The 56305-nt window shown below is 56.4% G+C and carries 55 protein-coding genes (2 of these 55 running past the window's edge); 20 read left to right on the top strand and 35 right to left on the bottom strand.

Going from position 1 to position 56305, the window contains the following annotated elements:
- On the bottom strand, positions 1-875 hold the 5' portion of the coding sequence (gene mgrA, locus ACR0BD_RS17020) for an L-glyceraldehyde 3-phosphate reductase (protein ID WP_480832177.1). 163 nt of this gene lie to the left of the window's left edge; 875 of the gene's 1038 nt are visible here — the first part of the coding sequence; its start codon is at positions 873-875; its stop codon lies beyond the left edge, outside the window.
- A gap of 189 nt (positions 876-1064) precedes the next feature.
- Between mgrA and ACR0BD_RS17015 the strand changes: the two genes are divergently transcribed.
- Positions 1065-1943, top strand: a complete 879-nt coding sequence (locus tag ACR0BD_RS17015; protein WP_480698177.1) for a GntR family transcriptional regulator — start codon at positions 1065-1067, stop codon at positions 1941-1943.
- 14 nt (positions 1944-1957) lie between these two features.
- On the opposite strand, the gene ACR0BD_RS17010 is transcribed toward ACR0BD_RS17015, so the two are convergent.
- The gene (locus tag ACR0BD_RS17010) at positions 1958-2371 is read right to left on the bottom strand and encodes a VOC family protein (RefSeq protein WP_480698179.1); all 414 of its coding nucleotides are present in this window, start codon (positions 2369-2371) and stop codon (positions 1958-1960) included.
- 205 nt (positions 2372-2576) lie between these two features.
- On the opposite strand from ACR0BD_RS17010, the gene ACR0BD_RS17005 reads away from it, so the two are divergent.
- Positions 2577-4109, top strand: a complete 1533-nt coding sequence (locus tag ACR0BD_RS17005; protein ID WP_480832174.1) for a phospholipase D family protein — start codon at positions 2577-2579, stop codon at positions 4107-4109.
- Between the two features lie 34 nt (positions 4110-4143).
- On the opposite strand, the gene ACR0BD_RS17000 is transcribed toward ACR0BD_RS17005, so the two are convergent.
- Genes ACR0BD_RS17000 through ACR0BD_RS16990 form a run of 3 tightly spaced genes read right to left on the bottom strand, consistent with a single transcriptional unit; the run spans position 4144 to position 10360 of the window.
- Positions 4144-5169: an adenylate/guanylate cyclase domain-containing protein gene (locus ACR0BD_RS17000; RefSeq protein WP_480832172.1), complete on the bottom strand. Its 1026-nt coding sequence runs from the start codon at positions 5167-5169 to the stop codon at positions 4144-4146.
- Complete coding sequence (locus tag ACR0BD_RS16995) at positions 5162-5503, bottom strand: Hpt domain-containing protein (RefSeq protein ID WP_480832170.1); 342 nt, start codon at positions 5501-5503, stop codon at positions 5162-5164. Before ACR0BD_RS16995 ends, ACR0BD_RS17000 begins: the two co-directional genes overlap by 8 nt.
- A gap of 3 nt (positions 5504-5506) precedes the next feature.
- On the bottom strand, positions 5507-10360 hold the full coding sequence (locus ACR0BD_RS16990) for a GAF domain-containing protein (RefSeq protein WP_480832169.1): 4854 nt from the start codon (positions 10358-10360) through the stop codon (positions 5507-5509).
- Between the two features lie 238 nt (positions 10361-10598).
- Between ACR0BD_RS16990 and ACR0BD_RS16985 the strand changes: the two genes are divergently transcribed.
- Together ACR0BD_RS16985 and ACR0BD_RS16980 are read left to right on the top strand one after the other, a co-directional pair.
- A complete protein-coding gene (locus ACR0BD_RS16985; RefSeq protein WP_480832167.1) occupies positions 10599-11369 on the top strand; it encodes a 2-keto-4-pentenoate hydratase in 771 nt (256 codons plus the stop codon).
- Between the two features lie 371 nt (positions 11370-11740).
- Positions 11741-12418, top strand: a complete 678-nt coding sequence (locus ACR0BD_RS16980) for a DUF1989 domain-containing protein (protein WP_480832165.1) — start codon at positions 11741-11743, stop codon at positions 12416-12418.
- A 198-nt stretch (positions 12419-12616) separates the two neighbouring features.
- Here the strand turns inward: ACR0BD_RS16980 and ACR0BD_RS16975 are convergent, their stop codons facing one another.
- A complete protein-coding gene (locus tag ACR0BD_RS16975; protein WP_480832164.1) occupies positions 12617-12994 on the bottom strand; it encodes a winged helix-turn-helix transcriptional regulator in 378 nt (125 codons plus the stop codon).
- 178 nt (positions 12995-13172) lie between these two features.
- On the opposite strand from ACR0BD_RS16975, the gene ACR0BD_RS16970 reads away from it, so the two are divergent.
- The 3 genes from ACR0BD_RS16970 (at position 13173) to ACR0BD_RS16960 (ending at position 16220) form a co-directional block, all read left to right on the top strand.
- Complete coding sequence (locus ACR0BD_RS16970; RefSeq protein WP_480832163.1) at positions 13173-13937, top strand: nuclear transport factor 2 family protein; 765 nt, start codon at positions 13173-13175, stop codon at positions 13935-13937.
- Positions 13938-14028: 91 nt separating this feature from the next.
- Positions 14029-14523 carry a nuclear transport factor 2 family protein gene (locus ACR0BD_RS16965; protein WP_480832162.1) on the top strand — a complete coding sequence of 165 codons (495 nt, stop codon included), beginning with the start codon at positions 14029-14031 and terminating at the stop codon, positions 14521-14523.
- Positions 14524-14567: 44 nt separating this feature from the next.
- Positions 14568-16220, top strand: a complete 1653-nt coding sequence (locus ACR0BD_RS16960) for an adenylate/guanylate cyclase domain-containing protein (RefSeq protein ID WP_480832161.1) — start codon at positions 14568-14570, stop codon at positions 16218-16220.
- Between the two features lie 63 nt (positions 16221-16283).
- Here the strand turns inward: ACR0BD_RS16960 and ACR0BD_RS16955 are convergent, their stop codons facing one another.
- The 4 genes from ACR0BD_RS16955 to ACR0BD_RS16940 form a co-directional block, all read right to left on the bottom strand.
- Complete coding sequence (locus tag ACR0BD_RS16955) at positions 16284-17309, bottom strand: methyltransferase (RefSeq protein ID WP_480832159.1); 1026 nt, start codon at positions 17307-17309, stop codon at positions 16284-16286.
- Positions 17310-17356: 47 nt separating this feature from the next.
- The gene (locus ACR0BD_RS16950) at positions 17357-18268 is read right to left on the bottom strand and encodes an AEC family transporter (RefSeq protein ID WP_480832157.1); all 912 of its coding nucleotides are present in this window, start codon (positions 18266-18268) and stop codon (positions 17357-17359) included.
- A gap of 618 nt (positions 18269-18886) precedes the next feature.
- Positions 18887-21304, bottom strand: a complete 2418-nt coding sequence (gene gyrB, locus ACR0BD_RS16945) for a DNA topoisomerase (ATP-hydrolyzing) subunit B (protein ID WP_480698191.1) — start codon at positions 21302-21304, stop codon at positions 18887-18889.
- Between the two features lie 102 nt (positions 21305-21406).
- Positions 21407-21979 (bottom strand): TetR/AcrR family transcriptional regulator, encoded by a 573-nt coding sequence (locus ACR0BD_RS16940; RefSeq protein ID WP_480698193.1) that lies wholly within the window; start codon positions 21977-21979, stop codon positions 21407-21409.
- Between the two features lie 100 nt (positions 21980-22079).
- Here ACR0BD_RS16940 and ACR0BD_RS16935 point away from each other — a divergent pair, with 100 nt between their 5' ends.
- Positions 22080-22646 (top strand): carboxymuconolactone decarboxylase family protein, encoded by a 567-nt coding sequence (locus tag ACR0BD_RS16935; protein WP_480698195.1) that lies wholly within the window; start codon positions 22080-22082, stop codon positions 22644-22646.
- Here the strand turns inward: ACR0BD_RS16935 and recF are convergent.
- From recF to ACR0BD_RS16895, 8 genes are all read right to left on the bottom strand, one after another.
- Positions 22643-23740, bottom strand: coding sequence for a DNA replication/repair protein RecF (recF, locus tag ACR0BD_RS16930; protein WP_480832155.1), 1098 nt, complete (start codon positions 23738-23740; stop codon positions 22643-22645). The genes ACR0BD_RS16935 and recF overlap by 4 nt on opposite strands.
- Before the next feature lie 34 nt (positions 23741-23774).
- Positions 23775-24896 (bottom strand): DNA polymerase III subunit beta, encoded by a 1122-nt coding sequence (dnaN, locus tag ACR0BD_RS16925; RefSeq protein ID WP_480698199.1) that lies wholly within the window; start codon positions 24894-24896, stop codon positions 23775-23777.
- Positions 24897-25124: 228 nt separating this feature from the next.
- Positions 25125-26510 (bottom strand): chromosomal replication initiator protein DnaA, encoded by a 1386-nt coding sequence (gene dnaA, locus ACR0BD_RS16920; RefSeq protein WP_480832153.1) that lies wholly within the window; start codon positions 26508-26510, stop codon positions 25125-25127.
- Positions 26511-26647: 137 nt separating this feature from the next.
- Positions 26648-26779, bottom strand: coding sequence for a hypothetical protein (locus ACR0BD_RS16915; protein WP_480832150.1), 132 nt, complete (start codon positions 26777-26779; stop codon positions 26648-26650).
- Positions 26780-27059: 280 nt separating this feature from the next.
- Positions 27060-27323, bottom strand: coding sequence for a 30S ribosomal protein S20 (gene rpsT / locus ACR0BD_RS16910; RefSeq protein ID WP_170351928.1), 264 nt, complete (start codon positions 27321-27323; stop codon positions 27060-27062).
- A gap of 226 nt (positions 27324-27549) precedes the next feature.
- Positions 27550-28326 (bottom strand): enoyl-CoA hydratase, encoded by a 777-nt coding sequence (locus ACR0BD_RS16905; protein WP_480698203.1) that lies wholly within the window; start codon positions 28324-28326, stop codon positions 27550-27552.
- Between the two features lie 66 nt (positions 28327-28392).
- A complete protein-coding gene (gene mutM / locus ACR0BD_RS16900) occupies positions 28393-29244 on the bottom strand; it encodes a bifunctional DNA-formamidopyrimidine glycosylase/DNA-(apurinic or apyrimidinic site) lyase (protein ID WP_480832148.1) in 852 nt (283 codons plus the stop codon).
- Positions 29202-29888: a hypothetical protein gene (locus ACR0BD_RS16895; protein ID WP_480832146.1), complete on the bottom strand. Its 687-nt coding sequence runs from the start codon at positions 29886-29888 to the stop codon at positions 29202-29204. The genes mutM and ACR0BD_RS16895 overlap by 43 nt, the downstream gene beginning before the upstream one ends.
- A gap of 160 nt (positions 29889-30048) precedes the next feature.
- Between ACR0BD_RS16895 and ubiE the strand changes: the two genes are divergently transcribed.
- Together ubiE and ubiB are read left to right on the top strand one after the other, a co-directional pair.
- Positions 30049-30801 carry a bifunctional demethylmenaquinone methyltransferase/2-methoxy-6-polyprenyl-1,4-benzoquinol methylase UbiE gene (gene ubiE / locus ACR0BD_RS16890; RefSeq protein ID WP_480832145.1) on the top strand — a complete coding sequence of 251 codons (753 nt, stop codon included), beginning with the start codon at positions 30049-30051 and terminating at the stop codon, positions 30799-30801.
- A complete protein-coding gene (gene ubiB / locus ACR0BD_RS16885; protein ID WP_480698211.1) occupies positions 30801-32330 on the top strand; it encodes a 2-polyprenylphenol 6-hydroxylase in 1530 nt (509 codons plus the stop codon). Before ubiE ends, ubiB begins: the two co-directional genes overlap by 1 nt.
- 97 nt (positions 32331-32427) lie before the next feature.
- Here the strand turns inward: ubiB and ACR0BD_RS16880 are convergent, their stop codons facing one another.
- The gene (locus tag ACR0BD_RS16880) at positions 32428-33603 is read right to left on the bottom strand and encodes an acetyl-CoA C-acyltransferase family protein (protein ID WP_480832144.1); all 1176 of its coding nucleotides are present in this window, start codon (positions 33601-33603) and stop codon (positions 32428-32430) included.
- Positions 33604-33718: 115 nt separating this feature from the next.
- Between ACR0BD_RS16880 and ACR0BD_RS16875 the strand changes: the two genes are divergently transcribed.
- The 6 genes from ACR0BD_RS16875 to ACR0BD_RS16850 all read left to right on the top strand — a co-directional run bounded on the left by ACR0BD_RS16875 (position 33719) and on the right by ACR0BD_RS16850 (position 39484).
- Entirely contained in the window at positions 33719-34282 is a 564-nt protein-coding gene (locus tag ACR0BD_RS16875; protein WP_480832142.1) for a helix-turn-helix domain-containing protein, read from the top strand.
- 246 nt (positions 34283-34528) lie between these two features.
- Entirely contained in the window at positions 34529-35716 is a 1188-nt protein-coding gene (locus ACR0BD_RS16870; protein WP_480832140.1) for a glycine C-acetyltransferase, read from the top strand.
- Positions 35713-36663, top strand: a complete 951-nt coding sequence (locus tag ACR0BD_RS16865; protein WP_480832138.1) for a PLP-dependent cysteine synthase family protein — start codon at positions 35713-35715, stop codon at positions 36661-36663. The genes ACR0BD_RS16870 and ACR0BD_RS16865 overlap by 4 nt, the downstream gene beginning before the upstream one ends.
- A 19-nt stretch (positions 36664-36682) precedes the next feature.
- Entirely contained in the window at positions 36683-37711 is a 1029-nt protein-coding gene (gene tdh / locus ACR0BD_RS16860; RefSeq protein ID WP_480832211.1) for an L-threonine 3-dehydrogenase, read from the top strand.
- Between the two features lie 63 nt (positions 37712-37774).
- The gene (locus tag ACR0BD_RS16855; protein ID WP_480832136.1) at positions 37775-38656 is read left to right on the top strand and encodes a tryptophan 2,3-dioxygenase; all 882 of its coding nucleotides are present in this window, start codon (positions 37775-37777) and stop codon (positions 38654-38656) included.
- Positions 38657-39484 carry an alpha/beta hydrolase gene (locus ACR0BD_RS16850; RefSeq protein ID WP_480832134.1) on the top strand — a complete coding sequence of 276 codons (828 nt, stop codon included), beginning with the start codon at positions 38657-38659 and terminating at the stop codon, positions 39482-39484.
- Positions 39485-39546: 62 nt separating this feature from the next.
- Here ACR0BD_RS16850 and ACR0BD_RS16845 read toward each other — a convergent pair whose 3' ends face one another.
- From ACR0BD_RS16845 to pip, 7 genes are all read right to left on the bottom strand, one after another.
- Positions 39547-40308 (bottom strand): caspase family protein, encoded by a 762-nt coding sequence (locus ACR0BD_RS16845; RefSeq protein WP_480832132.1) that lies wholly within the window; start codon positions 40306-40308, stop codon positions 39547-39549.
- A 316-nt stretch (positions 40309-40624) separates the two neighbouring features.
- The gene (gene infB / locus ACR0BD_RS16840; protein WP_480698226.1) at positions 40625-43099 is read right to left on the bottom strand and encodes a translation initiation factor IF-2; all 2475 of its coding nucleotides are present in this window, start codon (positions 43097-43099) and stop codon (positions 40625-40627) included.
- 8 nt (positions 43100-43107) lie between these two features.
- Positions 43108-43731: an RNA-binding protein gene (locus tag ACR0BD_RS16835; protein WP_480698228.1), complete on the bottom strand. Its 624-nt coding sequence runs from the start codon at positions 43729-43731 to the stop codon at positions 43108-43110.
- 24 nt (positions 43732-43755) lie between these two features.
- Positions 43756-45366, bottom strand: a complete 1611-nt coding sequence (gene nusA, locus ACR0BD_RS16830; RefSeq protein WP_480832129.1) for a transcription termination factor NusA — start codon at positions 45364-45366, stop codon at positions 43756-43758.
- Positions 45366-45956, bottom strand: coding sequence for a ribosome maturation factor RimP (rimP, locus tag ACR0BD_RS16825; protein WP_170386826.1), 591 nt, complete (start codon positions 45954-45956; stop codon positions 45366-45368). The genes nusA and rimP overlap by 1 nt, the downstream gene beginning before the upstream one ends.
- A 159-nt stretch (positions 45957-46115) precedes the next feature.
- A complete protein-coding gene (locus ACR0BD_RS16820) occupies positions 46116-46937 on the bottom strand; it encodes an ABC transporter substrate-binding protein (RefSeq protein ID WP_480832127.1) in 822 nt (273 codons plus the stop codon).
- Complete coding sequence (pip, locus tag ACR0BD_RS16815) at positions 46934-47911, bottom strand: prolyl aminopeptidase (protein WP_480832125.1); 978 nt, start codon at positions 47909-47911, stop codon at positions 46934-46936. Before pip ends, ACR0BD_RS16820 begins: the two co-directional genes overlap by 4 nt.
- Before the next feature lie 48 nt (positions 47912-47959).
- On the opposite strand from pip, the gene ubiG reads away from it, so the two are divergent.
- Complete coding sequence (gene ubiG / locus ACR0BD_RS16810) at positions 47960-48706, top strand: bifunctional 2-polyprenyl-6-hydroxyphenol methylase/3-demethylubiquinol 3-O-methyltransferase UbiG (protein ID WP_480832123.1); 747 nt, start codon at positions 47960-47962, stop codon at positions 48704-48706.
- On the opposite strand, the gene ACR0BD_RS16805 is transcribed toward ubiG, so the two are convergent.
- Genes ACR0BD_RS16805 through ACR0BD_RS16790 form a run of 4 tightly spaced genes read right to left on the bottom strand, consistent with a single transcriptional unit; the run spans position 48703 to position 50986 of the window.
- A complete protein-coding gene (locus ACR0BD_RS16805; protein ID WP_480698238.1) occupies positions 48703-49149 on the bottom strand; it encodes a MarR family winged helix-turn-helix transcriptional regulator in 447 nt (148 codons plus the stop codon). The two genes, ubiG and ACR0BD_RS16805, sit on opposite strands and share 4 nt — an antisense overlap.
- Before the next feature lie 14 nt (positions 49150-49163).
- Positions 49164-49994: a carbon-nitrogen hydrolase family protein gene (locus ACR0BD_RS16800; protein ID WP_480698240.1), complete on the bottom strand. Its 831-nt coding sequence runs from the start codon at positions 49992-49994 to the stop codon at positions 49164-49166.
- Positions 49994-50251 (bottom strand): glutaredoxin 3, encoded by a 258-nt coding sequence (gene grxC / locus ACR0BD_RS16795; protein WP_480656496.1) that lies wholly within the window; start codon positions 50249-50251, stop codon positions 49994-49996. The genes ACR0BD_RS16800 and grxC overlap by 1 nt, the downstream gene beginning before the upstream one ends.
- 36 nt (positions 50252-50287) lie before the next feature.
- Complete coding sequence (locus tag ACR0BD_RS16790) at positions 50288-50986, bottom strand: double zinc ribbon domain-containing protein (RefSeq protein WP_480832120.1); 699 nt, start codon at positions 50984-50986, stop codon at positions 50288-50290.
- A gap of 46 nt (positions 50987-51032) precedes the next feature.
- On the opposite strand from ACR0BD_RS16790, the gene ACR0BD_RS16785 reads away from it, so the two are divergent.
- Together ACR0BD_RS16785 and hemH are read left to right on the top strand one after the other, a co-directional pair.
- A complete protein-coding gene (locus ACR0BD_RS16785; protein WP_480832118.1) occupies positions 51033-51863 on the top strand; it encodes a methyltransferase domain-containing protein in 831 nt (276 codons plus the stop codon).
- Between the two features lie 57 nt (positions 51864-51920).
- The gene (gene hemH, locus ACR0BD_RS16780; protein WP_480832116.1) at positions 51921-52970 is read left to right on the top strand and encodes a ferrochelatase; all 1050 of its coding nucleotides are present in this window, start codon (positions 51921-51923) and stop codon (positions 52968-52970) included.
- Positions 52971-53049: 79 nt separating this feature from the next.
- On the opposite strand, the gene ACR0BD_RS16775 is transcribed toward hemH, so the two are convergent.
- Positions 53050-53232 carry a hypothetical protein gene (locus ACR0BD_RS16775; protein ID WP_005979327.1) on the bottom strand — a complete coding sequence of 61 codons (183 nt, stop codon included), beginning with the start codon at positions 53230-53232 and terminating at the stop codon, positions 53050-53052.
- A 139-nt stretch (positions 53233-53371) separates the two neighbouring features.
- A complete protein-coding gene (locus ACR0BD_RS16770; protein ID WP_480832113.1) occupies positions 53372-53971 on the bottom strand; it encodes a L,D-transpeptidase in 600 nt (199 codons plus the stop codon).
- A gap of 169 nt (positions 53972-54140) precedes the next feature.
- On the opposite strand from ACR0BD_RS16770, the gene dalA reads away from it, so the two are divergent.
- Positions 54141-54656, top strand: a complete 516-nt coding sequence (gene dalA / locus ACR0BD_RS16765; RefSeq protein WP_480698249.1) for a divisome-associated lipoprotein DalA — start codon at positions 54141-54143, stop codon at positions 54654-54656.
- A 61-nt stretch (positions 54657-54717) separates the two neighbouring features.
- Here dalA and ACR0BD_RS16760 read toward each other — a convergent pair whose 3' ends face one another.
- From ACR0BD_RS16760 to lptB, 3 genes are all read right to left on the bottom strand, one after another.
- Entirely contained in the window at positions 54718-55182 is a 465-nt protein-coding gene (locus tag ACR0BD_RS16760) for a PTS sugar transporter subunit IIA (protein ID WP_480698251.1), read from the bottom strand.
- Between the two features lie 60 nt (positions 55183-55242).
- On the bottom strand, positions 55243-55806 hold the full coding sequence (gene hpf / locus ACR0BD_RS16755; RefSeq protein ID WP_480698253.1) for a ribosome hibernation-promoting factor, HPF/YfiA family: 564 nt from the start codon (positions 55804-55806) through the stop codon (positions 55243-55245).
- A 251-nt stretch (positions 55807-56057) separates the two neighbouring features.
- Positions 56058-56305, bottom strand: the final stretch of a protein-coding gene (gene lptB, locus ACR0BD_RS16750; protein WP_480698255.1) for an LPS export ABC transporter ATP-binding protein. It continues 511 nt past the right edge of the window; the window shows 248 of its 759 coding nt (coding positions 512-759); the start codon falls outside the window, past its right edge; the stop codon is at positions 56058-56060.

Below are 56305 nucleotides of genomic sequence, written 5' to 3'. Positions count from 1 at the left end.
CCACCACGCAGCACCCAGGCAATCGCCATTTGCGCCAAGGTCTGACCACGCCGTTTGGCGATTTCATCCAGCTTGCGCAAGTTGTCGATCATCGCCTGTGTCAGAAGATCAGGGTCCAGCGACTTGTTGTCAGACGCCCTGCTGTCCTCAGGCACGCCACTCAGGTATTTGCCCGTCAGCAACCCCTGCGCCAGTGGTGTGAAGGCGATCGAGCCGATACCCAGCTCTTGCAAAGTCGCCTTGAGCCCATCCGTTTCGACCCATCTGTTGATCATGTTGTAGCTGGGTTGATGGATGATGCAGGGGGTACCGAGGTCTTTCAGGATCGCCGCGGCCTCACGGGTGCGTTGAGAGTTGTATGACGATATCCCGACATACAACGCCTTGCCCGACCGGACGATCTGATCCAGCGCACCCATCGTTTCCTCAAGCGGGGTCTTGGGATCGAACCGGTGCGAATAGAAGATGTCCACATAATCCAGCCCCATTCTTTTAAGGCTCTGATCGCAGGACGAGATCAGGTATTTTCTGCTACCCCATTCGCCATAGGGCCCCGGCCACATTTCGTACCCGGCCTTGGACGAGATCACCAATTCATCCCGGTAACCGGCAAAGTCGGTTTTCAAAATCTCTCCGAACGCCTCTTCTGCACTGCCGGGGGGAGGGCCGTAATTGTTTGCCAGGTCAAAATGCGTGATGCCCAGATCAAAAGCCGTGCGGCATAACTGCTGCTTTAACTGATGGGGTCTGTCTCCACCGAAATTGTGCCACAACCCCAAAGAGATCGCAGGCAGCTTGAGGCCGCTGTTTCCACAATAGGAATATGTCATATCCGCATAGCGGGTCTCACTGGGCACGTATGGGCTAAGTGTCATTTGGTTCGTCCTGTTTGAAATACCGCTGTTGCGTCGCAATCGTGGTGGTGTTGGGCAACCTCTACCCACGCGACGTCACAAAGGATATTGGTCTGTATGATCTGGCGCGATCATAGGTAAGCGTCACTTTGTTCTCAAATGTCTTTAACCATGTTAAAAACACAATAATGAACAGGGGGAGTGTTGGCCATGGCGCGCCCGGACCGCGTTTTCAAAGCTGCGTATAACGCCATGCTGGATAGCTTGGTGGCCGATCCCGATATCGGAAACGTGTCAGGAATCGCTCGGCATCTAAAGGTCAGCCGGACAACTGTTCGAAGCATCCTGAACCGATTGGAAACCCAAAAGATCATCGACAACACCCAAGCGACCCCGCGGCTGTCACGCGTTCCTGTGCGCGAAGATTACTTTGACACAAGCGAAACCATGGATGTGCGCGACATGCTAGAGGCCACTTTCATGCAGATGATCCGAAACCAGGATATCGGCCCCGGTACACTGCTCAGCGAGGGGCAACTGGCCCGACAATTCAACGTTTCAGTCCAAACCATGCGAGAGTTTCTGATCGGCCTCAGCCGATTTGGCTTTGTACGCAAGGACCATCATCGGCGCTGGGTGCTTGAAGGCGTCACCAAGAAATACGCGCTTGAACTGCACGAGGTTCGGGTCATGTTCGAGTGCCGGGCCATCGAAAAACTGTGCGTTTTACCCGAAAACGATCCCTTCTGGGGTGGGTTGATCCGCGTGCACCACGAGCATCTTGCGATTGATGAAAACACAGATTTTTCCCAGCTGGATTTCCCGGCTTTGGACACTAAATTCCATCGGTTTTTGAACGCCCACGCGGATAACAGGCTGATTGTGGGATTTCAGGACGCGATTGCCATGATTTTCAACCATCACTACCTCTGGCCGCTTGACGACCAGTTGCAGCATCATCTGGCGGCAACTTCCGACCATGTTGCAATCATCGAAAACATTCTGCGGCGGGATAAGCGCAAAGCCCGCACTGCCATGCAAGCGCATCTGGATGCCACCCGTCGGCGTTTCACCGAAGCCATTGATTGAGGATCTGGCCGTGTTTAGACGGCTTGATGAACTTCGATCACGTTGCCTTCGGGATCGTGAAAGAACACCTGATGCCATTCTTTCGCAAACGCCGTTCCGTAATCAGAATACGGGACGTTGTTGGCATCAAGCATCTTTTTGAAAGCCTCGATATCATCTGTCCTGAACGCGATGTGGCCGCGTTCGACCGGGTTTATCGTCTCATTATGTTTGAACGCGACCCCAAGGTCCCGTTCGGCCAGATGCATCTGCATTCTCCCTTCGGTCGCAAACCGGATTTTCCCACTGTAGCCGCGGTCTTGTGTTTCCTGTGACCGTGGAAAATTCTCGATCGGAATGTCATCGAGGCCCAGAATATCAGTGTAGAAATGGTGCAGGCGATCCACGTCGTCAGCAACAAAGTTGATATGGTGAAATTCCAGTTTCATGTCCGCGTCTTTCCAAAGCCCGGTTTACTGATGTCTTTTTGCAGATGAGCAGAACTTGAAGCGGTCAACAACAGATTTGCGGCTTAAAATAGCCTCTGACCTATCGCCCAACAACAAGTACCTAATTTGGCCACATCGAAGAGGAATTTCTTGAATGCCGGCGCTTTTGCGTGATCACTAGTCAGATGAGTGTTGGAGGCTGCCTATGAAATCCTGGTTTTTCGTGGTTCAAATCTGTTGCGTGCTGGCAATCGCCGCCTGTTCTTCAAAACCTCGAACCTACGAAAAGACCGTAACACGATCCGTAGCCGCACCATCCAGTGGCACGCTATCACAGGCCGCACGTAGGCTTGGCGACCCAAGGGATGGCCGCTCGGGTGTCCGACTGATCAGCGACGGCGAGCAGGCGCTGGTTTCACGGTTGTTGATGGCCGCCGCAGCCGAGCAAACCATAGATGCCCAGTACTATCTGCTACATAACGATCCAACAGGGCACCTGTTTGCGGCCAGTCTGCTTCAAGCCGCAGATCGCGGTGTTCGTGTACGGTTGTTGCTGGATGACATGGATACCTCTGGCTACGACGCGATGACCGCTGCGCTGGATTTGCATGAGAATATCGAAATCCGGCTGTTCAACCCTTTTTGGCGAGACCAAAGCCTGCTGATCGCCGGTTTGACCGATTTCAAACGCATCAACCGGCGCATGCACAACAAGTCAATGACTGCGGATAACACGTTCACAATCGTCGGAGGCCGCAATATCGGGGCCGAGTATTTTCTGGCCCGGGAAGAGATGAACTATGCCGACCTGGATGTCCTGGCGGCAGGTCCTGTTGTTCGGGACGTATCAGACAGTTTTGATGCCTACTGGAACAGCGAATTCGCGGTTCCTGCTCGTGTCGTCATCTCGCAACCGCAAACACTGACACTCGATCAGGCCCGCAACCGACTGAATGAACTGGTCGAGGACGCTGCGCAAACGCAATATGGGAACGCCTTGCGTAGATCAGCTGCAGAAAACTTTTCCGATGGTGCGTTGTCGCTGGACTGGGTTAATGCCACGGTTTATGCGGATCCCCCGTCCAAAGCGGCTGGTGTCGACAGTGGGGATCCCATTCTTGCATCACAACTGTTGCCCTATTTCGAGGCGGCAAACAGCGAGGTCAGCATCGTTTCTGCCTATTTTGTTCCGCGCAAAAACGGCGTCAAATGGATGACCGAGCTTGAAGAACGTGGCGTCGACGTCAAGGTGGTCACGAATTCGCTGGCATCGAATGATGTGGCGCCGGTTTATGCGCATTATGCCAAAAAGCGCCGCGCGCTTTTGCGCAACGGGGTGGAGCTTTATGAGCTGCGCCCAGATGCGTATCAGGTTCAGCAACGCGGTGTGAACTGGGCACAGTCCCGTTCGGGATTGCATTCCAAGGCCTTTGCAGTAGACGACCGTTATCTGTTTGTCGGATCGTTCAATTGGGATCCGCGATCGGTCAATATCAATACGGAGATGGGTATCCTGATCGACTCGCCCGCGCTTACGACGCAAACCATGGCCACGTTGGATGACGCCCTGCCCGCATATACCTACAGTGTCACGCTGGACGAATATGATCGGCTGATGTGGCGAACCCAGGAACAGGACGGCACGATCCGAGAATACAATTCCGAGCCGACGGGATCGACATGGGATCACATCGTATCAGGTTTCCTGGCCATACTGCCCATTGGCTCACAACTTTGAAAACACCCGGTTCAAAGCCTTTTCAGGCGGGCCATCACAACGCGTGAACGTCAAACGGTTCGGAAAAGCCTTTGAACATCGTTCCAGCGAATGTGTCTTGCACTTCTGCCTTGTCCAATAGGCTCAGGGTTGCCTGATCAACCAACATTCGACTGCCTGTTTTCTGTGTCTCTGCTTCTAACCGAGCCGCCAGGTTTACGGTCGATCCGATACATGTATACGTTGCCCGGCTGTCTGTACCGGCGTATCCGGCGACCACCTCTCCGGTTGCAATTCCGACCCCGATCCGCAGATCGCCTTTTTGTTCTGCAGACCTTTCCAGGTTCAAAGTTTCGATCATATGGTGCATTTCATGGCCAGCTGCGACCGCGCTTTGGGCTGTATTTTCCAAAGCCTGCGGAACACCGAACAACGCCATAAGGCCGTCACCCAGCATCAGGCTGACGATCCCACCATTGCTGGTCACGGCCTCGAACATCAGCGTGTAAAACGTGTTGAGCAGATCAATCGTCGCCTCGGGCGCAAGATTTTCTGACAATGCAGTAAACCCGCGAATATCACAGAACAGAACGGACGCACTTGCTCGCTTTCCGCCGATTGCAAATCCCGATTGCTGCAGGTCCTCGGCAACTTCAGTGGTCGCAAAACGCTCTAGCAGGCGTTTTTGTTCGTCCCTGAGGCGTTTCTTTTCCAAACCGCTGGCGACGCGCGCACTCAGCAGCGTCTTGTTAACTGGCTTTGGCAAGTAGTCCTCGGCACCCAATTCGATACAGCGCACGATATTGTCCAGCCCCTCGACCGAGGACGTCACGATGACCGGCAGATCACGCAGTTTCGCATCTGTCTTGATTGCCTCAAGAACCTGAAACCCGTCCATTTCAGGCATTTCGATATCCAGAAGTAAAAGGTCAAAGGGGTGACGTTCAAGCATCTCCATCGCGACCCGGCCATTCTCGGCCACGGTTGCCTTGTGCCCCAAAAGCTCGACGTTTCGGGACAGCAGAAGGCGGTTCACCTTGTTGTCGTCAACAATCAGCAGATGGCCAGGAAGTTCAGTCATCAATCAAGCCCCGCAAGGCCGTTGCTGCCGTTTCCAGCGAGGCTTCCAAAGACATTGCATCGGAAAGATCGCCATTCGCGGGGAACCCTCCCACTTCGATCTTTCGGGCCTGCTCGGCCAGGTCTGTGGCGCCGAATGTGTATGCGTTGGACTTTATGGAGTGTGCTGCCCGACGATAGCCATCAACGTCAGATGCCTTGGCTGCCGTTTTCAAGGCATCAATCATTACGGGCGCCTCATCCAGAAAGGTTTGCACAAGCTCGGCCGCGAAATCATCACCGGTCGCATCTTTGAGCTCTGCGAAGATACCAAGGTCAATAGGTCCGTTCGTCATGTATCACCTGCGTTCACTTGGGACATTCAAAAGCGCTTCGATCAAAACCGGCAGGCGGATGGGCTTTGCGATGTAGTCATCCATCCCCGCGTCCAAACACATCTCACGATCGCCCTGCATCGCATTGGCAGTCATGGCGATAATTCGCGGCCGTTCATCGTCTTGGAACAGCCCGTTAATACGACGCGAAGCCTCCAACCCATCCATTTCGGGCATCTGTACATCCATCAGAACGACATCATAGGATTGTCGATTAACGCTTTCGATGGCCTCTACCCCATTGCTGGCCAGATCAGCGCGATAGCCCATCTGTTCAAGCAGACGCAGCGCCAGTTTCTGGTTCACAAGGTTGTCTTCGGCCAACAAAATGCGCAGCGGATGCCGTTTTGCCATTTCCGGATCGGTCTGGGGCTTGCCCTCAGGTTTTGCCGGTTTTTTCGGGGCGTTGTCGGCCGCGAACAAAGTGACCAGCGTGTCGAACAGATGCGATTGACGCAACGGTTTCGAAAGGTTCGCGGCAAAAAGACCATCGCCGAGTTCCATGTCTCTCGGCCCGAGCGAGCTGAAAAGAACTAGCGGCAAACTGGGCTTAAGGTCCTTAATCTTTTTGGCAAGTTCTTCGCCATCCATGTCCGGCATGTGCATATCGAGAATGGCAAGGTCGAAACCGTGCCCTTTACTCAAAAGGTCCAGCGCCTCGGACGGCCTTTCACAAGCCTTTGTTTTCATCCCCCACTTTTCAGTTTGAAGGGGCAGAATTTTTCGATTGGTGGCGTTGTCATCCACCATGAGAATACGCTTACCTTCCAGTTCAGACTGGACCCCAACCAGATTACGCGACGCGGACCTGACAGGTCGGGCTGGTTTGGCCTGAATTGTGAAGGTGAAGGTCGATCCATGCCCGCCTCCGTCACTTTCCGCCCACATGGTTCCGCCCATCAGCTCTGACAGTCGCTTGGAGATTGCCAGGCCAAGACCCGTGCCGCCATATTTGCGTGTGGTCGAACTGTCGGCCTGACTGAAGGATTGGAAAAGTCGGCTCATGCCCTTTTTCGTCAGCCCGATGCCGGTATCGCGGACCTTGAAGGTAAGCTCCAGCGCGTCACCGACCTGCGCGGATTTTTCGACCGACAGAACCACCTCGCCGGTTTCTGTGAATTTCACCGCGTTGGACAGCAGGTTGAGCAGAATCTGGCGTAAGCGCGTAAGATCGGCGCTGATGGCCACGGGCAAACCGTCGTCGAACTCATAGGCCAGATCCAGCCGTTTTTCGGCAGCTTTACCGCTGATCAGATCAAGGGCACTTTCGATGCACTCGCGCAGATCGAACGGATGATTTTCGATATCCATCTGACCGGCTTCGATTTTCGAGAAGTCCAAAATCTCGTTGATGATCCCCAAAAGGGCATCTCCGCTATCGCGGATCGTGCGGGCGTAATCCCCTTGTTCGGCGTCAAGTTGCGTATCCATCAACAGCCCGCTCATGCCGATTACGGCGTTCATCGGGGTGCGGATTTCGTGCGACATGGTCGCAAGGAAGGCGCTTTTGGCTTCGTTCGCGGCTTCGGCGGCTTCTCTTGCTTCTTCGGCCTCACGGAACAGGCGCACATTCTCAATCGCGATGACGGACTGGTCTGCAAACGTTTCAGCCATTGCGACTTCTTCTTCCGAAAACGGGGTTTGCGATTTCCTGATAAAATTAAGCCCGCCCAGGCATTTACCACCCCGCATCAACGGAACGCCAAGAAAGGCTTCATATCCGTTTTCTTTTTGCAGCTTCTTGGCAAGGCGAGGCAATTCAAGTGACGACAGATCATGTACGTGCATCGTTTTGCCCGCCAGAAAGACCGAGGATTGAAAGTTGTCTTGCGGGTCAATCGGATGCCGGGTTTTACCGAAATCGTGTATCAGGCCCTTGGGTGAGGCCAATGCCACCTGCCACCAGGAACTTTCATCCGTCAGCGTGGCAACAGCCAGATCACAAGACACAAGCCGTGTTGCCGAATTTACAATGACCTCAAAGACCGGCGTTGTATCCGTTGGTGATTGGCTGATCACCCGCAATACGTCGGCACTGGCGGTTTGGCGCGAAAGCGCGGTTTGCGTGTCGTTGAACAGCTGAGAATTCTGAATCGCAATGATGGCTTGCGACGCAAATGTCTCCATTTGCTTGATCTGTTTTTCGTCAAAGGCCGCTTTTTCGCGGCTGCCCATACTGATCACGCCGATCGTGTCGCCGTCTCGTATCAGCGGAACCGACAAGACAGATCTGTAACCTTGAAGATTGGATTTCAGAACAGGGTCATATCTGGAGTCTGATTGCGTATCTTCGACGTAATCGGCATGTCCGTGCAAAAGCGCCCGCGCGGTGGCCGAGTTTTCTCCGGGTTCGAAAGGATGGGATTTAAGAAAGCTGGCAAACGAGTCCGACACATTGTGACCTGCAAAGAAATGGTATTTTCCATCCTCAGGTCTTTTGAGCGCGACGAAGGCATCCTGCAGGCGGCAGATACGGGACGACACGGCCAGCAAAGCCCCCAGAACAGGCTCTAACGCGTCGGGAGATCGGGAAATGACCTCCAGAACTTCGCTTGACGCTTTTTGGTACTCCAGCGCCTCTTCCACCTCTGTCGTGCGGGTCTGAACTTCTTCGAACAACTGGGTGTTGTTGATCGCGATCAACGCCTGCGCTGCGAATGTCTCTAACAGCTTGATCTGTTTGTCACTGAACGCGCACGCTTGTCGGTGCGCCATGACGATGACGCCAACGACCTGGCCATTCTTGACCAACGGGACACCCAGGGTTGTCCGGTAGTCGCCGATCTCGGCGGCTTCGGTCCATGTATAGGTTGGGTCCTGTCGTGTGTCCTTGATATAGACGGTCTTGCCATGCAACGCCGCACGTCCGATGCATGAGCCTTCCTCGGGGGCGATAGGATTTTCTGATAGGAAAGTCAGAAACGCGTCGCTCACGTTGTGCGTCATGGCAACACGGTAAAGATCTTCGTCAGGATCCCGCATCGCGAAAAACGCATATTCCGGTGAGCAAATGCGCGAAGCCACCTCAAGGATCGTATCCAATACAGGGGGCAAATCATTGGGCGAGCGAGAGATGACATCCAGCACTTCGGATGTGGCGGTCTGATACTCAAGCGCCTGCATCACTTCGGCTGTACGTTCCTGCACTTCCCGAAACTGGCGAACGTTTTCCATCGCAATAACGGCCTGGGCTGCAAAGGTCTGGACCAAAGCAACATCATCATCCGAAAACGGTGCCACCTCGCGCCGATAGAGCACGATCACCCCAAGCCCCAAACCGTCTTTCATCAAAGGAACCGCCAGAACGGAACGGGCCCCTTCGACCTCGACCATCTGCACCCGCCTTGGGTCGCGGTCCCGGTAGTAAAGCGGATCAGCGGCAATATCGTCCTGGCGTACGACCTGACCGTCAACCAAGGGCCTTATTGCGATCAGTTCCGTTCGCGTCAGCGGTTCCACGAATTCTCTGAGGGCTTCGTCGAAGTCTGTTCTGGCACCGATATTCGCTGGAATGGTGGCTAGCCCAGCTTCGTGATCCGCGACGCATAGAAAGGCCAGCGGCGCTTTGCATAAACGGCTGGCGTTATCCAGAATGCTATCGAACACCGGGTTTTCGTCATCTCGACTGCGGCTGATGACTTCAAGAACCTGACCCGTTGCCGTTTCGCGTTCCAGCCGGTTTCGCAGTTCCTTGAGTTGCCTTGTGTTTTCCAGCGCTATTACGGCCTGCGCCGCAAACCCTTCGACTAGCGATATTTCATCATCCGTAAACGGACGCACTTCACGCCGGTAAATCCCGATAACGCCGACCGGCTCGCCTTCAGCCGACATCAGCGGGACTGTTAGAAATGAACGAACGCCTTCTTCATCAACAAGCTGGCGACGCCATGGGTCACCCTTGATGTACTTTTCTGTCTGACGCAGATCGACATTGTGTATGACGCGCGCCTCGCGCACAGACCTTGCGATCTGAAGGTTTGAGTCAAGCGACCAGCGATCCACACCGACCTCATAGGTCGCAAGTTGATCGCCGAAATGCGCGGCGTATTCCAGATGCGTTCCAGCCTCGTTCAACAGGCTCAGCGTGGCGACATCCGTTTCACATAGCCGGGCAGTGTTTTCCAAAATCGTTTGGAAAACCGGCGCCTCGTCGTCCCGGGAACGACTTATGATCTCAAGGACTTCCCGAGTTGCTTCTTCGCGGGCCAGTCGATTTTGCAACTCGCGGAATTGGCGGACATTCTCGATCGCGATTACGGCCTGTGCGGCAAATGTCTCGACCAGTTCGACCTGGTCACTGGAATATGGCCGCACCTCATCGCGCGCCAACATCAGGCATCCAATTGCCGCACCATCCTGCTTTAATGGCACGAACAGGTTGCTGCGGCATCCATGTTTATCGACCACAATCCTGAAACGTTCATCGCCTGATCTGTGAAACTCGGTATCGCCCATGTCGGCAACGTGCCGGGTTTCACCGCTAAGAATCGTATCCGCCACCAACGAGTTGCCCGGCTCCATCGTGTATTTGCCATCAGTCCAGAGCTGTTGGATCTCAGGGTGTAAATTGACGCTTGCGACCAGCCGCTGCAGGGTGTCGCCCTCTTTTCCCAGCACCAGTCCCGCGAACACCGCACCGCAGAGATCTTTCGCCAACGCGACGATCAAATCACAGACCGGCTGCACATCGTCCTTGGTTTCCGAGATCGCCCGCATCACACGCGCTGTCGCGTCAAAGCGCGCTTGCTGATCCGCGGCGCTTAACTCAGGTAACGGCGCGCGGGTACTCGCTGTGTCAGATACATTTTCTTCACTCACCGGTGCGAGGGCCCCCAAGCAAATTCTTAAAATATACCGGTCCAGAGTGTAGACAGCACGAATTAGAAGTCACTGAATTTCTTCGCGAACATAGGCATTATGTTTGCACAAAACGTTTTGGCAAAGGTTAGTTCCGCCGACGGCCTGTCAGACCATGGCACATTCTGTCGCGTAGATTTGTGCAGTTCAGGCAGGATGGGATGCGGTATTTCCGTGTTTGTTCGGCTAGGGTGTTTGAATGGAAAAACAGTTTGAAACTATCGCGATCAACATTGCCGATGCGCTGAAAACGCAAAAGCAGATCGACCCGGTGCTGTCAGAATCCGTCTCATCTGACCACTCATACGCGATCGCACGCCGCGTGCGTGGGATTTTGGATCAGCGCCCGGCAGGTCGAAAAGTCGGTTTCACAAACCGTGCTATCTGGCCCATATACGGGGTTTCACAACCCATCTGGGGGATGGTTTTCGCTGAAAGTCTGTATTCAAATGACCAGCCCATCCATCTTGCGGATTACGCGGAACCAAGGATAGAGCCTGAAATTGTCCTCGGTCTGAAAACAGCGCCGCAAGCTGGTATGGATAGGGAACAGCTAGCGAAATGCATAGATTGGTTCGCCCCGGGCATTGAAATCGTTCAATCTATTTACCCGAATTGGAAATTCTCTATTGGCGATACGATTGCCGCGCAGGGTCTGCATGGTTGTCTGATACTGGGCGAAAAAACACCCGCGACCAAAGAACGCCTGAATGGATTACCGTCTGTCCCGGTTGAGTTGATCCGCGGCTCGGAAACTGTAGACCATGGCAAAGGAGAAAACGCTCTGGACGGCCCGGTCGATGTGTTGGCTCATTTGACTTCTCTTGTTTCAGCTCAGGACCCTCTGCAAGTAGGCGAGTTTGTCTCGACAGGCACACTCACCGATGCGTGGCCATTAAAGCCGGGTGAGACATGGACAGCGCGCTATGGTGGGGTCATGGATACCGAACTGTCTGTTCGGTTTGTTTAGCTTGGCGCAATCCGATCAGAGGTCGGTTTATCTTGATAACCAAACTGCTTATCACTGCGCAAAACAATCACTTTGGGCTATGATACTTCGAAAAGCTTTGCACTCTAAGCTTTGGGAGTATTTTCGCCTGCCGCTGTTGGCTGGCTGAAAGGCGCGGCTTTCACATCGAGATTTCCGGAGCAGGCGGACGGCCCGAATTCGACGTTGGGCTTCATTTCAAAATGCTATGGCAAAAGCCCGCATAGCAGCTATTTGCAGCGGAGCGAAAATTGTATGTTTCTTGAACGATCATTGCTCGAGCTACCGCGCCTTTTTCTGAACCTAAAAAGGTTGGGGTTGGTCGGACTAGACGTTCGAAAAAGGAGATTGACGTGAGCAGCACCGATATTTCGGTCCCGGACGGCTCAAACCAGAGCCTTGATATAGCCATCTCAGCAGACGGAACTGCGCAAGCCGGGCGCACCTACGAGATACCTGCCCGATGCGGTATCGCTGTCAGGCTTGCGCGGGGGCAAACTCTCACTATCGTTAATCCAAGCGGTCATCAGGTTTGTGACTTCTTCGCCTTTGCCGCCAAGGACCTGCACGAGCATCTGTCGATGCCCCATCTGCATACCTCGATTGCATCAATCTTCCCGAAGGTCGGCGACGTCTTGGTCAGCAACCAGCGGCGGCCCTTGTTAACAATCACTGCGGACACTTCGCCGGGGGTGCACGATACAGTTATCGCATGCTGCGACCACGCAAGATATCGCGAACTGAAATGCGAAGGCTATCACGACAATTGTGCAGACAACCTGCGCATGGCGCTTATCGCCATCGGGCTCAAGGCGCCGCTGATCCCGGCCCCGTTCAACATTTGGATGAATGTGCCACTCAGGGCGGATGGATCCACCAGCTTTGAACCTCCGGTCGCGCGCGCAGGCGATCGGATTTCGCTGCGGGCCGAAGCCGATCTTATCGCGGTGATGTCGGCCTGCCCGCAAGACATGACACCCGTGAACGGCAAAGGGGTCGCGCCGGACAAACTGGAATTCAGCGTACGGTGAGTTGAATCGTCAACGCGGAATTTGGCAAAGCCTACCTGCTGGGTGAAGCAGCCGGCACATCCCGTCACTTGCCTTTAAAATAATGCAAAACTCGCTGCGGTATGCCGAGCCTAACCTTCCATTCGCTATCGGGTGCTTAGCTTACCCTCCGAAAAAGCGTAGCTTTGCGAGGCGAATGCTAACTGGGGCGACGAAAAGTCAGCCCGCTTGTTGCCGATCGAACTCCATGCGGAACTGCCTGACATCATGCATTTGCTCATGAGACCAGAACACAAGCGGCTTAAGTACGTCGAGGAGGCTGCGTCCCAAGTCTGTTAGCTCATAGGTTACGGCGACCGGGGGACCGGGTTCCACCGTCCGTGTCAGGTATCCGTCTCGCTGCAAGCCGCGAAGATTTTCGGTCAAGACGCTTTGCGTTATGTCCCCAATGCACCGTTTGAGGTCGCCAAACCGTCTTGGTTCGTCTTCCAGGGCCAGAATAATGATCATCCGCCATTTGCCAGTCACATTGGAAAGCACGGATCGAATACAGCAGTTCGATGCCTCTGCTTTATTGGCAACTCCGATTGGTAGCATATTAGATCCTAGTATGAATAACAGACCTTCATGCTCTAACTCATTTGCCTACATTCGGCAATGAACCGTTGTCACGTTGGTATGATAGACCCTACCAGGTTCGGTACAGGTACGTAATTGCAGTCTGGTATGGTTTTGCTACTACGTATCTGAAGCGTACGAATCAAAGGATCTCCCCGTGTCTGCCAAAGAAATCGTCATCGCCCTGTTTACTGCAGCTTTTATTGACCACGATCCCGACGCGGCTCGCGCGCTTATCACTCCGGGCTATATTCAGCACAATCCACAGATTGAGACCGGCGCCGACGGATTGATCAATCTGATACCATTTGTCGGGCAATCGGGAATGACTGTCACGACGCACCGGGTCATTTCAGAAGGTGATTTGGTTGTCCTGCATAGTACTTTTGACAACGCACAGATGCTCGGTTCCGATACTATGGCCGCGTTTGATGTTTTCCGGATCGAGGACGGTAAGGTCGCAGAGCACTGGGACAACCTGCAACCCGTTCCTGAAACAACTGTTTCCGGACGCGGCATGACGGATGGTCCGACTGAAATCACCGACCTCGACAAGACCGAAGAAAACAAGGCGCTTGTGCTGGGGTTCGTGCGGGATGTGCTTGGGGGTGCCGCCCCTGAAAAGGCACCGATGTACTCAGAGGTCTACATGCAGCACAACCCGAACCTTGCGGACGGCATCGATGGCTTGCTCGAAGGCACCAAAGCCTGGGCAGAACAAGGTTTCGTCATTACCAAATTCGACCCTCAAATCGTTGTCGCAGAGGGCAATTTTGTCTTCGTGGCCTCGGAAGCTACGGTCAGCGGCAAACCTTGGGCGTTCTTCGATCTCTGGCGTGTCGAGAATGGTTTGATTGTCGAACACTGGGACGTCGTCTCACCAACTCCGGCGAAAATGGTGCACGATAACGGCAAATTCTGAATCCGACATATGAGGGAAGCGTGCCTGCACATCTATATCTAGCGGGTCCAAGGATCAGCCTCAAACACACTCACTTTTAAGGATCACAGCAATGTCCGACGGGCGCAATATCACACCCCAAGTCCCTTTCGAAGAATTGAAACAGGATCACTGGACTGATCATGAAACGCGGAACGCCGCCGTTGTTGTTGATTTCTTTCAGCGGCTGATGAACGAGCACGATTTTGACTATGTGTCACGCACCTACGCAGACGGATCGTACATCCAGCACAACCGGGCCATCCCGTCCGAGATGTCCGGTGTGGTCGGATATGTGAAGACGCTGACCAAGCGGTTCCCCGACTACAGCTATGATGTCAAACGGATCATTTCGAGCGGTGATTACGTTGTGCTCCATAGCCACGTTACGCTTAAGGCGCAGCATCGCGGGAACGACAGGAAGGGCTTCATCATCACGGATACTTTCCGGTTGGAAGACGGCCAACTGCGCGAACACTGGGACGCCATGCAGGCCATAGACCTGTTCACCCGGTTCTTGATGCTGCTCACCGGGGGCAATGTCGCGAATGACAACCCAACGTTCTGATCTCAAAAGGTGACATTATTCGAACGTTATCCTAACCTTGCAGTATGAGAGCGCGCCTGGCTGTGATCTTGATGGCCGATCTGGTCGGTTATACGTCCGCAATGGAGGCGGATCAGTCGCTCGCAATTGAACTGGTGCGCGAACTTCGCGATAAGCTTCTGGAACCCGAGGCCGTGCGAAGAGGTGGCGAGATCCTGAAGCGGATGGGTGATGGATGGATCATTGCCTTTCCGTCGGTATCTGCAGCAATCGAAACCGCCCAATTTGTGCAAACGGCATTGGCCGATCATGATAAAACCAAACTACGGATGGCAGCGCATCTTGGCGAGATCGTTCAAGACGAAACCGACATTTATGGCACCGGGATCAATATTACTGCCCGCCTTCAAACCGAGGCACCACCCGGTGGCGTGATGATCTCTGAAGACCTTAAACGGCAGTTGGACGAAAAGCTGTCGGCAGGGTTTAGCGATGCAGGTAAATTCGATTTAAAGAACCTTGCCAATCCGGTGAATGCGTTTCAATGGCGACCTGCGCGGCAACATGAAAATGAACACACCGATCTACCGTCCATTGCGGTGGAGCCCGTCACGAGCGCGCCTGAAACGAGGGAAACGCTTGAGGTCTGCGCCGATCTGCAGGAGCAGCTGGTTCACAGCCTGTCGCGCCGCACCGGCGTGCGTGTCATCGCAACAGATTCAACGTCTGAGACCAAAGCAACGTACAGCCTGAGATGCAGGTTACGTTGCCGCGAGGCGGAGGCAAGAATCTCGTCCAGCCTGACCCGGTTAGGAGATGGGCAGGTGATTTGGTCGCGTTTTTTGAACGGTGACACTGAGAACCTGTTTGAATTGTCCGACCGGGCCGCAGAACAGCTTTCGGACGAATTGCGTTTGCAGATAAACGCATTTGACGGCGATCGTCTTGGCGACGTTCCAGACGATCAATTGAGCCCCAGCGAATTGAGGTCCCGCGCGGCTATGCTGTTTTATCGCGCCACTGTCGAGGACTATCATCATGCCGCAAAATTGCTGGAGCGAGCGCTTCGACTTGATCCCGAGAACGGATCCGGGCTTGCGATGTGGTGCGAAGCCAAACTGTATCCCTTGGAAGCATGCTATCGCGAGGCTGATCCGGACCTGCGTACGCGCATTATCGAAGCTTCGAACAAGGCTGTTCAGGCGGCGCCCCGTTCCGACTATTGCTGGTACACACGGGCACAGGTGCGTGCACGCCTTGCAGGTGATTTGCATGGTGCGCGAAAAGACATCGAGAGAATTTTCCGACTGAACCCCAGCTACGTTCTCGGCATGGAGGCCAGCGGTTACACGGAAATCATTGCCGGAAACTGGGAAGCTGCTCGGAAGAGTTTGTTAAAAGCTGTTGCTCGCTCAACCGAGGATCCGTTTCTGCCTTACAGGCTTTATCCCCTGTCAATTGCCCACATGATGCAAGGTGACCAGAAGGGTGCCATTGAGGCCATTTCGGACGCCACGGAAATGCGCCCTTATTGTCGGCATTTCTGGTTGGTGAAAACGTGGATACTCAGGACGTCGGGACTGCATTCAGAAGCAGAAATTGCCGCAGAGCGGGCGGAATCACTGGTAGAAAGAGCAGATATCCTGGCACAGAACCTTCATCTGCCTGACACCATCAGAGAGGCGATAGGGTTGCCAGATGATCCGATTCCAGCATAGCCGCCCAACAGGCACTTAAGCGTTTAGGTTTTTAGACGAACGGCCTTCAGCGTCAAAGGTCATTCATTTGTACGCCACGACTGCGCGTGTGATACCGGTTAGTGAAAAGGTTTCAAACCGTTTGAAACCAATCTCTCGCGCCCAGGTTTCGAACTCCGCAGCGCTAAAATCAAAGGCGCGGTCGCCGAACTCCATCAACATGGTCAGAGACATGAACAACCCAAATGTGTTTTCACGCCGTTCGTCGTCGATCAGAGCCTCAATCACGACAAGGGCGCCGTCACGCTGAAGCGTCTCATAGGCCTTTTGGATCAGGTATCGTTTCTGCTCCAGGTCCCAATCATGCAGGATCATACCCATAGTGATTACATCGGCATGTGGAAAATGATCCTCGAAGAAATTCCCGGACACGCATGTTATGCGTTGTTCAAGATTATCTTCCACCACGCGTCTCTGAGCGATTTTGGTGACCTCGGGCAGATCGAACGAGGTACATGCCAGATGGTCATGCGCCCGAGTCAAAAGACGCGATAGCAGCGCGTCCGCACCGCCGATATCCGTAACGCTTTGATAGTTTTCGAACGGAAAGACGCGGGCCAACTCTTTAAATGCGTGCAGCGACGAACCGTTCATCGCCGCCATGAAAGCTTCTAGTCGCACAGGCTCGGCGTAAAGCGTCTCAAAGAAACCGGTTTCCTGGGATTTGCTTTCGTTCTGCGCTTCGCCGGTTTGCGCAGCCTCAAAGATCGTATCCCAGTATCGATAATTGCGATTGTCCCAAAGCTCCAGGATACCGCCGATATATCCGGGTTTTGCGGGGTCAAGATATGTAGCTGTCTCTTCGGTATTGCTGTAGACTGCGCTTGGCCCATCGCCAGTGCGGTTGAGAAGTCTTACCGAGACCAGCAAATCCAACATATCCATCGCCGGACGTTCCCGCAGGTTATACGCCGCGCGGATCTCGGACAGTGTCATGCCACCTGACGCCAAACGACCGAAAAGACCTGCCCCCGTTGCGGCAAGCAAAACACGCGACACACCATAGCCCGACGCAACAGTCATGATGTGATCCAGAGTGGGCTTGGTCATTCTAGCCTCCCATAGGTACGCGCAAGACAATAGCCACAACAGTTACGCTACAATGCAATCAGACCGACAATCGGGATCGCAAATAATCCAAAAGCATACGTTGCGATCAAAAGGGCCGATGCCGTCGCCGCGTCACACCCATATCGTGCCGCGATCACAGCCGCCAAGGCACCCGATGGCATGGCTGCTTCAATAATCAGAATGTCTTTTTGGAATTCGGTTAAACCGAGCACCGTTGCGAATGCTGCCGCGATTGCAGGCTCAAGGAGCAATTTCAATCCGCATACCAACACCAGCAGCCCTGCGATTTCTCGGAACGAGACAGGCTTAAGCATGAGACCGATTGTGAAGGCGACCAGAAACGTCAGCGAGTCGCTGGCAATCCTCAGTACACTGCTCAGCAAATCCATGGCCTTGTGATCCGGAGCCAGTCCAAAAGAGGAAACCAGAATGCCCAGAACAAAGGCAATGAAGATTGGAGATCGAAGAAAAGACTTCGCCGCATCGATAACATCAGGGCCATCTTCTACATCCGTACCGAAGTAACTAGCAATCGCGACACCGAACGTAAAAAGCGGCATTACGACGCCAACTTCGCCCATAACGACAAGCTGGCTCATTACTTCTGTGTTTTCGCCGAATATCCCGTGGACCAATGAATATCCCAGCGTGGATGTGCTCCCTACCCCTGAGACCAGGATTACGGAACCCAAGACCGGTCGCTCCAGCTGCATCCAACGGCCTATCGCCCAAGCCACCACCATGACCAAAGCGATCGAAATGAAGATGACAAAGGCAAGATAAAGGTTGTCTAAATTGAAGGGCTCGCTACTGAGATTTGCAAATATCAATGCGGGGAGAGCAAAGTCTGTTACGAGGCGCGCAAACACGCCTTGCTCATGAGCTTGAATAACATTCTTTTGTCGAAACCAGATCGCAGCGCCAATCAGGGCAAGCATCACGATAAATGAGTCGAGCAGACTTTCAAATTGCACTTGTTACACCATCAGCCCCCGAGCACAGTCGTTTCATTCGATCAACCTTAACCCAGAGTGGAACGTTGGGCCAACGTTCAAGATTTTGAACACCGACGTTTGCCTTTCTACAAAAGCAACGCGTCGCCGTCTAAACTGCCTGAGTTGTTTTGAAGGCTTAGGGCGAATGGTATGAATTGAAGGATGACGTGAACTGGTTTCACCGTCATGCTTTTTCAAAGTTTTGCAACGAATGTGCTGCTATCAGATTTCCGAGCAGACCTCCCCCAACGTTTTAGACGGGTCTGCTGTAGGGTTGCCGGTTTGCTTCACTCTGTGAGAGGTTTCGCTATTGCATCATTTATCAGGATCCATGTCGTCGCTCTGCCGACCCTGACGCCGGAGAACACCCTCAAACTTATCCCGGTCAAATCCTCAAGGGCACTAAAGACGATGTTGAGAGACTTTCTGAAATCCCGTTTCTGATCTACAGCACGAACCTTACCGAATTTCGGGTAGATCCTGACATGACCGTCCTGCCGACCTACGAAACCCCTGCACAGGATTTCGTAGGTCGTGGCTTATCGTGCAAATGGACAGCGATCAAAAGTCCAAGTTTTCGACGCTCAAAGCGTTTTGCTGAATGAACTCGCGCCGTGGTTCGACCACGTCGCCCATCAGCTTAGTGAACAGGTCATCCGCTTCGACCATATCATCCACACGCACTTGCAACAGCGTGCGTGCATCCGGGTCCAGCGTTGTTTCCCAAAGCTGATCGGGGTTCATCTCGCCCAGACCCTTGTAGCGTTGCAACGACAGGCCCTTTTCGCCCTCTTCCAGAATAGCGCGCAGCAGGTCCAGCGGGCCGTGGATGGCTTGCATGCGGTCACGGCGAACCAGCGTGGCCGGAGTGTTGTAAACCTCTTGCAGGCTTTGTGTGAAGCTGCCGGTCTTGCGTGCCTCGCCGGAGCGCAGCATCGGGCCGTCCAGAGTACGCACCTCTTCAACACCGCGCAGGATACGGGCCAGGCGGATACCATGGTCCTGCGTGATCCGGCCCTGCCAGCCGCGCTCGTATTCCAGCGCAATCAGATCCAGACGGGCGGCGACTTTGTCGGCCACGCCCTGCAGGTCGGCATCCACCGCACCAGGTACAAACGCCCCGGCCACGGCGGCCTGTTCCAGAATGTGACGCGGATAATGCGTCGGGAAGGCGTCCAGCACGCGTTTCAACTGACGTGCCTCATCGACCACACGGGTTAGGTCTTGCCCGACGATTTCCTCGCCTGAGCCCAGTTTCAGCACCGCGCCCTCGACGCCCTGATTGATCAGGTAATCGTCCAGCGCAGCCTGATCCTTCAGGTAAACTTCTGATTTACCACGCGAAACTTTATAGAGCGGCGGCTGCGCGATATACAGATATCCACCCTCGATTAGTTCCGGCATCTGACGGTAGAAGAAGGTCAGCAACAGAGTCCGGATATGCGCGCCGTCCACGTCCGCGTCAGTCATGATGACGATCTTGTGGTAGCGGAGCTTTTCGATGTTGAACTCGTCTCGGCCAATGCCAGTGCCCAGCGCCATCACTAGGTTGCCGATTTCCTGCGACGACAGCATCCGGTCAAATCGCGCGCGTTCAACGTTCAGGATTTTCCCACGCAGAGGCAGAACGGCCTGAGTCAGGCGGTCACGACCCGTCTGGGCGGAACCACCGGCCGAGTCACCCTCGACCAAGAAAACTTCGGTCTTGGACGGGTCTTTCTCAGAACAGTCTTTCAGCTTACCAGCCAGATAGTTCACATCCATCGCCGTCTTGCGGCGGGTCAATTCGCGCGCCTTGCGGGCGGCCTCACGGGCAAGCGCAGCCTCGATGATTTTACCAACGATGGCTTTGGCCTCGTTCGGGTTTTCTTCGAACCACTCAGCCAACTTTTCGTTCATCAGTCCTTCGACCGCCGGGCGCACTTCGGAGGATACCAGCTTGTCTTTGGTTTGCGATGAGAACTTGGGATCGGGTACTTTCACCGACAAAACGCAGGTCAGACCTTCACGCGCGTCATCGCCGGTAAAGCTGACCTTTTCCTTTTTCGCGATCCCGCTGGACTGCGCATAGTTGTTGATCGTCCGGGTCAGGGCGCCGCGGAAGCCCGCCACGTGCGTCCCGCCATCCCGCTGCGGGATGTTGTTGGTGAAGGGCAGAACCGTCTCATGGTAGCTGTCATTCCACCACATCGCGATTTCGACGCCGATATCGTCGCGCTCACCCTTGATATAGATCGGCTCAGGCATCGCGGGCGATTTGGATCGGTCAAGGTATTTGACGAATTCCTTGACACCACCCTCATAAAACAGCTCGGTCTCCAGCCGTTCGGCAGGGCGTTCGTCGATCAGGATGATCCGCACACCCGAATTCAGGAAGGCCAGCTCGCGCAGGCGCTTCTCCAGCGTATCGAATGAATATTCGAGGTTCGAGAACGTATCGGTCGAGGCCAGAAACCGCACCTCGGTTCCCGTGCGATCGCCGCAGTCCTGAACCACCTTCAGGTGTTCCGCGGTCTCGCCACCCTCAAAGCGCGCGACGTGTTCCTTTCCGTTGCGCCAGACGCGCAGTTCCAGCCAATCGGACAGGGCGTTCACCACGGAAACACCCACGCCGTGCAGACCGCCGGACACCTTGTACGAGTTGCTGTCGAACTTACCGCCCGCATGCAGCTGGGTCATGATGACCTCAGCTGCCGAGACACCCTCTTCCGGGTGGATATCCACTGGAATCCCACGCCCGTTGTCACTGACCGAAACACTGGAATCGGCGTGAATTTTCACCGTGACATGGTCTGCGTGACCGGCCAGCGCCTCGTCAATTCCGTTGTCCACGACCTCATACACCATGTGGTGCAGGCCCGAGCCGTCATCCGTATCCCCGATATACATTCCAGGGCGCTTGCGAACAGCTTCTAAGCCTTTGAGAACTTTGATGGAATCTGCACCATATTCCTGGGGTGCCTGTGCGTCTTCGGACATGCCGTCAGTACCTATATTATTTTGGTAACTTATACGTTTTCTGGTGGGGAATGTCACGTCATACCCCCATATTTTGTGTCAGAGATTGGCTTTTTTAACAGATCAAAGACGATCCAGATCAGCCGCAATGTCACTTGCGATTTCATGGGCATTCACGTCGTCACGCTCTGCCGACAGTCGGAGCCCCAGAATGTCCGATTGATACCGCGCGGCCAGCCGCTCTACGTCATGGTCGGGGCGAATTTCGCCAGCCTCTTGCGCGCGTCGAAACAAGGTGGCGAAACAGTCTTTCATTTCGACCATATGAAAGCTTGCCTTGTTGGCCAGATCATGTCCCTTGGCCTGCAGCTCGGCATACGTCTTGGCCAACATACAGGCTCGGGTCGGCATTTCCTTTTCATCTATCACGAAGTGAGGTTGCGCCTTGAGCGCATTCAACGGCCCTATCTCGTCTGCCATCGCCAAAAGGCGCGCAACGCCGTCCTGCGCATATCGTTCCAAGGTCAAAGCATACAACGCGTCCTTAGAGCCGAACGCTGCATAAAAGCTGCCCGGTTTCAGATTCAATTCGCCTTCGAGATCTTTCAGCGATGTCCCGGCCCAACCTTGTCGCCAGAAAAGATCCCGAGCCTTCGCGATCAACGCATCACGGTCGTATGAGGGTTTTCTGGGCATGGGATTCACCAATTCTTGAATGTTCGCTCAAATATATACTTGAGTGATCACTCAAAAAAGCCTAAATACGACTCATCGCGCCAAAAACAGGAGTTTTGACATGGCAAACTTCCCCTCTCATGACCTGACGACCGCCCCCGAAGGATCCAAGCCTCTGCTGGAAAAATCGCAAGCTGCCTTTGGCCGCCTGCCCGGCCTGCACAAGGTAATGTCGGAAAGCCCCCAGCATCTGGAAGCCTACCAGCTTTTGCATCATCTGTTCCTGCAGACCGATTTCGACAATGACGAAAAGACTGTTGTTTGGCAGACCATCAACGTCGAAAACGAATGCCACTACTGCGTGCCCGCCCACACCGGCATCGCAAAGATGATGAAAGTGTCGGACGAAATTACCGAAGCCCTGCGCAATGAAACGCCGCTGCCGTCGGCCAAACTGGAAGCGTTGCGCACATTCACGCTGCAATTGATGCAGACACGTGGCAACGTGACCGACGAACAGCTGCAAGCCTTCTTTGACGCCGGATACTCTCACCGCGACGTGTTGAACGTGGTTCTGGGCCTGGCACAGAAAACCATGTCGAACTACGTAAACCACATGGCGCAAACACCGGTCGACGAAGTTATGCGCGGTTTCCTGTGGGAACGCAAAGTCGGCGAGCCTGCCTAAGCCTTGACGACCGAGCCCTCATCGCTTTCGGTAACGATCAGCGTCTGGGCCCGGTCACCCAGTTCCGAGAAGAGCTCAGGCCCGGTGCCCGTCATCCAGGCCTGCGCCCCTAACGCGCAAATCTCATCATAAAGCGCCGCCCTGCGTCCGGCGTCCAGATGAGCAGCCACCTCATCCAGCAGCACAATCGGCGGCGCACCGACCATTCCAGCCAACGCACGCGCGTTTGACAGGATCAGCGAGACCAGCAGCGCCTTCTGTTCTCCGGTAGAGCAATCCTTGGCAGGGACCCCTTTCGCTGCGAAAACACCGTATAGATCGGAACGGTGCGGCCCGACCAGCGTTCGGCCGGCAGCCAGGTCGCGGAACCGGCTTTCGTTCAGGGCCTCGCGCAGGTCATCGACAGTATCGGGCATAGAACCTTCGGTTTGCACCAATTCCAGTTCGGCGGAAGGAAACGCCGTTTCCGCCTTATCCTGAGCAGCCCGCAAGTGATCAAGCGCGGCCATCCGCGCCGAATGGATGCGGTAACCTGTTTCGGCCATTTGCCCTTCAAGTGCCGCATACCAATGCGCGTCGCGTACCTGTTCCTTCAAAAGACGGTTTCGTTCGCGCATGGACTTTTCATAGGTCAAAGACGCTTCGGCATGGGCTGGATCGAAACTCAGCGCAATTCGGTCCAGAAAGCGCCGCCGGCCTTCTGCGCCCTCAATCCACAGACGATCCATTGATGGCACCAGCCAGACAACGCGCGCCAGTTTTCCCAGCTCGATCTGGCTGGACGCTTTGTCATCAATTCGTACCTGACGCGCCGCGCCACCCTCTGACCAAGTGTCGATTTCGTAGCTACGGCCACCAAGACTCAAGAGAGCGGACAACTTCCACCCCAACGCCTCGGGCCTGCGGGTCATGTCTGCGGCGCTGGCCCGGCGCATTCCGCGTCCGGGTGAAAACAGCGACACAGCTTCCAGTATGTTGGTCTTGCCCGCACCATTCGGGCCATGGATCGCAACCGGGCGGCCATCCAGCGACAGCCTCGCCAGCTTGTGCGAGCGGAAATGCGAGACCGTAAGTTCGGTCAGGGCCAAACCCATGACCCCTCCCTTTCGCTAGAAGACGCGGGCGCGATCAGACGCGCATCGGCATGACCACATAGACTGCGCTTTGGTCATTGCCTTCGCGCATCAAGGTCGGGTCACCTGCCGAATTGAATAGGAAAACCGCGTTCTCACGATCCACCTGCGACGCGATTTCCAGCAGGTATTTTGCGTTGAACCCGATTTCCAGACGCTCATCCCCGTAGGCCACCGCAAGTTCTTCTTCGGCGGCGCCGCTATCGGGTGCATTCACAGAAAGAACCAGCTTATCTGCCTCAAGCTGCAGTTTTACAGCCCGCGAACGTTCCGATGAGACGGTTGCAACCCGATCTACGGCCTGAGCGAATTCTGCGGCATCCACCTCAAGCTGGCGTGTGTTGCCTTGTGGAATCACACGGGTGTAATCCGGGAAGGTGCCGTCGATCACTTTCGAGGTCAGCGTGATATCGGGCGTTGCAAAGCGTACCTTGGTTTCACTGACCGACACGGCGATATCCATTTCGTCGTCATCCAGCAGCTTGCGCAGCTCGCCCACCGTTTTGCGCGGGACGATCACACCCGGCATATCTGCAGCGCCATCCGGCAGGTCCGCATCGATACGGGCAAGGCGGTGCCCATCGGTGGCCACGCAACGCAAAACCTTACCACCCTCGGATGCATCCGACACATGCATGTAGACGCCGTTCAGGTAATAACGCGTCTCTTCCGTTGAAATGGCGAATTTGGATTTATCGAACAAACGCCGCAGCAATGCTGCCGGAGCGGTAAAGTTCGACTGATACTCAGACGACGCCATGACCGGGAAATCTTCTTTCGGCAAAGTCGCCAGCGAAAAATTCGACCGACCAGCCTCGACCGTCAGACGCCCCGCAGCGCTATCGGCCGTCAATGTCACCAGAGCACCGTCCGGCAATTTGCGTACAATTTCGTGCAGAGTCGTCGCCGCTACGGTTGTTGCCCCTGCCTTTTCGACCTGCGCGGGTGCTTTATCGACAACCTCGATATCCAGATCTGTTGCACGAAACTGCGCCTGATCCCCTTCAGCTTCGATCAGCACATTGGCCAGTATGGGAATGGTGTTGCGACGTTCTACGACGGATTGGGCCTGGGAAACGGCCTTGAGAAGGGTGCCGCGTTCGATGCTGATCTTCATACCCTCAATTCCTCTGACTTGCGTGCCGAAATGGGCGGGACTGGCACGTTAGCGGTTCCACCCTGAGGCACAAGGATTTTTTATGGATTTCTGAGTCGGATTGCCCAAAGCGTCAAGGGGCGCGTGACCCCTTTGGCACAGTTCATGTCGGACCGTGGGCAATTTCGCACAAGAAAACGCCCCGGGCGTGAGGGTCCGGGGCGTTTCCAGAGTGGTCGGGGATGGACCTCAGGCTTCCAGCGAACGCCGCAGCATTTCCACGTCTTCGGCGATCTGCCCGTCCGTGGTTTTCAGCTCTTCGATGCGCTTCACGCCATGCATGACCGTTGTATGATCACGTCCGCCAAACCGACGACCAATCTCGGGCAGGGATCGGCTGGTCAGCTGTTTACACAGATACATCGCCACCTGACGCGGACGCGCGTAAGACCGCAGGCGTTTGGGGCCGATAATATCTGACAGGCGGATGTTATAGTACTCTGAGACCTTGCGCTGAATTTCTTCGACGGTGATCTTGCGTTCGGACGCGCGCAGAACGTCGGCCAGACAATCCTGCGTCAGCTCCATATCGATCTCGCGGCCAACCAGCGAAGCAAAGGCAAAGAGGCGTGTCAGCGCGCCCTCAAGAACCCGCACGTTTGTCGAAATGCGGTGGGCCAGAAATTCCAGCACGCCGTCCGCGATTTGCAGATCAGGATAGGTGCTGCTGTAGTGCTGCACTTTGTTCTGCAGAATACCCAGACGTAGTTCGTAATCCGTTGGATGCAGATCAACAACAAGACCACATTGCAGACGAGACTTTACCCGATCCTCAAGGTCCTTGATCTCACCGGGGGCGCGATCGGCCGAGATGATGATCTGTTTGTTCTGATCGACCAGCGCGTTGAAGGTGTGAAAGAATTCCTCCTGAGTGGAATCCTTACCAGCGATGAACTGCACATCATCCACCATAAGCACGTCGACTGAACGGAAGAGGTGTTTGAAATCCATCATCCGACGCTCGCGCAGTGCTTGCACGAAACGGTACATGAACTGTTCCGCCGAAAGGTATAGCACATTCAGGTCGGGGCGCTTTGTCTTCAGCTCCCATGCAATGGCGTGCATCAGGTGCGTCTTACCCAGCCCCACACCGCCATAAAGAACCAGCGGGTTGAACGTCACCGGGCCACCTTCTGAAACACGGCGCGCGGCAGCATGCGCCAATTCGTTTGGCTTGCCGACCACAAAGCTGTCAAAGGTAAACCGTGCATCCAACGGCGCGGCCTGCAGTGACTCAAGCGCGCTGTTGGCAACTTCTGGCTGTTGCGGCGTTTCGGTCTCCTGAACTTCAACTGGCGCAATCTCGATGTCGGTCGTCGGCCGCACAGGTGAGTTCGCCGCAACACGAAATGCCAGCCGCTGGACGGATTCCCCGGCGGTATTCATCTCGTATAAGATCAGGTCAGCAAAATTCTGGCTAACATAATTGCCCATAAAGTTGGTCGGCACCGAGAACACCGCAACGCCGTCCTGCAGCTCTTGGAACTGAAGAGGCTTGATCCAGGTGGTGTAGTTGTTTTGTCCGATCGCCTTGAGCAGTTTGTTTTGCAGTAGTCCCCATTTTTCTTGTGTCATTCAGCGCCTCACGCATCCCATTCTTTATTGGCCTGTCGGCCTTATTGCTAAGCCCGGTTGCCCGGTATGTGCGGACACTCGGCAAAGGGTTCCCATCCACCGGATCGAATTGATCCGGCGTTCATCCCAGAAAACGATTACATCCAGAACAGAAGACGCCCCAACACCGGAGCACCCCCGGAAACCGGGATGCGTATCGCAATCTCAATTTTCGACAGGGCTGGAATACTTGGTTGTGCCAAGTCCCGCAGCAGATCAGCAACCGGCATGGCCGGCAACCGACATTCGTTCCAAGATCGTCCTGATGCCCGTCAGTCTGATCTGTGAAACAGCCTGTCCCCCCAAGCGAGTGAATCGCTGAATCAGTGGTAACAAGAGGGCGGCGGTCGCGGCAACGAAACTCTGATATTGACTCGGGTCTTTCGGCGAAAGAATCTCTCGGTTTCGTGAGGACGCGGTATTCTGGCAACAGCAGAAAGGGCGCCGCATGGTGCGACGCCCTCTAAAATATATCAGTCTTTCTTACGTGACCAAGGGTCACCCAAAAGCTTAGCCCAGCGCTTTGACGCGTGCCGACAGACGCGACATTTTACGCGACGCGGTGTTTTTGTGGAAAACGCCTTTGGTGACGCCGCGCATCAGTTCGGGCTGCGCTGCGCGCAGTGCAGCGGTTGCCGCGTCCTTGTCACCGGAAGCAATAGCTTCTTCGACTTTGCGCAGGTAGGTGCGGATGCGCGAACGGCGTGCTTTGTTGATTGCAAAACGCTTTTCGTTCTGACGTGCGCGTTTCTTTGCCTGGGGCGAGTTAGCCATGTGTCTCTGACCTTTGTTCGGTACGGTTATCTAGGGTTGCGCGCCACGGAAATTATCCGCACCGGATCAGAAATCACGAGTGTGAGTCGGGCCAAGCGGGCCGCACGCGCATGTATAGCGGCGCTTACTATCCAACTCGTGAGGGTTTGCCAAGTAGATTCTTGAGTACACAAGATGGATACAAAAAAGGCGGGCAACTGCCCGCCAAAGCTTTTTCTAAGATCGCTTACTTGTCGCGAAACTGCGCGGCTCGTTTTTCCAAAAACGCGGCCATGCCTTCCTTTTGATCTTCGGTCGCAAACATCGAATGGAATACGCGACGTTCAAACAACATGCCTTCGCTCAGCGGCAGTTCGTAGCTGCGATTCACCGCCTCTTTAGCAGCCATCGCACTGAGCTGCGATTTCTCGGCGATCTTATGGGCGGCTCCCATGGCCTCTTCCATCAGTTTCTTGGCAGGGACAACGCGGCTGACAAGACCTGCTCGTTCGGCCTCTTCGGCATCCATGAAACGGCCGGTCAGGTTCATATCCATCGATTTGGACTTACCGACAAAACGCGTAAGGCGCTGACTGCCGCCCAGTCCCGCTATGACGCCCAGATTGATTTCCGGCTGGCCGAACTTGGCCGTATCGGCGGCAATTATGAAATCGCACAGCATGGCCAGTTCGCAACCACCGCCCAGCGCATAGCCGGCAACCGCGGCGATGATCGGTTTGCGAATGGCGCTCACGCGGTCATTCACATCCGCAAACAGGTTGGTGGTGTACACATCGACAAAGCTCATCTCGGACATTTCCTTGATGTCCGCGCCTGCGGCAAATGCCTTGTCCGAGCCGGTGACGATGATGCATCGCACCTTGTCGTTCTGATCCGCCTCTTCCAAAGCTGTGCACAATTCCTGTGTCAACTGCGCGTTCAGCGCGTTCAAAGCATCGGGTCTGTCGAGCTTGATTAGGGCGACGTGGTCTTCGATTTCGACGATGATCGTCTCAAAAGCCATGAGGTGTAAGCTTCCGGTTGTTCCGTTCAGATACGATTCATTATCACGCGAAAACCTTGGATCAAGTTATCTTTGGCATTGCGCACAGTAGAAGGATGAGCGACCGGACTGGGTGATTCTTTTTACAGCAGCGCCGCAACCCTCTGTCCGACAAGGCTCGCCCTCGCGCCCGTAAACGTCAAAGCTGTGCTGAAAATATCCAAGTTCTCCATCAGCTTGCCGGAAATCACGCAAAGACGATCCACCGGCCTGGATGGCGTCTTGCAGCACCTGGCGGATGATAGGAACCAGCGCCGCGACACGCTGCGCTGAAATCTGTCCGGCCTTGCGACGTGGCGACACTCCGGCGCGATAAAGTGCCTCGCAGACGTATATATTCCCCAATCCGGCAACGATTCCCTGATCCAGCAATGCTGACTTAACCGGCGTGTTCTTTCTCCGAAACGCATCGATCAGGTGTTGTTCGTGAAAGTCATTCCCCAAGGGCTCTGGCCCCAGAACCGACAGAAGCTTGTGTTCGTCTGCCGTGGCCGTCGGCAACAGATCCATCGCTCCAAACCGGCGCGGGTCGTTGAATGTCACGCGCGCGCCATTTGCCATGTGAAACACCACATGGTCGTGTTTCTCGGTTTTGGGATGGTCGTGCACGAATTGCCCAAGCGGATCGCCCGAGACCGTCATGCGCCCCGACATACCCAAATGAATCAGCAGCGTCTCACCACTCTTGAGATCAGCCAGAATGTATTTCGACCGGCGGCGTAACCGCTCCACCCTCTGACCGGTCAGGCGCTCGGCCATGCGGTCTGGGAAAGGCCATCGCAAATCGGGGCGGTTTACATCCGCGCGTTCGATCACCACCCCTTCCATCGCAGGCGTTAACCCACGGCGGACCGTTTCGACTTCGGGAAGTTCCGGCATGCCTTCTCCTGATTTGCTGCAAGGGCACGTTCCAGCGCCTGCACCATTTCATCATGTCCGGTTACATATTTCAGAATCCGCGCGGTCTTCCCATCCGAAAATCGCAACACGTAATTTCCGTTGTGTCGCAGCCGGATCTGGCAGAGCTTGGTCAAGTCATAATACCGCCGTTGAAAGAAGGGGGTCATGGTTGCCAATTCCGATCCATCAATCGTAACGAAATTGGCGAAATGGTAGATCAGCGTATAAACAACCAGTGCCACCAGGCCCAACTTTATCAGAACGGCCGTTTCAGGATCACCAACGGGTATGAACACCTCAGACGGGGCAAGCTCGGGCCTTATGAAGCCTATGTAAACCAGAATACACAGCACAATCGCCGTGACCGCAATTACGCCGGGTGTGGCGCGAAAGGTCAGGCGGGTCAGCGATTGCTGCGCTGGCCTTTCACTGCCGGCGCGCAGCATAGACTCATTTACGATATCATTGGGAAAGTGTCGCGCGGCCGCGTCAATCTTGTCCGCGAAACCTCTGGCGCGATGCACCCTGAGGACGGTGAGAAACACCGCTCTGACCCGCCACAATATGAAAACAAAGGACAGGATCACCCCCGCCCAAACGGCAAAACTTGTATAATCTGACATCTTTTAAATAACTGCTTTTTAGACAATTCGGATTCTACCGAGCGAGTGTGGAGAATCTAAGGCAACCCAGCGCCTCAAACCGCCTGCTACCTTTTCGCGCGATTGTCTTCCTTGCCGCGGGGCCTATAAGGATGAACAACACTGACAAAGGCATCCTTTCATGTCCGACACCAACGACAAGACCACTCATTTCGGCTTTGAAACCGTGCGTGAGGCTGAAAAGGCCGGGCGTGTGCAGGGTGTGTTTAACTCGGTCGCTTCGAAATACGACGTCATGAACGACGTGATGTCCATGGGTATCCACCGGGTCTGGAAAGACGCGATGATGGACTGGCTGGCCCCACGCCCCGGTCAGCGCCTGCTGGACGTTGCCGGTGGTACGGGTGATATCTCGTTCCGCTTCCTAAAGCGTGCAGGTCACGGTCACGCCACTGTTCTGGACCTGACCGAACCGATGCTGGTCGAAGGCCGCCAACGTGCCGAGGCCGACCAGATGGCCGAAAGCCTCAGCTGGGTGGTCGGCGACGCCATGGCCCTGCCGTTCGAGGATAACACGTTCGATGTCTACACCATCTCGTTCGGCATCCGAAACGTCACCCGCCCACAAGAAGCTCTGAACGAGGCGTTCCGCGTTCTCAAGCCCGGTGGCCGTCTGATGGTGCTTGAATTCAGCCAACTGCCCAATGACGGGCTGCAGAAACTTTATGACCTGTACAGTTTCAACGTCATCCCACGCATGGGCAAGCTGATCGCGAATGACTACGACAGCTATCAATATCTTGTGGAATCGATCCGCAAGTTCCCGGATCAGGAAACATTTCTGGGAATGGTCCGCGCTGCTGGTTTTGAAAACGCCAAGTACCGCAACCTCAGCATGGGCATCGCCGCGCTGCATTCCGGCTGGAAAATCTGATGCGCGGACCCCACAATATTATTCGCCTGATCCGCACAGGCGCCACTCTGGAGCGCACCGGTGCCATGAACGTTGTACTGGACGCGTTCGAAGCCCCGCGCGCCCTGCGCATCGTGGCGCATACCCTCGGCAAACCCTTCCAATGGCTGGGTTATAAAGGCGACCCTGAAATGCCGCCCGCGACCCGCGCACTGACAGCTTTGGGTCCGGCCTATATCAAGTTCGGTCAGGTCCTCTCGACCCGCCCCGATGTGGTCGGCAACGAACTGGCCGCGCAATTGCGCGTGCTGCAGGACAAGCTGCCCCCCTTTTCCAAAGCCGAAGCCATGGCCGAGGTTGAGCGGGAACTGGGCCAACCCGTCTCGGAAATCTTCAGCGATTTCAGCGAACCCATCGCCGCCGCCTCTATCGCACAGGTTCACAAGGCCAAACTGACCAGCACCGGCGAGGATGTCGCCGTCAAAGTCCTGCGCCCCGGCATCGAACGCGCCTTTCGCAAGGATGTTGACGCTTTCTATTTCGCCGCCCGCATCGTTGCGCTTTGCGCCCCGGGCGCCCGCCGCCTGCGCCCGATGGAGGTGATCGAGCATTTCGACGGCGTCGTGCGCGGCGAGCTTGACCTGCGCCTCGAAAGCGCCGCGGCCTCGGAATACGCCGCCAACACCAAAGACGACGCAGGTTTCTGGCTGCCCCCAGTGGTCTGGTCTTTGTCCGCCCGCCGCGTGATGACCCTCAGCTGGGCCGATGGCATCCCGCTGGGCGACAATGACGCATTGGACGCAGCGGGCCACAACCGCCGCGATCTGGCCGAGCGGGTCCTGCGCCTGTTCCTGCTGCATGCTCTGCGCGACGGCTATTTCCACGCCGACATGCATCAGGGCAACCTCAAGGTCGCCGCCAACAGCGATATCATCGCCTATGACTACGGCATCATGGGCCATATCGACGAGTATACTCGCCGCGTCTATGCCGAGATCCTCTTCGGCTTCATCCGCCGCGACTATAAACGCGTGGCCGAGGTGCATTTCGAAGCAGGCTATGTCCCCGCAAACCAGGATGTCGACGAATTCGCCCGCGCCCTGCGCGCAGTGGGTGAGCCGATCTTCGGTATGGATGCCACCCATATCTCGATGGGCCGTCTGTTGAACTACCTGTTCGAAGTCACCGAACGCTTTGGCATGGAAACCCGGACCGAGCTCATCCTGCTGCAGCGTACCATGGTTGTGGTCGAAGGGGTTGCACGGTCGCTGGACCCACATATCAACATTTGGGAGGTCGCGCGCCCGGTCGTCGAGGACTACATCAAGAAATCAATCGGCCCCCGCGCCGCGTTGCGCGACTTTGGCAAAACAGCCCTGGTGCTCGCCCGTTTTGGCCCGCGCCTGCCGGATCTGGTTGAAAACGCACTGATTGCTCAAACCCAAAAAGACGAAGCTCGCAGATCGCCTATTTGGTCCACGGCACTAACCGCAGCGGTCGGAGCCGTCGCCGGTGGCGCGTTGGTCCTACTGCTCAACGCGATCAGCTAGTGACGTCCCACCTGCTTCATCTGGCCAAAAATATCCTCGGGGGGAATCGCGCCATGGCGCGATGGGGGGCAGACAGCCCCCCTGCAACGGCCCCAGATCAGAGCCGTTCGATGGCCAAAGCAATACCCTGACCACCACCAATGCACATGGTGATCAAACCTTTGGTACCGCCGGTGCGCTCTAGTTCGTAAAGCGCCTTCAACGTGATGATTGCGCCGGTTGCACCCACCGGATGACCCAATGCGATCGCGCCACCGTTGGGGTTCACTTTTGCAGGATCCAAACCCAGCTCTTTGTTGACCGCCAATGCCTGAGCCGCAAAGGCTTCGTTGCTTTCAATCACGTCGAAATCCGTGATCGACAAGCCGGTCTTGGCCAATAGGTTCTGCACAGCCGGAACCGGCCCAATACCCATGACCTCGGGGCGAACGCCAGCATGGGCATATCCCAGAATGCGCGCTTTGGGCTTTAAGCCTGCTTTTTCAGCGGCGTCTGCCCTTGCCAGAACCATAGCCGCCGCACCATCGTTGATGCCCGACGCGTTTCCAGCCGTGACGCGCCCCTCTTTCTTGAAGACCGGGCGCAGGCCTGCCAGCACCTCAGTGGTCGTGGCCTTTGGGTGTTCATCGACCTTAAAATCCACCATGTCGCGTTTGACTTTGACTTGCACGGGCGCGATCTGGCTTTCGAAATAACCAGCCTCAATCGCCGCAGCCGCACGATCCTGGCTGGTAACAGCGAACGAATCCATCTGTTCACGGGTGATCTGGTGTTCATCCGCAACGTTTTCTGCAGTGACACCCATATGGCCGGTACCGAACGGGCAATTCAACGCGCCCAACATCATGTCCAGGGCACTGACGTCGCCCATCTTTGCGCCCCATCGTGTCTGCTGCATGATGTGTGGCCCACGCGACATGCTTTCAGCACCACCTGCAACCGCAAAATCCGCGTCACCCAACATCAGGGACTGTGTGGCCGAGACGATCGCCTGTGCCCCCGACCCGCACAAACGGTTCACGTTCATCGCTGGAGTTCCGTTCGGAATGCCTGCCTGCATCGCCGCAACACGGGAAAGGTACATGTCGCGTGGTTCAGTATTGATCACGTGGCCAAAGACGACGTTTCCGATCTGTGCGCCCTCAACACCCGATCTTTCCAACGCCGCTTCGGTTGCGACGGTTGCCAAATCGATAGGGGCCGTGGATGCCAAGGCACCGCCAAAAGTTCCGATGGCAGTACGCGCACCGTCCAGAATCACCACATCAGTCATATTATTCTCCTCCAGAAATCTCGGGCATTATGCACCTGCAGCATAATCTTTAAATCGGACTCTCTGTCACGCCCCGAATTGACATTACCGTGTGCAAGGCGCACTAGATTCCGTCATGACGGAAAACCCAGACGATATCCTAACACTTTTACCTGCCCGGCTAAAGGATGCCCGGCGCGCAAAAGGGCTGTCTCTTGAAGCAGTTGCTAATCTCAGCGGCGTTTCCAGATCGATGGTCAGCCAGATCGAACGCGGCGAAAGCAGCCCGACGATTTCGACGCTTTGGAATTTGACACGCGCCCTGCAGGTCGATTTTGCGGGCCTGTTGGAAGACGGCAAAACTGCCGATCAGATCGAGGTTCTCAGAGATTCCGAAGTACCCAGTATCGACAATATGGGTGAAAAATGCCGAATCCGCATCCTCTCCCCTCCAGAAGAGGCTGGTGGCCATGAAGTTTACGACATTCGGTTCGACGCAGGCGGGGCACTGAACAGTCAGCCTCATGCCCGGGGTGCGAATGAGCAATTGACGGTGCTTGATGGTGCGGTGCGTGTTACCTCGGGCTCTGCGGTCAGCGATTTGAAACAAGGCGACACGGCGCGATACGCGGCAGATGTTCTGCATGCCATCACGGCGGACGGCCCCGCGCGCGTCTTTCTTATTGTCAAAAACGCCTGATATCCAAAACGCGCGGGTGTTTGCGTAACACCCATCGTTCGTTCAGGTAGGGTGTCTCGTCGTCTGCAATTAAGCCCAAGACTTGCGGATGAGGTTCAGCACCCTGAATATATGCTGGTAAAGCCTGGGGTTCAGGACACATATTCCGGATTTCCAGTATTGTGGATTTTTTTCCGCAATTTCGAATTCCCCTATTTCGGATTCTTTTCCGTTATGGTAGACACACCGTCATGCTAGGAGGATTCGATGTCTCAAGATTTCCTGAACCATGTCGCTGATACGCTTGATCAAATCCGGGCCGAGGGGCTTTTCAAGACCGAGCGAATGATAACCTCGCCTCAGGGCGGTGAGATCACTGTGGGCGACAACCGGGTCATCAACCTTTGCGCCAATAACTATCTTGGTCTGGCGGATCATCCCGCACTGATCAACGCTGCCAAGTCCGCGATGGAGCCCAAAGGGTTTGGCATGGCCTCAGTTCGCTTCATTTGCGGCACGCAGGATATCCACCGCGAGCTGGAACAGAAGCTGGCCGCGTTCCTGCACAAGGACGACGCGATCCTGTTCGCGGCCTGTTTCGATGCGAACGGAGGGCTGTTTGAGCCTTTGTTAGGGCCTGAAGATGCAATCATCTCGGACAGTCTGAACCACGCCTCGATCATCGACGGGGTGCGGCTGTGCAAGGCCAAGCGCTATCGCTATCTGAACAACGACATGAATGACCTCGAAGCGTGGCTGAAACAGGCGCGCGAGGATGGGGCGCGGCACATCATGATCGCGACCGATGGCGTGTTTTCGATGGATGGCTATCTGGCCAACCTGCCGAAAATCCGTGAACTGGCAGACAAATACGATGCCATCGTCATGGTGGATGACTGTCACGCCACCGGCTTCATGGGGCCGCGTGGAGCGGGTACGCCGGATCATTTCGGCGTCGATGTGGACATTCTGACGGGAACTTTGGGCAAGGCACTTGGGGGGGCAATCGGCGGTTACATCGGCGGGCCGCAGCCAGTGATCGACCTGCTGCGGCAGCGGGCGCGGCCCTATCTGTTCTCTAATTCGCTGCCGCCCTCCATCGTCGCCGCCGGGCTTGAGGCGATCCGCCTGGTGGAAGAGAGCGACATGCTGCGCGCCCAACTGTTCGGCAACGCCAAATACTGGCGCGCAGGGCTGGAAAAGCTGGGGTTCGACCTGCTGCCCGGTGAACACCCGATCATTCCGGTCATGCTGGGTGAAGCGACATTGGCGCAAGAGATGGCGTCAAAACTGTTTGACGAAGGCGTCTATGTCTCGGGCTTTTTCTTCCCGGTCGTCCCCCGCGGTCAGGCGCGGATCAGAACGCAGATGAATGCGGCCCTAACACGCGACGAACTGGACCGTGCCTTGGCGGCCTTTGGTAAAGTTGGCAAAGAACTCGGAGTCATCTCGTGATCCTACCCTCTGTTATCGGCGCGATGGAAAATACGCCGTTGGTCGATTTGTCGCGCGTCTGTGCGCAGCTTAATCTGGACGGGAGGATTCTGGCCAAGCTGGACTATCTGCTGCCTGGGTTCTCGAAAAAAGACCGTGCGGCCCGTTCGATCATCGAATTGGCCCGCGCCGACGGTACGCTTGCGCCGGGGCAAACTGTAGTCGAGCTGACCTCGGGCAATATGGGCACGGGTCTGGCCATAGTCTGCGGTATTCTGGGTCACCCCTTTGTTGCGGTGATGAGCGCCGGAAACTCGGTCGAACGCGCCCGCATGATGCGGGCGCTGGGGGCTGAAGTGATCATCGTACCCCAAGCCGACGGTAGCAATCCGGGCGAGGTCTCGGGTGCCGATCTGGCGCTGGTTGATGAGGCCGCGCAGCGCATCACGGCCAAGCGGGGCGCTTTTCGCGCCGATCAGTTCGGCCACTCCGGCAACCCCAATGCCCACCAGACAGGCACCGGGCCTGAAATCTGGGATCAGTCCAGCGGATACGTGACGGCCTTTTGCGATTTCGCCGGGTCCGGCGGCACGCTGGCCGGGGCTGCCGCGTATCTGAGCCCACGCGGCGTGCGATGCTATGCCGTTGAACCCGAAGGCGCGCAAGCCATCGCCGGGGAAACCGTGACCGCCCCGGATCACCCGATTCAGGGCGGTGGCTATGCCATGGACGATCTTGCCCACCTGACCGATACCGCGCTTGCAGGCCATCTGGCTGTTTCCGGTGCGCAAGCTCGCGATTGCGCACGCCTTCTGGCCCGGGCCGAAGGGATATTCGCCGGCTACTCGGCCGGCGCCAACCTTGCGGCGGCCATCCAGCTGTTAAACGGGCCGGAAAAGGGCGGTTGCGTCGCAATTGTGATGTGCGACAGCGGCCTTAAATACCTGTCCACCGATCTTTGGGAGTAATCATATGCGACCCAACACCATGAAAGCGCTTGAGAAATCAAAACCCCAAGAGGGTCTGTGGATGATACAGGCCCCGGTGCCCGAGATTGGGCCGGATGAGGTTCTGATCCGCGTCAACAAGACCGGCATCTGCGGCACTGACATTCACATTTGGAACTGGGATGACTGGGCCTCGGCTACGGTGCCTGTTCCCATGATCACCGGTCACGAATTCGCCGGTGAGATTGTTGAGATGGGGCGCAATGTGACGGGGCTTGAGATCGGCCAGCGCTGCTCGGGCGAGGGCCATCTGATCACCAATGACAGCCGCCAAAGCCGCGCGGGTAAATTTCACCTCGACCCCGGTACGCGCGGTATTGGCGTGAACGAACAGGGCGCGTTTGCGCAATACCTGAAGCTGCCAGCCTTCAACGTCGTCCCCCTGCCTGATGACGTCCCTGATGAAATCGGTGCGATCCTCGATCCGCTCGGCAATGCCGTTCACACCGCCCTCAGCTTTGATCTGCTGGGCGAGGATGTTCTGATCACCGGCGCGGGCCCCATTGGCATCATGGCCGCCGCCGTCGCCCGGCACGCAGGCGCACGGCATGTTGTGATCACCGATATCAATGCAGACCGTCTGAAACTGGCCGAACATGTTGTGCCAACCGTGCGCACGGTCGATGTGTCGAAAGAGGATCTGCAGGACGTCATCGCGGAACTCGGCATGACACAGGGGTTTGACGTCGGGCTTGAAATGTCGGGGTCCCAAGCCGCGCTGGACCAGATGGTCGAGGCCCTGGTGATGGGGGGCAAGATCGCTCTGCTGGGTATCCCGCCCGGGAAATCTCCCGTGGACTGGTCGCGTATCGTGTTCAAGGCCATCACGATCAAAGGCGTCTATGGGCGTGAGATGTTTGAAACCTGGTACAAGATGATCGCCATGTTGCAGAACGGTCTGGACGTCAGCCGGGTGATCACGCATCAGATGAAGGTCGACGACTTTGCCCAAGGGTTTGCCGCGATGAAATCCGGCCAGTCCGGCAAGGTGGTTCTGGACTGGACCTGACGCTCTGGCACCGCGCGGGTTTTGACCCTAAACAAAGGGACACCCGCGCGTTTGGAGGAGCACATGGGCGACAACGACAGGTATCTGGAACGGGGAATCGAAGAGACTCTGGTCACCGATTTCACGGAAACCCACCGCAAAAGCTATGGCGACTTTCTGCAGCTCAAAACCCTGCTGAACCTGCAAAAGACCTTTCAGGACCCCGCCCAACCCGATGAGATGCTGTTCATCATCATCCATCAGGTCAGCGAGCTGTGGCTGAAACTGATGCACCACCAACTGGTCGAAGTGCGCCGGTTTCTGCGGCAAGACGACTTTGGCCCGGCAATGAAAAACCTGGACCGTGTGAAAGCGATCCAGCGACAGTTGATTGCGTCGTGGGAAACCCTGCTGACGATGACGCCCAGCGATTACATGACCTTTCGGCAGGCTCTGGGCAGTTCATCTGGGTTCCAAAGCTATGGCTACCGCCAGATCGAATTCATTCTGGGCAACAAGGACGCCGCGACCCTGAAAGTTCACGCGCATGACAGCGACATCATGGAAATGTTGACTGCCGCGCTCAACAAGCCGTCGCTGTATGACGAAGTCCTACACATGATGGCCCGGCAGGGGTTCGATGTACCGGATGATCTGCTGTATCGGGACTATGCTCAGCCTTATTCCGGTGACCCTCGGGTTGTAAAACTGTGGGTGGAGGTGTTTCGCGACACCGAAAGATATTGGGATCTGTATGCGCTGGCCGAAAAACTGATGGATGTTGAATCCTTGTTCCAACGCTGGCGTTTTGATCATGTCACCGCGGTCGAGCGTGTGATTGGCAATCAACCGGGCACTGGCGGCTCAAGTGGTGTTTCGTTTCTGCGCAAAGCCTTGGATTTGCGCTTTTTCCATGATCTTTACGACGTACGCACCGAACTGATGTATTCGGAACAGGAAGACTAGATGCTGTATCGCGGCTTTACACAAAGTGAACTGGATCAGGAATATTCCCCACGGTCGATGATCGGTGGCGACCTGACGCCCTATGTCGACAGCTACACGGCGCTCAGCGCGCAAAACCGCGCGCAGATGGACTGCCAACAGAACCTTGCTTACGGAGACGCACCCGCGCAGGTGCTAGATTTCTTTCCGGCAAAAGGCGCGGGCGCACCGCTGCATGTGTTCATCCATGGCGGTTATTGGCAGGCACTCAGCCAGCGTGAGTCCGCGATGATGGCCCCGGCGCTGATCGAGGCCGAGCAGTCCTTTGCCACCCTGAACTACACGCTCGCCCCCGAGGCCCGCATCGGCGATATGATCGAGGAATGCCGCAACGCCCTGCTCTGGCTCGCGGCGAATGCACCTGACCTTGGGTTCGATCCATCGCGTGTCACGTTATCAGGGCACAGTGCAGGTGGGCATTTGGCGGCCATGGTCATGGCAACATCGGCTGATGCGCTGGCCCGTGCCGGCCTGCGCGTGCGCGATGTGATCCTGATCAGTGGGGTTTACGATCTGGAACCGATCAGCCTGACGCCCGTCAACGACCCGCTGCAACTGACCCCGGTCGAGGTGCACGATCTGTCGCCCATCCTTCACCTGCCCGCCCCCGGCCCGCGCTATCGCGTGACGGTGGCCGAGCGCGACACGCCCGAATTCATCCGCCAAAGCCGGGATTATGCCGAGGCGTTGCGCAAGGGAGGGCATTCCGTCAGCTTCGATCTGCAAAAGGGGTTGCAGCATTTCGACATCATCATGCATCCGGGGACGTTTATGACCGAAAACCGGTAGGCAGTCTTCTGGGGTTTCAGACGCATTCAAAGACTAATTTTTCACTGCGGGCACTAGTCCCTTCAGCGTACAGCCGGGTCCTTAATACCTATTTTGATGTTTAGCGACGACCGGGCCCAAGGGGACTGAATGCCATCCGTTTCGCCAATCACATCAGTTCGCACTTGTTCGAACATAGGCTCTAAAGTCAGGCTAGAAGTTCCGATCGCACGTGCAATCGCGGATGTGTAAGGGCTGTTTGTACCGGTCCCGTCCAAGGCGACTTCACCGGGGCCTGTTGCGTACGCGATCAGATTGTTCGGCCTGGCAGTCATACGTGCAAGCCCGTCGCCCAAATCCACGATCACATCCGATTGGTTGCCAAATGGATTGTCGCGGCAAGCATCCAGGATCATGACACTAACAGCTTGTGGCGTGTGAACGCGGTCCAGTATCCACTCCGCCGGAACGGCTTGGTCCGCGATATCAGCCTCGGACTGAATGTTCACACCCAGCGGTAGAAGGTAGTTAAAACCATCGCTGCGCACACCGTGCCCTGCGAAATAAAACACGGCCAATGCCTCGGACCCCGCCGCGCGTACTGTGCTGGCAAAGGTCTCAACTTCACCCGTCATCTCATCAAGGGTCACATCTGTCAGCGTCGTTACTTCGAAACCGGCACCCCGCAATGCGTCGCTCATCAGACGTGCGTCGTTCACAGGATTATCCAGCGCCGGGACATTTGTGTATGCAGCGTTACCAATCACCAAAGCGAACCGCTCATGCGCCGCGGATGGTCCAGCCAACAGCGTGATGAAAATACAAAGCACCGCCAAAATACGCATCGATTGAATCTCCAAGTTTATCAAACCAGAGACGCCAACCGATCGCTTCCCAGCAACTACCTGTTGCGCGTTCCCTCAACCAAAACGAGTAACAAATCAGAGCTATGCTTCCAACGCCTATATGTTGAAGGCTACTTTGTACCTTGCGTTTAACACATGGTCAGTTTCATCTGCCTTCGAGCAAACAACTTTTTGGGGCTTTGCGCTGCGTACGTCCCTAATAAAACCAAAAAAACAGACGAATTATCTGCGCGATCCCACAAAAAAACAGCGGCCCCAAAGGACCGCTGATTGTTGATTTCTGCAAGCTACCGGATCAGTCCAGTGTCCGTGTAACCTCTTCGCGTTCGAAGATTTCGATCACGTCACCAGCACGGATATCGTCGTAGTTTTCGAACGCCATACCGCATTCCTGACCCGACTGAACCTCAGCCACTTCGTCCTTGAAGCGTTTGAGCGTTTTCAGCGTGCCTTCGTGGATCACCACGTTGTCGCGCAGCAGGCGGACACCGGCAGAGCGACGCGCCACACCTTCGGTGATCAGACAGCCAGCGACCTTGCCGACGCCGGTGACCTTGAAGACTTCGCGGATCTCGGCGTAACCGATGAACTTTTCGCGGATCTCGGCGCTCAGCAGGCCCGAGGCTGCCGCTTTCACGTCGTCCACCAGATCGTAGATCACCGAGTAATAGCGGATCTCGACACCCTTCTGGTTCGCAGTGTTCCGCGCCGAAGCGTTGGCACGGACGTTGAAGCCGAAGATCGGCGCGCCGGAGGCTTCGGCCAGACCCACGTCGGTTTCGGTGATCGCACCCACGCCCGAGTGCAGGACACGCACGCGTACCTCATCGTTTCCGATCTTTTCCATCGCCTGAACGATGGCTTCGGCCGAACCTTGTACGTCCGCTTTCATCAGAATCGGCAGCTCGGTGACGTTTTCGTCTTCTTTGGCCTTCTGCATCAGCTGCTCAAGGGTGGTCGCGGCACCGGCGGCGGCGCGTTTGTCCTTGGCGGCTTGTTCACGATAGGCGGCGATTTCACGGGCCTGCGCTTCGGTCTCGGTGACGTTCAGAACGTCACCCGCTTCGGGCGTGCCGTTCAGGCCCAGAACCTCGACCGGAACCGAGGGGCCAGCTTCTTTGACGCGGTCGCCCTTGTCGTTGATCAGCGCACGGACCTTACCGTATTGCTCACCCACAACAAAGATATCGCCTTGGCGCAGCGTGCCGTTCTGAACCAGAACGGTGGCCACAGGACCACGGCCCACATCCAGTTGCGCCTCGATCACGGCACCTTGGGCGGCGCGGTCGGGGTTGGCTTTCAGTTCCAGAATTTCGGCCTGCAGCGCGATGGCTTCCAGCAGCTCGTCCAGACCCTGACCGGTGATGGCAGAGACTTCGACATCCTGAACCTCACCCGACATTTTCTCGACGATGACTTCGTGCTGCAGCAGATCAGTGCGCACCTTGTCCGGATTCGCATCGGGTTTGTCGACCTTGTTGATCGCCACGATCATCGGCACTTCGGCCGCTTTCGCGTGGTTGATCGCCTCGATCGTCTGCGGCATCACGGCGTCGTCAGCCGCAACAACAAGAACAACGATATCCGTGACCTGAGCACCGCGCGACCGCATCGACGTAAACGCCGCGTGGCCGGGCGTGTCCAGGAAGGTCAGCGTGGTGCCGCCATCGGTTTTCACCTGATAGGCGCCGATATGCTGGGTAATGCCACCAGCCTCACCAGCCACAACGCGCGCGTCGCGGATTGCATCCAGCAGCGAGGTTTTGCCGTGGTCAACGTGACCCATGATGGTGATGACCGGCGGACGCGGCTGCAGATCATCATCGCTGTCTTCGACTTCCTTGATGACGTCTTCAACATCCGAATCGGATACACGAGTGACCTTGTGCCCGAATTCTTCGATAATCAGTTCAGCGGTGTCAGCGTCGATGGTCTGGTTCTGCGTAACCATCATGCCCATCTGCATCAACGATTTGACAACGTCAGCCACACGCTCGGCCATACGGTTGGCCAGCTCCGAGACCATGATCGCCTCGGGCAGCTGTACGTCGCGGATCACCTTTTCCCGTTCGACCGGGCCGCCCATCGCTTTCTGGCGCGCGCGCTCTTGCTTGCGCTTCATCGACGCCATCGAACGCTGGCGATTGCCCTCGCCACCTGTGGCCTGACCCAGTGTTAGTTTGCCCGAACGACGGTTGTCATCACGACCTTTGCCACGACCGCGCTGCTCACGCTCACGGTCCTGCTTGCGCGGGGCTGCGGCGGGCGCGGGTTTGCTGGCCGGAGCACGGGCAGCCTTGGGTTCTTCGGGTGGAGGTGCAGCGGCAGCGCGTTTGGCGGCTTCTTCCGCCTCTTTGCGTTTACGCTCTTCCTCTTCTGCCTTGGCGCGGGCGCGTTCTTCAGCTTCGCGCTGCTCGCGTTCCTTGGCTTCCTGTTCCGCACGACGGCGGGCGCGCTCTTCTTCGCGCGCTTTTTCTTCGGCCTCACGGGCCGCAGCCTCTTCGGCCTCGCGGGCCTTGGCGGCCTGCAAAGCTTTCATCCGGCGCGCCATTTCCGCGTCGGAGATCCCGGCTGGGCGGCGCGACGGATCACCCGAAGGCGCAGCTCCGCCACCCGGCTTGCTGGCACCCGGCTTGGGGACCACCACGCGTTTGCGCTTGGTTTCCACCACGACATTTTTGGTGCGTCCGTGGCTGAAACTCTGTTTCACATTTCCGGGGCGTGCCCCGCCACGAAGACCTAATGTCTTTTTGCCGTCATTATCGCTCATAAAGCTTCTTACCCTTCCGCGCGGCCCCTGCCGCCGTCATCCGTTTCGCGCAAGCCACGCAGGCGCTGCGCTTCCTCTACAACACGTTTGGCGAGTCCGCCAGAGGCCAGCGCCGCATGAATCACGGTTTGGCGCCCAAATGCCGCCCCTAACTCGTCCGCCGTCAGCCAACCGATGTATTTTCCGAAGTGCGGCGTGCTGAGTTTCGACTTGCCGCGCCCCGATCCATCAGAGGCCTGAATCAGTACCTGGGCCTCTTCCCGGTCCAGCCACGTCTTGACCTTTTCATACCCGGCAACCGCGTCACCGGATTTGCGCGCCAGGCTGATCAGCTCGATCACCCGCCGCGCGACTTGCTTTTCAACCTCGTCTGTCAGGTCCTTTGACGCGCTGACCTGCGCCTTGAACCCGCGAGAGAACAGTTTCTTGCCAACGGCCTTGTCCAGCGCGGCGCGATCCGCCGCCACATAGACCCCGCGCCCCGGCAGTTTCGCCGCAACATCGGGAAAGACCTGACCGTCCGGCCCCATCACAAAGCGGATCAGCCCGTATTTGGGCTGAACCTCGCCCGTGGCGATGCACTTGCGCTCGGGGCCTTCCGACCGATCCTTATGGACGCCACCGCGACCCATTCACGCCACCCCGAGGCCCTGAGATCAGGCCTCGGCCTCCTCTTCGACGTCGCCGTCTTCTTCTGCCTGTTCAAGCTCGGCCGGATCGACCCAGCCCAGCATGATACGGGCGGTCATAACCAGATCCTGCGCTTCTTCCAGCGTTACGCCGAAAGGCTCAAGCACACCGTCATCCTTGATGCGCTCGCCGTCGACCGTGGTCCAGCCACCGGCCAGTTCCCAGTCGGCACAGGTTGCGAAGTCTTCCAGAGTCTTCACGTCATCCTTGGCCAGCGCCTCTACCATCTGGGGTGTGAGGCCCTCGAATTCAATAAGGCTGTCCTCGGCACCCAATGCACGGGCTGCATCCAGCGCCGCTTTGGCTTGTGCTTCCAGGAATTCGCGGGCACGGGTTTGCAGTTCCTGCGCAGTGCCTTCGTCAACGCCGTCGATCACCAGCAGTTCGTCAATCTCGACATAGGCGACCTCTTCGAGGTTGGTGAAGCCTTCGGACACCAGCAGCTGGGCAAAGAACTCGTCCAGATCCAGCGTTTCCATGAACAGCTGGGTACGGGCTTCGAATTCTTTCTGACGACGCGCCGATTCTTCGGCTTCGGTCATGATGTCGATGTCCAGATTGGTCAGCTGGCTGGCCAGGCGCACGTTCTGACCACGACGACCGATTGCCAGCGAGAGCTGCTCCTCAGGCACCACAACTTCGATCTTGCCGGCTTCTTCGTCCAAAACCACCTTGGAGACCTCGGCGGGCTGCAGCGCGTTCACCAGGAAGGTTGGCTGATCTTCGTTCCACGGGATGATGTCGATCTTTTCGCCCTGCAGTTCGTTCACAACGGCCTGCACACGGCTGCCGCGCATACCAACGCAAGCACCCACAGGGTCGATCGAACCATCATACGAGATCACGGCAATCTTGGCGCGCGAGCCGGGGTCACGGGCCACGGCTTTGACCTCGATGATGCCATCATAGATTTCCGGCACTTCCATCTTGAATAGCTCGGCCATGAATTCCGGCGCAGTACGCGACAGGAAGATCTGGTGGCCACGCACTTCGCGGCGCACTTCCTTGATGTAAGCGCGCACGCGGTCATTCGGGCGATAGCTTTCGCGACCGATCTTGTCGTTGCGGCGCAGAACAGCCTCGGCACCGCCCAGATCGACGATGACATTGCCAAACTCTTCGCGTTTGACCGCACCGTTGATGATGGTGCCTGCGCGATCCTTGAACTCTTCGTACTGACGGTCACGTTCCGCTTCGCGCACCTTCTGAAGGATCACCTGCTTGGCGGACTGAGCGGCAATACGGCCCATTTCAACCGGCGGGACTTCTTCCACGAAGACATCACCGACCTCGGGGTTTTCCATATACTGTTTGGCCTGCTCGACGGTGAACTCGGCCTGATAGTTCTCAAGCTCGTCATCCTCGACCACGGTACGCACGCGGGTAAAGGTCGCCTTGCCGGTCTTGCGGTCGATGGACACGCGGATGTCCATCTCGGCCCCGTAGCGGCTCTTGGCGGCGCGGGCGAGCGATTCCTCCATCGCTTCGACAACCAGACCGGGGTCGATCATCTTTTCGCGGGCCACGGCCTCGGCGGTCTGCAGCAGCTCCAGCTGGTTGGCTGAGGTGATTGCCATCAGTTCGTCTCCTCTTCGGACCCTTCGGTCTCAATCTCGTCGAAAGCGTTTTCGTTCAGAGCACCGGCGTCTTTGCGCTGGCGCAGCATTTCCTTGATCAGATCATCGGTCAGGACCAGCTTGGCGTCGCTCAGCCAGTCGAATTGCAGACCGATGGTGATCGTCTCGGACCCCTCGGGGATGTTGATCAGAACCTCATCCCCTTCGATCCCGGCCAACTCGCCTTTGAAGCGGCGACGGCCGTCGATCAGTTCGGCGGTCTCGATCTTGGCCTCATAACCCTCGAACGTCTCAAAATCCTTGAGACGGGTCAGAGGGCGGTCGATGCCGGGGCTGGAAACCTCAAGCGTATAGGCGTCAAGAATCGGGTCTTCGACATCTAACGTGGCGCTGACGGCGTTGGAAATCTCGGCGCAGTCATCGACTTCGATGCCCCCATCGGGTTTGTCGGCCATGATCTGCAGCGTGGTCTGCTTGCCGCTCATCAAACGGATGCGCACAAGCTCATACCCCAGATCTTCGATCACGGGGGTGATGATCTCGGCCAGTCGCCGGTCAATGGCAGCTTTGGCTATCAGGTCGTTTGTCATTCGGGTCTCTACCCTTCAATCGGGCACAAAAAAACGGGCGCGCGGCCCGTCGTATTTTCCGGTGGAGCCTTGAACCAGAAGTCCAACGCGCCGCTGTTGCAACCGCATATACGCAGGGTTTCCCGAGTCTGCAACCCCCGGCGAAAATCGTGATCGGATTTACGCCAACCACCACCGTTCGGCGATACGCCCATCGTCCAGTACGCGATTACTGCCGATCTGGCGCGGCATCCCGACATGCCCAGCTACAGCCAGCGCCATATCATCCTGACTTGGGTAATAGCGAAGACCGCGCTGGTCTTTCAGATCGTCCCCGTCGGGCAAAGCGGCCACATCCACATAACCATCGCGCAAGGCCTCAGCCCGGACGCGCGTGTCCGGGATCACGATGACTTCGACAGCGTCGGCCCAACCTGCAGTGCCGTCCTTGTAGTGACCGGCCACTTTTCGGCCCAGGAAATTGCGACCATCTTCAGCGCGCTCGACCCTATAGCAGCCGGTGCCATTGGCCATGTTCAAGGGCGTCACGCCTTGACCCGAACGGGTTATGACGAAACGGGTATCTGCCAGCATGAAGGGCAAGCCTGCATTGGCTTCAGTCAGTTCCAGCCGAACTGCGTCCTCGGCAAGGGCCTCGGCCTTTCCGAATTCGTGCAGCACCGACACCACGTCTTCCACATGCAGCGCGGCACCATCATGGAAGGTCACATCTTTGCACAAATCAAACCGCCAGACCCGCGCGTCAGAATCAGTCTGCCAACCAGAGGCAAGTTCACCGCGCAGAGTTCCATCGGGTGCAATTTCGGTGAGGTTATCAAACACCGCACCACGGGCCACCTGCTCTAAACTGTCGTCGCGTGGCACGGCCAGTCTGAGCGTGCCGCCCTTCTTTGGCGTATCCGCCAGCGAAGCCCCAGTCGCCGCCAGCAAAGCCGCGGCGGCACCTGATGCAAATAGCGCGCGTCGGTCGATCCGGGTCATGTCGCGCCCTCGGCAACCCGATCCATTATGCGGACCAGTTCAGCGCTGATGCCGGGCTCGGACAACGCATGGCCTGCCTGACGGACCATCTTGAGGTCTGCATTCGGCCAACGCTCGGCCAGAGACCATGCAGCCTGAGGCGGGCAGATCATGTCATAGCGCCCCTGCACGATATGGCCGGGGATATGAGCGATCCGGTCCATCTGATCCAGAATTTGCCCATCCTTCTCAAGAAACGCGCCATTTATGAAATAGTGATTCTCGAGCCGCGCAAAAGCCCGCGCGTATTCCCCGGGGCTTTCGCCTGTGGATCCGTGCGAGTGGATCGAGGCCAAGGCGTTTTCCCAGCTGGACCACGCCCGCGCATACAGAATCTCGGTCGCCCGATCCCCTGAAAACAGCCGTTTGTTGTAGGCCCGGATCGTATCCGACAAATCACCCTCGGACAGCAGGGCAGTGAATTTCGCCCATTGTTCTGGCCAGAACCGCCCTGCGCCGCCCCCGTAGAACCAATCCAGCTCGGCCTGCGTTGCCAGAAAGACACCGCGAAGCACCAGCCGATTAACGCGATCGGGATGCGCTTGCGCGTAGATGAGGGCCAGCGTCGCCCCCCAACTGCCACCAAATACGGTCCAATCGTCGATATCCAGCAGCACCCGCAGCCGTTCAATGTCGTCGACCAGATGCCAGGTTGTATTGTCCGCGACCGAAGCATGGGGCCGCGATCGTCCGCAGCCGCGCTGATCAAAAAGAATCACCCGGAACACACGTGGATCAAAATACCGACGCATGGCAGGGCTACAGCCGCCACCCGGACCTCCGTGCAGAACCACCACCGGCAACCCATCGGGATTGCCGCATTGTTCCATATAAATACGATGCCCATCGCCCACATCCACCATGCGCTGATCGAACGGGTCGATCGGCGGGTACAGATATTGAACTGCGCGCTTTTGGTCCGGGTACTTGTCCATTATGGCCCTATATAGTCCTTAAACGTAAAAGAGCACACGGAGACAGGAATGCAAGCGCATCCGAACACGGTAGACCCGTCCGAGATCGCAAAATTTGAGGCGATGGCCGCTGAATGGTGGGATCCTCACGGGAAATTCAAGCCTCTGCACATGCTCAATCCGTGCCGTCTGGATTATATCACACAACAGATTGCAGGTGAATTTGACCGTGATCTGACCACCCCAAAACCGTTCGAGGGGCTGCGCCTGCTGGATATAGGCTGTGGTGGAGGGCTGCTGAGCGAACCGATGGCCCGCCTTGGTGCCGATGTCGTCGGAGCCGACGCCGCTGAGCGCAACCTGCCCGTTGCCCGAATCCATGCCGAACAATCAGGGCTGGAAATAGACTATCGCCACACCACTGCCGAAGACATGGCAGCCGCAGGCGAACAATTCCACGTGGTGCTGAATATGGAGGTCGTCGAACACGTAGCCGACCCCCTTGGTTATCTCACCGCGACGCAACAGTTGCTGAAACCCGGCGGGTTGCAGGTCTGCTCCACCATCAACCGCAACCCGAAATCCTATGCCATGGCCATTTTCGGGGCCGAGGTCGTTATGCGCTGGCTACCGCGCGGCACACATGAGTGGAACAAATTCATCACCCCGGATGAGCTGTTCGACCTGCTGCGCCAAGCCGGGCTGGACCCGGTGGATCGCAAGGGGTTCGTGTTCAACCCAATTCTGTGGAGCTGGTCGATCTCGGACCGGGATCTGAGCGTGAATTATGTAACGGCGAGTGTGAAACCGGCTTAGGGCTTTTCACCTTCCAACTGCAGACGCAAATCCCGCAGCACGGGCAACGTGCTGCGGACGCGGTCCAGACCCAACTCTCCAACCACGCGGTTGATCAGGGGGCTGATTGATGAAATTGCCTGATCCCGCGCGCGGCGGCCTGCGGGGCTGATGGCGACCATCTTACGGCGGGCATCATCCCAATCGGGCCGAATGTGAATGTATCCCGCCCATTCCAGCTTGGCCAAAGTATTCGTCATGGCACCGCGCGTGACATGAAATGTGCTGGCAAGCTGCGCCGGTGTGCGCTCGTCACCGACGTAAACTAAATGGTTCAAGACCGAAAAATGTGAGATTTCCATGCCCTTAGGCAGCACTCGGCTTAGCCGGTTGCGCAATAGCTGGTCGGCGGTCAGGATCTCGCTGAATAGCGTGACCGCAAGGGCATTCTGATCGTCGGTCATGGTCCGATTCTGGGTCAGGGCCCACTAAATGGGCGCAGGTGCGTCAGGGAAGGCACGCGATGGCGCGCCTCTGTCACAGAACTATCATCCAAATCGAAAATGTGAATGCCTGGATCGGTCCCTGCGTCGATTACGACCTCTCCCCACGGGGCGACCACAAGGCTGTGGCCATGGGTTACACGTGTTTTCCCGCGCGTTTTAGGGTGCTCACCCGTCTGCGCAGGTGCCAGAACCCAACAGCCGGTTTCGATTGCCCGTGCCCGCAACAGCGATTCCCAATGCGCGGCACCCGTCACCGGCGAGAAGGCGGCCGGAACAGTCAGAACCCGTGCGCCCGCCTGTGCCAATGCGGCAAACAGATGAGGAAAACGGATATCGTAGCAGATTGTCAGGCCCACCTTTCCGAAATCGGTTTCGGCGATGACGGCAGTATCGCCCGGGCGATAGTTCTTTGATTCGCGGAATGTCTCGGTTTCCGAGACCTGCACGTCAAACATGTGGATCTTGTCGTATCGCGCGACGATCTCGCCTTGCGGGTCGATCATAAAACTGCGGTTGGCGAATCGACCGTCAGCGTCATGCGTCTTTACCGCCAAAGACCCGATCAGCAGCCATATCCCTAATGAGGCGGCCTGCTCACGCAGCCCCGCCAGCGTCTTATCGTTTTCTTCGTGCTGCAGAACCTCACGCTGACGCGTGGAGCTTGTTGAAACGCAGTTGGTGACCTCTGGCGTCAGAACGAATTTCGCACCCTGCCCGGCCGCATCTGCCAGCAGGTCGCACACCATGTTGAGGTTTTCAACCGGATCATCCGAAGAGGTGATCTGCAGCAGCGCCGTTTTCATCAGGCAGCCAGAAGGCGATCCAGTTTGCCCTGACGATCCAGCTCATACAGCTCATCACAGCCGCCCACGTGCTGCGAGCCGATGAAAATCTGCGGCACGGTACGCTTGCCACCGGCACGTTTAATCATCTCGGGCTTGCGCTTGGGGTGCATGAACACGTCGACCTCTTTGAACTCGACGCCCTTCTGTTTCAGCAGACGTTTGGCCGCGTGGCAAAAGCCGCAGAGCGGCGAGGTATAGATTTCTACCGGTTTCATAGTTCGTCCCTTGGGTTTTACATATTCTTGGGCGAATTATGCATCCTTAGCAACGCGCGCTAGGGTCAACACGAAAATATGATTTGCACCTGCATCTTTACAGGCACGGGCGCAGGCAGCCAAAGTCGCCCCCGAGGTCATCACGTCATCAACCACCAACACATCGCGACCCTGCATCCGATGCTTCCGCTTTGGGTGGGCCGCGATAGCTTGTTCCAGCGTCTGGGTCCGTTCCGCCGCCGTTTTCCCATCTAAAACAGGGGTTTTTCTCTGGCGCGTTAGCAGATCAGGGCATACGTCCAGCCCCGTTAGCAGCCCAAGATGCTGCGCCAGCAGTGCAGATTGATTGTATCGCCGCTTTAGCAGGCGTGACCAATGCAAAGGTACCGGAGCCAACAGCAAATCCTTATGAAACAAATCCCGGCCTGCCTGTGCCATCCACCCGCTGGCAGGTCGCGCCAGCTCGGGCCTGTCGCCATGTTTCAGGGCCAAAATAAGCGAACGCGCCTTTCCTTCATAAAGCAACGCGGCGCGCCCGGCCTGCCAGGGGCGCTGGGTTTTCATGCAATCATCACACTCGATACGGTGGCCATCGGCCTCACCTGGCAGGGCAACACCGCAACTGTCGCATACCGTCCCACCGATAAAGGGCGTTTCGCGCCAACACGTACCGCACAAGCCAAAGTCCGATTCCGTCAACGCCCCACACGCCATGCAACGGGGTGGATAGATCATCTGAACTGCGGTTTGAATTCGCGGCCAGATGCGATAGTTGCGCCCTATGAAACTGCCTGAGTCCAACGCACCCTCTCTGTTTGATCGCAGGGCTTTGACCCGGCACCGTGCCCGCGCGCAGGACGATACCTTGTTTCTGCACCACGCTGCTGTGGACGAGGTGCAGGATCGGCTCTCCATGGTTAACAAATCCTTTACGGCCCCGGCGATCATCACACCCTTTGCGCAAATCTGGCGGGACGTATTGCCCGATGCAGACCTGATTGCCGATAACGAGGTGCTGGACCTGACACCCGGCGCTCATGATCTGGTGGTTCACGCCATGGCCCTGCACTGGGCCAATGACCCGGTCGGACAACTGATACAGTGTCACCGCGCGTTGAGACCCGACGGGCTTTTGCTGGTGGTCTGTCTGGGTGGAGAAACCCTGCATGAGCTGCGCGCCGCCCTCGGGCAGGCTGAGATAGAGGTAACCGGCGGGCTGAGCCCCCGCATTGCACCAATGGCGGAACTGCGCGACCTAGGCGGGCTGCTACAGCGCGCCGGTCTGGCCCTGCCCGTCGCCGATACAGCGCGCCTTACGGCCGAATACCGCGACATATACCATCTGATCCACGATTTGCGGGCGATGGGTGAAACTAACAGCCTGACAGACCGCGTCAAACATCTAACGCGACGCGCGGTATTTGACCGTGCGCAGCAAATTTACGCCGACCATTTCACAACCCCTCAGGGACGTCTGGCCGCCACCTATGAATTGATCTGCCTGACCGGCTGGTCCCCGGATGACAGTCAGCAAAAACCGCTACGGCCCGGATCAGCCCAAACCCGCCTTGCAGAGGCGCTTGGAACGAAAGAAGGCAAACTGTCCGATTGACGAAAGAGCAATTCCGTTTATCTCAGCCCCGAACGACCGATTTTCAGGAAAGACAACATGTTTGACGCCACCCGCCCTGTTCATGCCCCTGCGGACCATCCAAAGGTCAAAATGGGCCGCGTCGGCATCTTGCTGGCCAACCTCGGTACACCAGATGACTATAGCTACTGGCCCATGCGCCGGTACCTGAACGAGTTTTTGTCAGACCAGCGCGTCATCGATTACCCAAAATGGAAATGGCAGCCCATTCTGCAGGGCATTATTCTGACCAAACGCCCTTTCAGCTCGGGCGAGGCGTATAAGTCGATCTGGAACCATGACAAAGGCGAAAGCCCGCTGATGACGATCACCAAAGATCAAACGGCCAAAATGCGTGACGCGATGCAAGCGCGCTATGGCGATCAGGTGATGGTTGATTTCTGCATGCGCTACGGGAATCCGTCGACGAAATCCAAAGTACGTGAAATGGTCGCTGCCGGGTGTAACCGCATCCTGTTCTTCCCGCTGTACCCCCAATACGCAGGAGCCACGACGGCCACAGCCAATGACCAATTCTTCCGCGCACTGATGGAGGAAACGTGGCAACCTGCAAGCCGCACAGTACCAGCCTATTTCGACGAGCCTGCCTATATCGACGCCCTCGCGGGATCTGTTGAACGGGCTTATGCCGAGCTGAGCACAAAGCCGGACATACTGGTCTGTTCCTATCACGGAATGCCGGACCGTTATTTGCAGCAGGGTGACCCGTACCATTGCCAATGCGCAAAGACGACGCGACTGTTGAAGGAACGGTTGGGATGGGACGACACTCAACTGGTCTCAACCTTCCAGTCGAGGTTCGGCCCTGAAGAGTGGTTAAAGCCGTACACGGTAGATCATGTGGCCGAACTGGCACGTCAGGGCAAAAAGAACATCGCCGTCATTGCGCCCGCGTTCTCTGCCGACTGCATCGAAACACTCGAAGAGATCAACGAAGAGATCAAAGAGAGCTTTGAAGAAGCTGGCGGTGAAAGCTTTACCTATATCCCCTGCCTCAATGACGATGATTCTCACATCGCGGCATTGGGGAAAGTCATCGAAGACAATCTGAAGGGATGGCTGGACTAGTCACCCATCTGAACATTCAGGCATGAAAAAAGGCGGTGGAAAACTCCACCGCCTTTTTCATTGGATAATTCGCGAAGAATTAGCCTGCTGCAACAGCTGCGGCAACTACGACCAGCAGGATCAGCGGCAGGATGATGCCTTGCGACGAACCTTGTGTTTCTTCGACAACAACAGGTGCCTCAACAACCGGCTCTTCCAGGTTGCCAGCATAAGCGGTCGAAGCAGCAGCAGTCAGCGCAGCGGCGAGAACGAGTTTCTTCATATTAACCTCCAGAATACGCACGGTTCCAATTAGCGAAACCGCACACCCAAGACTTACCTCGTGTTTTTTTCTAACCAGCTATCCGACTGGAATGCAAATGGAACTTGCTTAGCAAGCGGGTTCGCGCGCGAAAATGTCGTCAAATAAGCAACACTTGCGTGCCAACTTTCGCCATTGAAAACAACTCGGCAATATCTTCGTTGAAAAGACCGATGCATCCGTTGGATGACCTGCGTCCGATTTTGCGTGTATCGTGTGTTCCGTGAATTCTGTAGTATTTCCAGCTTAGATATAAAGCGTGTGTTCCCAATGGGTTATCCGGCCCCGGAGGGATGTAGTCCGGCCATTCCGGGTTGCGCTTTTTCATCGACGGCGTGGGCGCCCAGCTTGGTCCTTCAACTTTTCGGATCACACTGGTGCGGCCGCGACGTGTCAATTCTTCGGTCAGCGGAACCGATGAAGGATAGAGTTTGTACACTCTTTGATCTTCTGACCAATAATGCAGCGCCCGCGACACCGTATCGACCAAAATGGCGCCGTTATTGGTGTTGTCGAAGTAAGGCTGCCAATTCAGAGCACGGAATCCCGAAATGTTGCGACGTACCTCCGGTTCGGGCTCTGGAGCCGGGCGCAACGGATCGCCAGGAATGTACTGAGCGATGGCAGGCGTGGCCAGAAAGGCCGAGGCACCAGCCAAAAACCCGCGCCGCGATGAAGTATGAATGCGTTTCTTGACCATGTCCTGTGGTCCTTTTGTAAACCAAACTTGAAAATCTGACGTATTTTATTGCCAGAATACGTCATTCGCAAACCAAACCGGCAAAATCACGCGAGAATCAGCCATTGCAGGTTTGCCCAAGCCGGTTGGGCGCGTTATTGCGTAGGATAACTCAAATATCAGGTCGACCATGACGCGTATTATTTCCCTACTGTTTCTTTGCTTTGTTGCGTTGGCAGCATGTACCCCAAGCAGCACCCCGACCTATGGATCCGATGGTCGCCCCCTGCCCAGCGTTTACAAGATTCGCGGGAACCCGGAAAAACTGCAGTTTCGCATGCTTGATTCGGTTAACGCACTGCGTCAGGCCTCTGGTCTGCAACCAGTTCAACTGAACGCCCAGCTGAATGCGGCGGCGGCGACCCATTCAAAGGATATGGCGCGCCAGAACCGGCCCTGGCACTTTGGTTCGGACGGGTCTTCGCCAATCGACCGCGCAGCGCGTGTCGGGTATTTTGGCACTTTCCTCGGCGAAGCGATCTCGGAAACTTTTGAAACCGAGACGGAAACCCTGGCGGCCTGGATGCAAGAGCCCGGCCCAAGGTCTGTTATCCTTGATCCCCAAGCAACCCAGATGGGGTTTGCATGGCATCAGGAAACCGGTGGAAAAATCTGGTGGACACTGGAGATGGGAACTGGTGGTTGACCACCTGATCCAAAAGAAAAAGCCCCCGTTTCTCGGGGGCTTTTTTATTATTAACAATGATTTAAGCGGCTTGCATTGACTGAGCTTCTGTCAGGATCGCATACAGCTTAACCGGATCAGGGTTTGCGCGCAGCTTGGCGCATACGGACGTGTCGCGCAGCGTCCGTGACACAAGGGCAAGCGCTTTCAGGTGATCTACACCTGCTTCTTCGGGCGCGAACAACGCAAATGCGATATCAACGGGCTGCCGGTCAACCGAACCGAAATCGATCGGTTTTTCCAACATGACAAATACACCGGACACAGCTTCAAGCTCAGTCATACGTGCATGCGGCAACGCCACACCATGTCCAACACCGGTCGGGCCCAGGCTCTCACGCTCGAGCAAACTGTCGACCACGACCTGAGACTCCAGCCCCAGCGTACCAGCCGCAACATCGGCGATTTCCTGAAACAGCCGCTTCTTACTGGAAGCCGCCGACAATACACGCACTGCTTCGGGCTTCAGAATGCTCGAAAGCTCCATGATCATGCTCCATGGCAAGGCCCCCACAATCGCGGGGGCGTGCCTTACTAATCTTGCCTGTTACGGATCGATCCAGCCGATGTTTCCGTCATCCCGACGGTAAACGACGTTCAATCCGTCCTTGTTCTCATTCCGGAATACCAGCACCGGAGCACCAGCAAGTTCCATCTGCATAACGGCTTCACCAACACTCAAGGATGGGATCTTGGTTTCCATCTCAGCCACGATCATCGGCTGCAAAGTTTCAGGCTCATCAGCCGACTCAGATTCGTCAGAGGCGAGGATATAAGAGGAAGCTCCAAAGAGTTCAACCGGCTCAACCCGATCCTTATGGTGATCCTTCAAACGGCGTTTATATCGGCGCAATTGTGTTTCCATTTTGTCGCAGCAGGCCTCAAATGCTGCGTAAATCTCGATTGCATGGGCTTTGGCCTGGGCCGTCAGACCGGTGGAAAGATGCACGGTGGTCTCGCACACATATTCATGCGCAGAACGGGAAAAGACGACGTTGGCATCAGTTGGTCGCTGGGCGTATTTGCCCACCACCTCGCCAAGTTCGGTCTGCACGTGGGTCTGAAGTGCTTCACCGATGTCGATCTGTTTTCCGGTTATTTGGTAACGCATGTGATCTCCTTCACAATTCACACCCATTCTGACGCCGCAGAAACGACGCGCTTGTTTTTATCGGGTGGGGGATATCGGCATGTTCCGCGATTGCCCAAAGGGGGTCCCTTCAACGAAGGGGCATCGTGATCCAGACTGGAACCGAAGAAATGCCATAACCCAATTGAGGCAAGAGACGGCGGAAGAGTCAATAAAAACAGGCGTGTATATACGCAATTTCCGCCATTCGATCAGCGCAATGCCGCGCAACCTTATGAAATACGGAAGTTTTCGCCCAGGTAGACGCGGCGTACGTTCTCGTTTTCAACCACTTCGTCAGGGGTCCCGGACATCAGAACCTGCCCATCGTGCAAAATGTAAGCGCGATCAACAATTTCCAGTGTTTCCCGCACGTTATGGTCAGTGATCAACACGCCGATACCGCGCTTTTTGAGGTCTGCAACCAGATGCCGGATATCGCCCACACTGATCGGGTCCACCCCGGCAAATGGTTCATCCA

The sequence above is a fragment of the Ruegeria sp. G5 genome (genome assembly GCF_056533365.1).
The sequence above is the reverse complement of the archived record's forward strand: the minus strand, read 5'-3'. Positions and strand labels throughout refer to the sequence as shown.

Excerpts from the sequence above, each read along its gene's own strand:
- ACR0BD_RS16875 (WP_480832142.1), top strand. The coding sequence starts at position 33,719 with ATGACGGAAAACCCAGACGATATCCTAACACTTTTACCTGCCCGGCTA.
- ubiE (WP_480832145.1), top strand. The coding sequence starts at position 30,049 with ATGTCCGACACCAACGACAAGACCACTCATTTCGGCTTTGAAACCGTG.
- ACR0BD_RS16845 (WP_480832132.1), bottom strand. The coding sequence starts at position 40,308 with ATGCGTATTTTGGCGGTGCTTTGTATTTTCATCACGCTGTTGGCTGGA.
- ACR0BD_RS16985 (WP_480832167.1), top strand. The coding sequence starts at position 10,599 with ATGGAAAAACAGTTTGAAACTATCGCGATCAACATTGCCGATGCGCTG.
- ubiG (WP_480832123.1), top strand. The coding sequence starts at position 47,960 with ATGCAAGCGCATCCGAACACGGTAGACCCGTCCGAGATCGCAAAATTT.
- ubiB (WP_480698211.1), top strand. The coding sequence starts at position 30,801 with ATGCGCGGACCCCACAATATTATTCGCCTGATCCGCACAGGCGCCACT.
- ACR0BD_RS16800 (WP_480698240.1), bottom strand. The coding sequence starts at position 49,994 with ATGAAAACGGCGCTGCTGCAGATCACCTCTTCGGATGATCCGGTTGAA.
- rimP (WP_170386826.1), bottom strand. The coding sequence starts at position 45,956 with ATGACAAACGACCTGATAGCCAAAGCTGCCATTGACCGGCGACTGGCC.
- ACR0BD_RS17005 (WP_480832174.1), top strand. The coding sequence starts at position 2,577 with ATGAAATCCTGGTTTTTCGTGGTTCAAATCTGTTGCGTGCTGGCAATC.
- dnaA (WP_480832153.1), bottom strand. The coding sequence starts at position 26,510 with ATGACACAAGAAAAATGGGGACTACTGCAAAACAAACTGCTCAAGGCG.
- ACR0BD_RS17015 (WP_480698177.1), top strand. The coding sequence starts at position 1,065 with ATGGCGCGCCCGGACCGCGTTTTCAAAGCTGCGTATAACGCCATGCTG.
- ACR0BD_RS16805 (WP_480698238.1), bottom strand. The coding sequence starts at position 49,149 with ATGACCGACGATCAGAATGCCCTTGCGGTCACGCTATTCAGCGAGATC.
- dalA (WP_480698249.1), top strand. The coding sequence starts at position 54,141 with ATGACGCGTATTATTTCCCTACTGTTTCTTTGCTTTGTTGCGTTGGCA.
- dnaN (WP_480698199.1), bottom strand. The coding sequence starts at position 24,896 with ATGAAGATCAGCATCGAACGCGGCACCCTTCTCAAGGCCGTTTCCCAG.
- ACR0BD_RS16975 (WP_480832164.1), bottom strand. The coding sequence starts at position 12,994 with ATGCTACCAATCGGAGTTGCCAATAAAGCAGAGGCATCGAACTGCTGT.
- ACR0BD_RS16850 (WP_480832134.1), top strand. The coding sequence starts at position 38,657 with ATGCTGTATCGCGGCTTTACACAAAGTGAACTGGATCAGGAATATTCC.
- ACR0BD_RS16785 (WP_480832118.1), top strand. The coding sequence starts at position 51,033 with ATGAAACTGCCTGAGTCCAACGCACCCTCTCTGTTTGATCGCAGGGCT.
- ACR0BD_RS16835 (WP_480698228.1), bottom strand. The coding sequence starts at position 43,731 with ATGGGTCGCGGTGGCGTCCATAAGGATCGGTCGGAAGGCCCCGAGCGC.
- nusA (WP_480832129.1), bottom strand. The coding sequence starts at position 45,366 with ATGGCAATCACCTCAGCCAACCAGCTGGAGCTGCTGCAGACCGCCGAG.
- ACR0BD_RS16965 (WP_480832162.1), top strand. The coding sequence starts at position 14,029 with ATGTCCGACGGGCGCAATATCACACCCCAAGTCCCTTTCGAAGAATTG.
- ACR0BD_RS16880 (WP_480832144.1), bottom strand. The coding sequence starts at position 33,603 with ATGACTGATGTGGTGATTCTGGACGGTGCGCGTACTGCCATCGGAACT.
- ACR0BD_RS16995 (WP_480832170.1), bottom strand. The coding sequence starts at position 5,503 with ATGACGAACGGACCTATTGACCTTGGTATCTTCGCAGAGCTCAAAGAT.
- ACR0BD_RS16955 (WP_480832159.1), bottom strand. The coding sequence starts at position 17,309 with ATGACCAAGCCCACTCTGGATCACATCATGACTGTTGCGTCGGGCTAT.
- ACR0BD_RS16950 (WP_480832157.1), bottom strand. The coding sequence starts at position 18,268 with ATGCTTGCCCTGATTGGCGCTGCGATCTGGTTTCGACAAAAGAATGTT.
- ACR0BD_RS16935 (WP_480698195.1), top strand. The coding sequence starts at position 22,080 with ATGGCAAACTTCCCCTCTCATGACCTGACGACCGCCCCCGAAGGATCC.
- hemH (WP_480832116.1), top strand. The coding sequence starts at position 51,921 with ATGTTTGACGCCACCCGCCCTGTTCATGCCCCTGCGGACCATCCAAAG.
- recF (WP_480832155.1), bottom strand. The coding sequence starts at position 23,740 with ATGGGTTTGGCCCTGACCGAACTTACGGTCTCGCATTTCCGCTCGCAC.
- ACR0BD_RS16760 (WP_480698251.1), bottom strand. The coding sequence starts at position 55,182 with ATGGAGCTTTCGAGCATTCTGAAGCCCGAAGCAGTGCGTGTATTGTCG.
- ACR0BD_RS16960 (WP_480832161.1), top strand. The coding sequence starts at position 14,568 with ATGAGAGCGCGCCTGGCTGTGATCTTGATGGCCGATCTGGTCGGTTAT.
- infB (WP_480698226.1), bottom strand. The coding sequence starts at position 43,099 with ATGAGCGATAATGACGGCAAAAAGACATTAGGTCTTCGTGGCGGGGCA.
- ACR0BD_RS17010 (WP_480698179.1), bottom strand. The coding sequence starts at position 2,371 with ATGAAACTGGAATTTCACCATATCAACTTTGTTGCTGACGACGTGGAT.
- rpsT (WP_170351928.1), bottom strand. The coding sequence starts at position 27,323 with ATGGCTAACTCGCCCCAGGCAAAGAAACGCGCACGTCAGAACGAAAAG.
- ACR0BD_RS16790 (WP_480832120.1), bottom strand. The coding sequence starts at position 50,986 with ATGATCTATCCACCCCGTTGCATGGCGTGTGGGGCGTTGACGGAATCG.
- ACR0BD_RS16940 (WP_480698193.1), bottom strand. The coding sequence starts at position 21,979 with ATGCCCAGAAAACCCTCATACGACCGTGATGCGTTGATCGCGAAGGCT.
- hpf (WP_480698253.1), bottom strand. The coding sequence starts at position 55,806 with ATGCGTTACCAAATAACCGGAAAACAGATCGACATCGGTGAAGCACTT.
- ACR0BD_RS16870 (WP_480832140.1), top strand. The coding sequence starts at position 34,529 with ATGTCTCAAGATTTCCTGAACCATGTCGCTGATACGCTTGATCAAATC.
- ACR0BD_RS16855 (WP_480832136.1), top strand. The coding sequence starts at position 37,775 with ATGGGCGACAACGACAGGTATCTGGAACGGGGAATCGAAGAGACTCTG.
- ACR0BD_RS16820 (WP_480832127.1), bottom strand. The coding sequence starts at position 46,937 with ATGACCCGGATCGACCGACGCGCGCTATTTGCATCAGGTGCCGCCGCG.
- ACR0BD_RS16905 (WP_480698203.1), bottom strand. The coding sequence starts at position 28,326 with ATGGCTTTTGAGACGATCATCGTCGAAATCGAAGACCACGTCGCCCTA.
- grxC (WP_480656496.1), bottom strand. The coding sequence starts at position 50,251 with ATGAAACCGGTAGAAATCTATACCTCGCCGCTCTGCGGCTTTTGCCAC.
- ACR0BD_RS16770 (WP_480832113.1), bottom strand. The coding sequence starts at position 53,971 with ATGGTCAAGAAACGCATTCATACTTCATCGCGGCGCGGGTTTTTGGCT.
- mutM (WP_480832148.1), bottom strand. The coding sequence starts at position 29,244 with ATGCCGGAACTTCCCGAAGTCGAAACGGTCCGCCGTGGGTTAACGCCT.
- tdh (WP_480832211.1), top strand. The coding sequence starts at position 36,683 with ATGAAAGCGCTTGAGAAATCAAAACCCCAAGAGGGTCTGTGGATGATA.
- pip (WP_480832125.1), bottom strand. The coding sequence starts at position 47,911 with ATGGACAAGTACCCGGACCAAAAGCGCGCAGTTCAATATCTGTACCCG.
- ACR0BD_RS17000 (WP_480832172.1), bottom strand. The coding sequence starts at position 5,169 with ATGACTGAACTTCCTGGCCATCTGCTGATTGTTGACGACAACAAGGTG.
- ACR0BD_RS16915 (WP_480832150.1), bottom strand. The coding sequence starts at position 26,779 with ATGCCGGTTGCTGATCTGCTGCGGGACTTGGCACAACCAAGTATTCCA.
- ACR0BD_RS16895 (WP_480832146.1), bottom strand. The coding sequence starts at position 29,888 with ATGTCAGATTATACAAGTTTTGCCGTTTGGGCGGGGGTGATCCTGTCC.
- gyrB (WP_480698191.1), bottom strand. The coding sequence starts at position 21,304 with ATGTCCGAAGACGCACAGGCACCCCAGGAATATGGTGCAGATTCCATC.
- ACR0BD_RS16775 (WP_005979327.1), bottom strand. The coding sequence starts at position 53,232 with ATGAAGAAACTCGTTCTCGCCGCTGCGCTGACTGCTGCTGCTTCGACC.